The sequence below is a fragment of the Streptomyces sp. NPDC041814 genome (genome assembly GCF_055590565.1).
The window spans coordinates 56,659-111,510 of the sequence record NZ_JBVJAM010000009.1; the positions used below are offsets into that span (position 1 = coordinate 56,659).

General features: G+C 72.8%; 55 protein-coding genes and 1 pseudogene (2 of these 56 cut by a window edge). 33 read left to right on the forward strand and 23 right to left on the reverse strand.

Features of this window, described 5'->3' with window-relative positions; all coding sequences use genetic code 11:
• On the forward strand, positions 1-670 hold the 3' portion of the coding sequence (locus ACZ6C6_RS22610; RefSeq protein ID WP_469205080.1) for an esterase/lipase family protein. 224 nt of this gene lie to the left of the window's left edge; 670 of the gene's 894 nt are visible here — the last part of the coding sequence; its start codon lies off the left edge, out of view; its stop codon occupies positions 668-670.
• 80 nt (positions 671-750) lie between these two features.
• Positions 751-1,335 (forward strand): annotated as a pseudogene (locus ACZ6C6_RS22615) (class I SAM-dependent methyltransferase); the annotation flags it as partial.
• Between the two features lie 54 nt (positions 1,336-1,389).
• Here ACZ6C6_RS22615 and ACZ6C6_RS22620 read toward each other — a convergent pair.
• Positions 1,390-1,887, reverse strand: coding sequence for a ribonuclease FAU-1 family protein (locus tag ACZ6C6_RS22620; RefSeq protein ID WP_469205081.1), 498 nt, complete (start codon positions 1,885-1,887; stop codon positions 1,390-1,392).
• Positions 1,868-2,788 carry a GNAT family N-acetyltransferase gene (locus ACZ6C6_RS22625; RefSeq protein WP_469205082.1) on the reverse strand — a complete coding sequence of 307 codons (921 nt, stop codon included), beginning with the start codon at positions 2,786-2,788 and terminating at the stop codon, positions 1,868-1,870. Before ACZ6C6_RS22625 ends, ACZ6C6_RS22620 begins: the two co-directional genes overlap by 20 nt.
• 69 nt (positions 2,789-2,857) lie before the next feature.
• Between ACZ6C6_RS22625 and ACZ6C6_RS22630 the strand changes: the two genes are divergently transcribed.
• The 4 genes from ACZ6C6_RS22630 (at position 2,858) to ACZ6C6_RS22645 (ending at position 5,632) form a co-directional block, all read left to right on the forward strand.
• On the forward strand, positions 2,858-3,232 hold the full coding sequence (locus tag ACZ6C6_RS22630) for a GntR family transcriptional regulator (protein ID WP_469205083.1): 375 nt from the start codon (positions 2,858-2,860) through the stop codon (positions 3,230-3,232).
• A gap of 345 nt (positions 3,233-3,577) precedes the next feature.
• Positions 3,578-4,360 carry an SGNH/GDSL hydrolase family protein gene (locus ACZ6C6_RS22635; RefSeq protein WP_469205323.1) on the forward strand — a complete coding sequence of 261 codons (783 nt, stop codon included), beginning with the start codon at positions 3,578-3,580 and terminating at the stop codon, positions 4,358-4,360.
• Between the two features lie 184 nt (positions 4,361-4,544).
• On the forward strand, positions 4,545-4,808 hold the full coding sequence (locus ACZ6C6_RS22640) for a hypothetical protein (protein WP_469205084.1): 264 nt from the start codon (positions 4,545-4,547) through the stop codon (positions 4,806-4,808).
• A 167-nt stretch (positions 4,809-4,975) separates the two neighbouring features.
• The gene (locus ACZ6C6_RS22645; protein WP_469205085.1) at positions 4,976-5,632 is read left to right on the forward strand and encodes a TetR/AcrR family transcriptional regulator; all 657 of its coding nucleotides are present in this window, start codon (positions 4,976-4,978) and stop codon (positions 5,630-5,632) included.
• Here the strand turns inward: ACZ6C6_RS22645 and ACZ6C6_RS22650 are convergent.
• From ACZ6C6_RS22650 to hmgA, 3 genes are read right to left on the reverse strand one after another with little or no spacing between them, the layout of a single operon-like run.
• Entirely contained in the window at positions 5,593-6,882 is a 1,290-nt protein-coding gene (locus ACZ6C6_RS22650) for a type ISP restriction/modification enzyme (protein ID WP_469205086.1), read from the reverse strand. The two genes, ACZ6C6_RS22645 and ACZ6C6_RS22650, sit on opposite strands and share 40 nt — an antisense overlap.
• 48 nt (positions 6,883-6,930) lie before the next feature.
• Complete coding sequence (locus ACZ6C6_RS22655) at positions 6,931-7,731, reverse strand: GntR family transcriptional regulator (protein WP_469205087.1); 801 nt, start codon at positions 7,729-7,731, stop codon at positions 6,931-6,933.
• Positions 7,732-7,784: 53 nt separating this feature from the next.
• Positions 7,785-9,113 carry a homogentisate 1,2-dioxygenase gene (gene hmgA / locus ACZ6C6_RS22660; protein WP_469205088.1) on the reverse strand — a complete coding sequence of 443 codons (1,329 nt, stop codon included), beginning with the start codon at positions 9,111-9,113 and terminating at the stop codon, positions 7,785-7,787.
• 119 nt (positions 9,114-9,232) lie between these two features.
• Here hmgA and ACZ6C6_RS22665 point away from each other — a divergent pair, with 119 nt between their 5' ends.
• The 7 genes from ACZ6C6_RS22665 to ACZ6C6_RS22695 all read left to right on the forward strand — a co-directional run bounded on the left by ACZ6C6_RS22665 (position 9,233) and on the right by ACZ6C6_RS22695 (position 18,275).
• Complete coding sequence (locus ACZ6C6_RS22665) at positions 9,233-11,365, forward strand: right-handed parallel beta-helix repeat-containing protein (RefSeq protein WP_469205089.1); 2,133 nt, start codon at positions 9,233-9,235, stop codon at positions 11,363-11,365.
• Positions 11,362-12,177, forward strand: coding sequence for a cupredoxin domain-containing protein (locus ACZ6C6_RS22670; protein WP_469205090.1), 816 nt, complete (start codon positions 11,362-11,364; stop codon positions 12,175-12,177). The genes ACZ6C6_RS22665 and ACZ6C6_RS22670 overlap by 4 nt, the downstream gene beginning before the upstream one ends.
• On the forward strand, positions 12,174-13,484 hold the full coding sequence (locus ACZ6C6_RS22675) for a hypothetical protein (protein WP_469205091.1): 1,311 nt from the start codon (positions 12,174-12,176) through the stop codon (positions 13,482-13,484). The genes ACZ6C6_RS22670 and ACZ6C6_RS22675 overlap by 4 nt, the downstream gene beginning before the upstream one ends.
• 40 nt (positions 13,485-13,524) lie before the next feature.
• On the forward strand, positions 13,525-14,142 hold the full coding sequence (locus tag ACZ6C6_RS22680; RefSeq protein WP_469205092.1) for a TetR/AcrR family transcriptional regulator: 618 nt from the start codon (positions 13,525-13,527) through the stop codon (positions 14,140-14,142).
• A 138-nt stretch (positions 14,143-14,280) separates the two neighbouring features.
• Entirely contained in the window at positions 14,281-15,630 is a 1,350-nt protein-coding gene (locus ACZ6C6_RS22685) for an ABC transporter ATP-binding protein (RefSeq protein ID WP_469205093.1), read from the forward strand.
• Positions 15,631-15,736: 106 nt separating this feature from the next.
• Positions 15,737-17,131, forward strand: a complete 1,395-nt coding sequence (locus ACZ6C6_RS22690; protein WP_469205094.1) for an aldehyde dehydrogenase family protein — start codon at positions 15,737-15,739, stop codon at positions 17,129-17,131.
• Positions 17,132-17,195: 64 nt separating this feature from the next.
• On the forward strand, positions 17,196-18,275 hold the full coding sequence (locus ACZ6C6_RS22695; protein WP_469205095.1) for a Zn-dependent alcohol dehydrogenase: 1,080 nt from the start codon (positions 17,196-17,198) through the stop codon (positions 18,273-18,275).
• On the opposite strand, the gene ACZ6C6_RS22700 is transcribed toward ACZ6C6_RS22695, so the two are convergent.
• Positions 18,272-18,934, reverse strand: coding sequence for a TetR/AcrR family transcriptional regulator (locus tag ACZ6C6_RS22700; RefSeq protein WP_469205096.1), 663 nt, complete (start codon positions 18,932-18,934; stop codon positions 18,272-18,274). The genes ACZ6C6_RS22695 and ACZ6C6_RS22700 overlap by 4 nt on opposite strands.
• A 65-nt stretch (positions 18,935-18,999) precedes the next feature.
• On the opposite strand from ACZ6C6_RS22700, the gene ACZ6C6_RS22705 reads away from it, so the two are divergent.
• The 3 genes from ACZ6C6_RS22705 to ACZ6C6_RS22715 all read left to right on the forward strand — a co-directional run bounded on the left by ACZ6C6_RS22705 (position 19,000) and on the right by ACZ6C6_RS22715 (position 21,211).
• Positions 19,000-20,151, forward strand: a complete 1,152-nt coding sequence (locus ACZ6C6_RS22705) for an acyl-CoA dehydrogenase family protein (protein ID WP_469205097.1) — start codon at positions 19,000-19,002, stop codon at positions 20,149-20,151.
• Between the two features lie 59 nt (positions 20,152-20,210).
• Positions 20,211-20,501: a YiaA/YiaB family inner membrane protein gene (locus tag ACZ6C6_RS22710; protein WP_365686406.1), complete on the forward strand. Its 291-nt coding sequence runs from the start codon at positions 20,211-20,213 to the stop codon at positions 20,499-20,501.
• An 86-nt stretch (positions 20,502-20,587) separates the two neighbouring features.
• Positions 20,588-21,211, forward strand: a complete 624-nt coding sequence (locus ACZ6C6_RS22715; protein WP_164398472.1) for a TetR/AcrR family transcriptional regulator — start codon at positions 20,588-20,590, stop codon at positions 21,209-21,211.
• Positions 21,212-21,268: 57 nt separating this feature from the next.
• On the opposite strand, the gene ACZ6C6_RS22720 is transcribed toward ACZ6C6_RS22715, so the two are convergent.
• Positions 21,269-21,730: a MaoC family dehydratase gene (locus ACZ6C6_RS22720; protein ID WP_469205098.1), complete on the reverse strand. Its 462-nt coding sequence runs from the start codon at positions 21,728-21,730 to the stop codon at positions 21,269-21,271.
• Positions 21,731-21,862: 132 nt separating this feature from the next.
• On the opposite strand from ACZ6C6_RS22720, the gene soxR reads away from it, so the two are divergent.
• The gene (soxR, locus tag ACZ6C6_RS22725; RefSeq protein ID WP_469205099.1) at positions 21,863-22,375 is read left to right on the forward strand and encodes a redox-sensitive transcriptional activator SoxR; all 513 of its coding nucleotides are present in this window, start codon (positions 21,863-21,865) and stop codon (positions 22,373-22,375) included.
• Between the two features lie 48 nt (positions 22,376-22,423).
• On the opposite strand, the gene ACZ6C6_RS22730 is transcribed toward soxR, so the two are convergent.
• Complete coding sequence (locus ACZ6C6_RS22730) at positions 22,424-23,035, reverse strand: hypothetical protein (protein ID WP_469205100.1); 612 nt, start codon at positions 23,033-23,035, stop codon at positions 22,424-22,426.
• 229 nt (positions 23,036-23,264) lie between these two features.
• On the opposite strand from ACZ6C6_RS22730, the gene ACZ6C6_RS22735 reads away from it, so the two are divergent.
• Positions 23,265-26,102, forward strand: coding sequence for a penicillin acylase family protein (locus ACZ6C6_RS22735; RefSeq protein WP_469205101.1), 2,838 nt, complete (start codon positions 23,265-23,267; stop codon positions 26,100-26,102).
• A gap of 87 nt (positions 26,103-26,189) precedes the next feature.
• Here ACZ6C6_RS22735 and ACZ6C6_RS22740 read toward each other — a convergent pair whose 3' ends face one another.
• Positions 26,190-27,476, reverse strand: coding sequence for an exo-beta-N-acetylmuramidase NamZ family protein (locus ACZ6C6_RS22740; protein WP_469205102.1), 1,287 nt, complete (start codon positions 27,474-27,476; stop codon positions 26,190-26,192).
• Between the two features lie 201 nt (positions 27,477-27,677).
• Here ACZ6C6_RS22740 and ACZ6C6_RS22745 point away from each other — a divergent pair, with 201 nt between their 5' ends.
• The 3 genes from ACZ6C6_RS22745 to ACZ6C6_RS22755 are packed head-to-tail and all read left to right on the forward strand — an operon-like array spanning position 27,678 to position 30,728.
• The gene (locus ACZ6C6_RS22745; protein ID WP_469205103.1) at positions 27,678-28,442 is read left to right on the forward strand and encodes an SDR family oxidoreductase; all 765 of its coding nucleotides are present in this window, start codon (positions 27,678-27,680) and stop codon (positions 28,440-28,442) included.
• Positions 28,439-30,097, forward strand: a complete 1,659-nt coding sequence (locus ACZ6C6_RS22750) for an AMP-binding protein (protein ID WP_469205104.1) — start codon at positions 28,439-28,441, stop codon at positions 30,095-30,097. The genes ACZ6C6_RS22745 and ACZ6C6_RS22750 overlap by 4 nt, the downstream gene beginning before the upstream one ends.
• Positions 30,098-30,134: 37 nt before the next feature.
• Complete coding sequence (locus tag ACZ6C6_RS22755) at positions 30,135-30,728, forward strand: TetR/AcrR family transcriptional regulator (protein ID WP_018103668.1); 594 nt, start codon at positions 30,135-30,137, stop codon at positions 30,726-30,728.
• Here the strand turns inward: ACZ6C6_RS22755 and ACZ6C6_RS22760 are convergent.
• Positions 30,718-31,605, reverse strand: coding sequence for a LysR family transcriptional regulator (locus ACZ6C6_RS22760; protein ID WP_469205105.1), 888 nt, complete (start codon positions 31,603-31,605; stop codon positions 30,718-30,720). The two genes, ACZ6C6_RS22755 and ACZ6C6_RS22760, sit on opposite strands and share 11 nt — an antisense overlap.
• A 74-nt stretch (positions 31,606-31,679) precedes the next feature.
• Here ACZ6C6_RS22760 and ACZ6C6_RS22765 point away from each other — a divergent pair, with 74 nt between their 5' ends.
• A complete protein-coding gene (locus ACZ6C6_RS22765; protein WP_469205106.1) occupies positions 31,680-31,844 on the forward strand; it encodes a hypothetical protein in 165 nt (54 codons plus the stop codon).
• Between the two features lie 4 nt (positions 31,845-31,848).
• On the opposite strand, the gene ACZ6C6_RS22770 is transcribed toward ACZ6C6_RS22765, so the two are convergent.
• On the reverse strand, positions 31,849-33,063 hold the full coding sequence (locus ACZ6C6_RS22770) for an acyl-CoA dehydrogenase family protein (RefSeq protein WP_469205107.1): 1,215 nt from the start codon (positions 33,061-33,063) through the stop codon (positions 31,849-31,851).
• A gap of 5 nt (positions 33,064-33,068) precedes the next feature.
• Positions 33,069-34,091, reverse strand: a complete 1,023-nt coding sequence (locus ACZ6C6_RS22775; protein ID WP_469205108.1) for a phosphotransferase family protein — start codon at positions 34,089-34,091, stop codon at positions 33,069-33,071.
• A 153-nt stretch (positions 34,092-34,244) separates the two neighbouring features.
• Here ACZ6C6_RS22775 and ACZ6C6_RS22780 point away from each other — a divergent pair, with 153 nt between their 5' ends.
• Positions 34,245-35,534, forward strand: coding sequence for a glucarate dehydratase family protein (locus ACZ6C6_RS22780; protein ID WP_469205109.1), 1,290 nt, complete (start codon positions 34,245-34,247; stop codon positions 35,532-35,534).
• Between the two features lie 47 nt (positions 35,535-35,581).
• A complete protein-coding gene (locus ACZ6C6_RS22785) occupies positions 35,582-36,526 on the forward strand; it encodes an NADP-dependent oxidoreductase (protein WP_469205110.1) in 945 nt (314 codons plus the stop codon).
• A 16-nt stretch (positions 36,527-36,542) separates the two neighbouring features.
• On the opposite strand, the gene ACZ6C6_RS22790 is transcribed toward ACZ6C6_RS22785, so the two are convergent.
• The 4 genes from ACZ6C6_RS22790 to ACZ6C6_RS22805 form a co-directional block, all read right to left on the reverse strand.
• The gene (locus ACZ6C6_RS22790) at positions 36,543-36,857 is read right to left on the reverse strand and encodes a DUF202 domain-containing protein (RefSeq protein ID WP_469205111.1); all 315 of its coding nucleotides are present in this window, start codon (positions 36,855-36,857) and stop codon (positions 36,543-36,545) included.
• Positions 36,854-37,249, reverse strand: a complete 396-nt coding sequence (locus ACZ6C6_RS22795) for a YidH family protein (protein WP_469205112.1) — start codon at positions 37,247-37,249, stop codon at positions 36,854-36,856. Before ACZ6C6_RS22795 ends, ACZ6C6_RS22790 begins: the two co-directional genes overlap by 4 nt.
• 61 nt (positions 37,250-37,310) lie before the next feature.
• Positions 37,311-37,829: an NUDIX domain-containing protein gene (locus ACZ6C6_RS22800; protein ID WP_469205113.1), complete on the reverse strand. Its 519-nt coding sequence runs from the start codon at positions 37,827-37,829 to the stop codon at positions 37,311-37,313.
• Positions 37,830-37,857: 28 nt separating this feature from the next.
• Positions 37,858-38,748: a DMT family transporter gene (locus ACZ6C6_RS22805; RefSeq protein ID WP_469205114.1), complete on the reverse strand. Its 891-nt coding sequence runs from the start codon at positions 38,746-38,748 to the stop codon at positions 37,858-37,860.
• Positions 38,749-38,930: 182 nt separating this feature from the next.
• Here ACZ6C6_RS22805 and ACZ6C6_RS22810 point away from each other — a divergent pair, with 182 nt between their 5' ends.
• Both ACZ6C6_RS22810 and ACZ6C6_RS22815 read left to right on the forward strand, forming a co-directional pair.
• On the forward strand, positions 38,931-40,586 hold the full coding sequence (locus ACZ6C6_RS22810) for an FAD-binding dehydrogenase (protein WP_469205115.1): 1,656 nt from the start codon (positions 38,931-38,933) through the stop codon (positions 40,584-40,586).
• Positions 40,587-40,671: 85 nt separating this feature from the next.
• On the forward strand, positions 40,672-41,913 hold the full coding sequence (locus ACZ6C6_RS22815) for an FUSC family protein (protein WP_469205116.1): 1,242 nt from the start codon (positions 40,672-40,674) through the stop codon (positions 41,911-41,913).
• Positions 41,914-41,920: 7 nt separating this feature from the next.
• On the opposite strand, the gene ACZ6C6_RS22820 is transcribed toward ACZ6C6_RS22815, so the two are convergent.
• Complete coding sequence (locus ACZ6C6_RS22820) at positions 41,921-42,361, reverse strand: ASCH domain-containing protein (RefSeq protein WP_469205117.1); 441 nt, start codon at positions 42,359-42,361, stop codon at positions 41,921-41,923.
• Positions 42,362-42,544: 183 nt separating this feature from the next.
• On the opposite strand from ACZ6C6_RS22820, the gene ACZ6C6_RS22825 reads away from it, so the two are divergent.
• Positions 42,545-43,210: a molybdopterin-dependent oxidoreductase gene (locus ACZ6C6_RS22825; protein WP_469205324.1), complete on the forward strand. Its 666-nt coding sequence runs from the start codon at positions 42,545-42,547 to the stop codon at positions 43,208-43,210.
• Positions 43,152-43,835 carry a cytochrome b/b6 domain-containing protein gene (locus tag ACZ6C6_RS22830; RefSeq protein ID WP_469205118.1) on the forward strand — a complete coding sequence of 228 codons (684 nt, stop codon included), beginning with the start codon at positions 43,152-43,154 and terminating at the stop codon, positions 43,833-43,835. Before ACZ6C6_RS22825 ends, ACZ6C6_RS22830 begins: the two co-directional genes overlap by 59 nt.
• Here ACZ6C6_RS22830 and ACZ6C6_RS22835 read toward each other — a convergent pair.
• Both ACZ6C6_RS22835 and ACZ6C6_RS22840 read right to left on the reverse strand, forming a co-directional pair.
• Positions 43,821-45,218, reverse strand: coding sequence for a GntP family permease (locus tag ACZ6C6_RS22835; protein WP_469205119.1), 1,398 nt, complete (start codon positions 45,216-45,218; stop codon positions 43,821-43,823). The genes ACZ6C6_RS22830 and ACZ6C6_RS22835 overlap by 15 nt on opposite strands.
• Before the next feature lie 11 nt (positions 45,219-45,229).
• Entirely contained in the window at positions 45,230-45,739 is a 510-nt protein-coding gene (locus ACZ6C6_RS22840) for a gluconokinase (RefSeq protein WP_365686364.1), read from the reverse strand.
• Between the two features lie 142 nt (positions 45,740-45,881).
• Here ACZ6C6_RS22840 and ACZ6C6_RS22845 point away from each other — a divergent pair, with 142 nt between their 5' ends.
• The 3 genes from ACZ6C6_RS22845 to ACZ6C6_RS22855 all read left to right on the forward strand — a co-directional run bounded on the left by ACZ6C6_RS22845 (position 45,882) and on the right by ACZ6C6_RS22855 (position 48,402).
• Positions 45,882-46,583: a FadR/GntR family transcriptional regulator gene (locus ACZ6C6_RS22845; RefSeq protein ID WP_391264097.1), complete on the forward strand. Its 702-nt coding sequence runs from the start codon at positions 45,882-45,884 to the stop codon at positions 46,581-46,583.
• Positions 46,584-46,687: 104 nt separating this feature from the next.
• On the forward strand, positions 46,688-47,773 hold the full coding sequence (locus tag ACZ6C6_RS22850; RefSeq protein ID WP_265545193.1) for an S-(hydroxymethyl)mycothiol dehydrogenase: 1,086 nt from the start codon (positions 46,688-46,690) through the stop codon (positions 47,771-47,773).
• A complete protein-coding gene (locus ACZ6C6_RS22855; protein ID WP_469205120.1) occupies positions 47,773-48,402 on the forward strand; it encodes an MBL fold metallo-hydrolase in 630 nt (209 codons plus the stop codon). The genes ACZ6C6_RS22850 and ACZ6C6_RS22855 overlap by 1 nt, the downstream gene beginning before the upstream one ends.
• Positions 48,403-48,409: 7 nt before the next feature.
• Here the strand turns inward: ACZ6C6_RS22855 and ACZ6C6_RS22860 are convergent, their stop codons facing one another.
• Complete coding sequence (locus tag ACZ6C6_RS22860) at positions 48,410-49,345, reverse strand: pseudouridine synthase (RefSeq protein WP_469205121.1); 936 nt, start codon at positions 49,343-49,345, stop codon at positions 48,410-48,412.
• 193 nt (positions 49,346-49,538) lie between these two features.
• On the opposite strand from ACZ6C6_RS22860, the gene ACZ6C6_RS22865 reads away from it, so the two are divergent.
• Positions 49,539-50,081: a flavoprotein gene (locus ACZ6C6_RS22865; protein WP_469205122.1), complete on the forward strand. Its 543-nt coding sequence runs from the start codon at positions 49,539-49,541 to the stop codon at positions 50,079-50,081.
• Between the two features lie 113 nt (positions 50,082-50,194).
• Complete coding sequence (locus ACZ6C6_RS22870; RefSeq protein WP_469205325.1) at positions 50,195-50,632, forward strand: NUDIX hydrolase; 438 nt, start codon at positions 50,195-50,197, stop codon at positions 50,630-50,632.
• Positions 50,633-50,717: 85 nt separating this feature from the next.
• Here ACZ6C6_RS22870 and ACZ6C6_RS22875 read toward each other — a convergent pair whose 3' ends face one another.
• The 3 genes from ACZ6C6_RS22875 to ACZ6C6_RS22885 form a co-directional block, all read right to left on the reverse strand.
• A complete protein-coding gene (locus tag ACZ6C6_RS22875) occupies positions 50,718-51,881 on the reverse strand; it encodes a hypothetical protein (protein ID WP_469205123.1) in 1,164 nt (387 codons plus the stop codon).
• Between the two features lie 14 nt (positions 51,882-51,895).
• The gene (locus ACZ6C6_RS22880; protein WP_469205124.1) at positions 51,896-52,960 is read right to left on the reverse strand and encodes a hypothetical protein; all 1,065 of its coding nucleotides are present in this window, start codon (positions 52,958-52,960) and stop codon (positions 51,896-51,898) included.
• Positions 52,961-53,109: 149 nt separating this feature from the next.
• Positions 53,110-54,852, reverse strand: the 3' portion of a protein-coding gene (locus ACZ6C6_RS22885; protein ID WP_469205125.1) for a glycoside hydrolase family 2 TIM barrel-domain containing protein. Its footprint extends 1,146 nt past the window's final position; the window shows 1,743 of its 2,889 coding nt (coding positions 1,147-2,889); its start codon lies off the right edge, out of view; the stop codon is at positions 53,110-53,112.

Here is a 54,852-nt window from a genome sequence, read left to right on the forward strand (position 1 = left end):
CGACAACTGGCTGGTCCTCGCCCCCTACCTGGTCAACCGGGGCTACTGCGTCTACTCGCTCGACTACGGCCAGCTGCCCGGCGTGCCGGTCTTCAACGGCCTCGGCCCGATCGACAGGTCGGCGGGCCAGCTCGCCGCGTTCGTGGACAAGGTGCTCGCCTCCACCGGCGCCGCCAAGGCGGACATCGTGGGCCACTCGCAGGGCGGCATGATGCCGAACTACTACCTGAAGTTCCTCGGCGGAGCCGCCAAGGTGAACGCCATGATCGGGCTCGCCCCCGACAACCACGGCACCACGCTGCTCGGCCTGACCAAGCTCCTGCCGTACTTCCCCGGCGCCGAGTACCTGCTCAACGCCGGTACGCCCGGACTCGCCGACCAGGTGGCCGGATCGCCCTTCATCACCAAGCTCAACTCCCTGCCGGACACCGTGCCCGGCGTGCACTACACCGTCATCGCGACCCGGTACGACGAGGTCGTGACCCCGTACCGGACCCAGTTCCTGGACGGGCCGGACGTGCGCAACGTCCTGCTCCAGGACCTGTGCCCGGTCGACCTCTCCGAGCACGTGGCGATCGGGACCATCGACCGGGTCGCCTACCACGAGGTGGCGAACGCCCTGGACCCGTCGCACGCCACCCCGACCGACTGCGCCTCGGTCATCGGCTAGACCCGTGACGCCTCCGTCCCGGTGAGGTCCGTCCTCGCCGGGACGGGGGCGTTGTCAGTGGCGGCTGACACGATCGGATCATGACGACGACCGACTGGGACTCCCTCGCCGACACCTTCGACCAGGAGGCCGACCACGGGCTCCTCGACCCGGTGGTCCGCGCCGCCTGGGCGCGGCGGCTGGAGAGCTGGCTGCCCGCCGCACCGTCCGACGTGCTCGACCTCGGCTGCGGTACGGGGAGCCTGTCCCTGCTCGCGGCCGGCCGGGGCCACCGGCTCACCGGTGTGGACAGCTCGCCGCGCATGGTGGAGCGGGCCCGCGCCAAGCTGGCCGGCACGGACGCCGAGGTGCTGGCGGGGGACGCGGCCCGGCCGCCCGTCGGCGAGCGCAGGTTCGACGTGGTCCTCGCCCGGCACGTGGTGTGGCTGATGCCCGACCCGGCGGCCGTCCTCCGCCACTGGGCGGGACTCCTGCGCCCCGGGGGCAGGCTGGTCCTGGTGGAGGGCGTGTGGAACGGGACCGGCCTCTCCGCCGAACGCCTCACCGCGCTGCTCGCCCCGCTCACCGAGCGCGTCCACCACGAACGGCTCTCCGGCGACCGTGAGCTGTGGGCCAAGGACGTGGACGACGAGCGGTATGCGCTGGTGGCCCCCGTGCGCGGGCCGGCCGCCGCCGAGGAGACCGGCCCGGGGCCGATGAGCGGTGGGTGAGACCGGCGCTCAGGTCAGGCGCGGGGTCAGGCCCTCCGGCGAGCGGGCCAGCCGCTCCAGCTCGTCCAGCGCGGCGGCTGCGGCCCTCGCCGCCTCCGGGTCGCGCACGGCCAGCCCGCTCGCGGCGAACTCGTCCTCGTCCAGGCGCAGGATCTCCGAGCGGTCGGCCGACACCCACAGGTCGAGGTCCAGGTCCTCCACGACCAGCTCGCCGTCCCGGAGCACGGCCGGGCGGGTCACGTCGCAGTACCAGCCCTTGAGTTCGCCCGTGCCGGAGCGGACCTCCTTCACCGCGAACCAGGCGTCCCGCCAGTAGTGCTCGGTGAAGACGTCGCCCGGCTCGAAGCGGACGAAGCCGAAGTCCCGGACGCCAGGGGCGGCCCAGGGGGCCCGGACGGTCACCCGGGTGCCGTCGTCGGCGACCGGGGCCGCCGGATACCTGATCTTGGTCTTCCCCGCCTTGACCAGGACGACGGTCAGAGCGGCGTCAGCCGAGCCTGCGGGCATGGCGTACCTCCGTGGCGCAGATGGCGTAGCCGAACCAGCGGTTGATCGCCAGCATCGGCCCGTTCCCGGCGTCGTTGCCGGTGTAGGCGTCGGTGCACCCGGCCGCGCGCGCCCGGTGCAGCGAGTCGTTCTTCGCGAGCTTGGCGAGGCCGCGGCCCCGGTACGCCCGCCGGGTGCCCGTCATCGCTGACGCGTAGCGGCCCGCCCCGTCGGTCCGGGCGGCGCTGAAGGCCGCCACCTCGCCGTCGGCCAGCACGACCGAGGTGAGGTGGTGGTCGAGACCGGGCGCCCGCCAGGTGTCGGCGAGCCATTCCTCGTAGTCCTCGAATCGGGCAGGCGTGTCGCTGGGCTCGTCGGCCGTGGTCTCGGCGTCCGCCTCGAAGAGCGGGCGCGGATCGTCGGCGAAGTCGGCGCCCGTCCGCAGCTCGACACCGGGCGGCAGCTCCTGACGGGGCGGCAGCGCGCCGTTCGCCAGGTCCAGATGGAGGAAGTGGGCCGGCCGGCTCGGTGTGTAGCCGTGCTTCGCGGCGAACGCCCGGTCGCCGGGCGTGTCCGGGACCCAGGCGTAGACCGTGGTGGCCCCGACCAGGGCCAGATACTCCTCGGCGGTCCGCAGCAGCAGCGTGCCCGCGCCCCGGCCGGTCCGCTCCGGATGGATGTACGGATTGCAGAAGGCCGACCCCGGCTCCGGGCTCTCATGGGCCAGGCCCACCTGCGCCGTCCCGATGATCTCGCCGTCCTCCTCGGCGACCAGCATCCGGTACCGCCGCGCCGCCGGGGCTCCGGCGAGGTCGGCCACGGCCTGCTCCGGCGTGGTGATCATGTACGGGAGGGCGGCGCGCCGCACCCGCACCCACCCCTCGGCGTCGTCGGGCCGGAAGTCACGTACGAGGACAGTCATGCGCCGGACGCTAGCCGCGCCGCCGACCCGACCGCCTCCCATTTTCCGCCGGTGGGGGACAATCGGCCCGTGACCCTGAAGATCGCCGTGGATCCGGACTCCGGCACCGCCCCGTACGAGCAACTGCGCACCCAGATCTCCGAACAGGCCCGTTCAGGCGCGCTGCCGGTCGGCTACCGGCTGCCGACGGTGCGCGGCTTCGCCGAGGAGTTGGGGCTCGCCGCCAACACGGTCGCCAAGGCGTACCGCGCGCTGGAGGCGGACGGCGTCATCGAGACCCGCGGCCGCAACGGCACGTTCGTCGCCGCCGCCGGAGACTCCGCCGATCGCAACGCCGCCGCCGCGGCCCGCGCGTACGCGGAACAGGCCCGCCGCCTCGGCCTCTCCCGCGCCCGCGCCCTGGAACTCGCCGAGGACGCGGTGCGCGCCGTCTTCGCGGACTGAGCAGGGGCTAGGAGACCCGCCCGTCCCGGACCCGCACCACCCGGTCGCAGCGCTCCCGACTCGCTCTCCGATGTCTGCGGCGGAATCACCCGGTTCTGGGCCGCGCCCCGGCAGGCGCCGGGGTAATGGCGTGGACCAATGGAGTGGACCATCCGCCCCGGAGTGCGCCAACCCCTGTGTGCGTGCGCTGAGTTGAGCGGGTGGCCGGTCATGAGCGCTTCGGCAGAAGCTCACCCTTTCGACTTGGCATGAACACTTCCGGAAAGGGCCTTCGCGCTGCTACCACTGAGTAGGCAGAGATCCTGCCGGTCGCTCAAGGGAGATTCCGTGAAACTGTCCAGACTCGTGGCATTCTCGTCCTCGCTCCTGCTCGGCGCTGTCATCGCCCTGACCGGGGCGACCACCGCGAACGCCGCGGCGTCCGTCGACTACGTCGCCCTCGGGGACTCGTACTCCTCGGGTGTCGGCTCCGGGAGCTACATCAGCTCCAGCGGCGACTGCAAGCGCAGCACCCTCGCCTACCCCTCCCTCTGGGCCTCCGCCCACTCGCCCGCCTCCTTCTCCTTCACGGCCTGCTCCGGGGCGCGCACGGGCGATGTGATCGCCAATCAGCTCGGTCCGCTCAACTCCTCGACCGACCTCGTCTCGATCTCCGTCGGCGGCAATGACGCGGGCTTCTCCGACGTCATGACGACCTGTGTCCTCCAGTCGGAGTCCACCTGCCTCAACCGCATCGCGACCGCCCGCAGCTACGTGGACACCACGCTGCCCGGCAAGCTCAACTCGGTGTACGACGCGATCAAGGCCAAGGCGCCCGCCGCCCATGTCGTCGTCCTCGGCTACCCGCGCTTCTACAAGATCGGCGGCAGCTGCGTCGTCGGGCTGAGCGACAAGGTGCGCGGCGCCATCAACGGCGCCGCCGACTACCTCAACGCGGCCACCGCCAAGCGCGCCGCCGACCACGGATTCAGCTTCGGCGACGTCACCGGCACCTTCACCGGGCACGAGATCTGCTCCGGAAGCGCCTGGCTGCACAGCCTCAACTGGCTGAACATCGGCGAGTCGTACCACCCCTTCGCCGCCGGGCAGTCCGGCGGCTACCTGCCGGTCCTGAACGCGCTCGACTAGAACGGTGGCGCGCCCCTCGCGGGGCGCGCCCGTCAACTCGCCCCGGGATCGGGCGGATTCGCCGACTCCTCGTCAACCTCCGTATATGTGTGCGCAATCCCGCTCCCGGGATACACGAGTGTCGGCGGCAGGCGATAGGGTTAACCTGCCCGGGCCGAGTGCCCTCGTACGGGTGGGGAGTGACATGGAACAGATAACGGTGCACAGCAGGGCGCGCGTGCCTGCCATCACATGCGGGAGCAGCGCGACGAGTTCGCGCCTCGACCGCCATCTCGCGGTGCTGGGCGGCCCCGTCGTGCCGCAGCGCGAAGCGGCGGAAGCGACGCTGCTGATGCGCGAGCTGACCTCGCGCGACGCCGGACACACCCGGCGCAGCAGAAGTGCACGGGTGTCGCTCTTCGCGCCACTGCGCCGGCTGCGGCGCTCGCTCTTCGGCAGCCGCCACTGACTCGACGGCGGTCCTGATTCCCGCAGCGCGCTGCTGCCCGCTCTTCCGTCATCCCCGGAGCCGGCAGTGGCGCGTCGCCATGTCCGCACCCGGTCACCCGCTGTGCCCGGCGGGCCTCGCATGGGTACCGAGGTAATTCGGTGCCGAACTACTTCTACACTGTGCCCATGCCCGAGAAGCGAGCCGCGCGTCTGCACCCCGACGAGCGAAGGGCGCAATTGGTGGCGATTGGCGTGGACATGCTCGCCGATTGTTCCCTGGACGAGCTCTCCACCGATGCCGTGGCCCGGCGGGCCGGCATATCGCGCGGACTGCTCTTCCACTATTTCGACTCCAAACGCGACTTCTACCGGTCCGTGGTGCGCCGGGAATGCGACGACTTCGCCGCCGCCACCGAACCGGACGCCTCGCTCGACCCGGTCGCCTGGATGCGCGCGTTCATCGCCGGTTTCGTCGCGTACGTGACCGGCCGCCGCAAGGTCTACCGCGCCCTGGTCCGGGGCGCCGCCGGCAGCCACCCCGCCGTCGAGGACATCGTCGAGGCCACCCGCGCCATCCTCGCCCGCCGGGTCGCGGAGGGGCAGCGCCGCCTCGGAATGGAGCCGTCGCCCCGGCTGCCCCTGGCCACCCGCGCCTGGCTCGCCTTCGCCGAGGAGGCGGTCACCAGCTGGCCGCTGGACGAGCCGGACGCCTTGGACGAGCTCCGCGCCTTCCTGGAGAAGGGCTTCGTCCGCCTCCTCGCCGACCTCGACCGGCCGACCGCCCTGGCGGAGCCGGGCCCCGCTCACAGCAGCGCGAACTGCCCGTCCGGCCCCTCCTCCTGATGATCCAGGACCGAAGCGGGCCGCCGCGCCGCCTCCCCGACCGGCAGCACCCCCGCCTCCCGCAGCTCCTCCTCGCCGCACCCCGGGCCCGCCGCCAGCGCCTCGGCCAGCTCCTCCTGACGCGGTCGCAGCTCGGCCAGCAGGGCGAGGAGCGTGACCAGGTCCAGCAGCTCCGAGGTCCACTCCTGCGGCCAGGCGCGCGGCCGGACCGCTTCGAGCCCCGCCGCGTCCGCCCCCGGCGCCCCGCACATCGCCGCCCGGCGCTCGAACCACAGCTCAAGGACGCGCACACCGCTCACCCGGAACTCCCACGCACCGGCGGGCACCGGCGAGACGCGGCCGGTGCCGAGCGCGAGCACCCGCTCCTCGGCCTCGTACGACAGGTGCGCCGGGACCGGCGGGACGGCCGCCCGCACATAGGGGCGCTGTCCGCCCGGCAGCCGGGGGCGTTCCGCCCCGCGCGCCCCGCGCAGCTGGAGCCGCAGCAGCTCGCGGCCCAGCCCGACCCCCTCCGCCCAGCGCGTGGCGTCCGCCGGGAGCGGGACGACGCAGCCGGCCGGTGAGGGGCGGGCCGCCGCCAGGATCCAGGCGAGCACCGACTCGGCGGTGACGGCCTCCCCGTACCGGGCGCGCAGGACGGGGAGCAGGCCCGGGGCGAGGTTGGGTTCGAGGCCGCCGGGGCGGCGGTACAGCGGGCGGACCCGGCCGGGGCGGCCCGCGGGGGAGTGGCCGTCGGGCAGCAGCGCCGTCACCGACACGGCGGGGCCCGGATCGTGGGGCACCCGGCCGTGCTCGACCAGGAAGAGCTGGTGGTCGTCGGCGACCCGCCACAGCTCGGGCCGGGCCACGTCGACGAGCCGGTGGTCGGGCAGCAGCCACTGCTCGTCGTACGGCCCGTGCAGCACCCGCACCGGCTCCGGGCAGGGGCCGGTCTCGCGGGCGAAGCGGCCGGTGGCGCCGGACCGGCCGGGCAGCGCGGCCACGGCGCTCTGCTGCGTACGGGCCCGGCTCGGGGCGAACAGCCGGTCGCGCTCCTCGCCCGACGCCCGCACGAGGCGGTCCCAGCGGGCCCGCAGGGACGCCGCGTCCGGGGCCGTCACCCAGGCGCGTCCGGTGCGCAGCGGCCGGACCGACCAGGGCATCAGGTCGTCCAGGAGGGGGCCGCGCGGGCCCTCGCCGGACCCGGCCGCTGCCGGTGCTGCCACCGTTTCGCCCTCCCCGCCTGCCGCGCCCGCCGCCTTCCCCGGCATCGTAACGGCGGCGACGGGGGCGGCGTCAGGGCGCCTTCCCGCGCGGGCTCAGTGCGCCTCCACCGTCACCGAGAACGAGAACCGGTCGCCCCGGTAGTGGATCCGGGCCACGTCGACCACCCGGCCGCCCTCGTCGTACGTGACGCCCGTGTAGTACAGGATCGGGCTCAGCAGCGGGACGCCCAGTAGTTCGGCGGTGGCCGGGTCGGCGAGCCGGGCCTCGACCGTGTCGGTGATCCGGGAGATCGGGACGCCGACCCGGTCGCGCAGCACCTTGGTCATCGGCCACCGGTCGAGGTCCGCCGGGTCCAGGTCCGCCGCGACGTCCGGGTGCACCCAGTTCTGCGCCCAGTTCGTCGGCTCGCCGGTCGTCCCGTCGCACCGCAGCCGGCGGTAGCCGAAGACCTCCGCGCAGCCCGGGAAGTGCTCGGCCACGTCGCCCGGGACCGGGACCGGGCCGTGGTCGAGCAGCGTGGAGCGCTCGCCCGACTGCTGGGCCACGATCGCGTCGATCGAGCCGAGCAGCCGGACGGGGGAGCCCCGGCGGGCGTGCGGCTCGATGAACGTGCCGCGCCGCCGGTGCCGGCTGATCAGGCCCTCCGCCTCCAGCTCCTTGAGCGCCTGGCGCATGGTCAGCACGCTGACCCCGTAGTGCGCGGCGAGCTGCTCCTCGGTGGGCAGCCGCAGCGTGGCGTCCGGGGCGCGGCCCAGTATGGACGCCCGCAGCGACTGCGAGACCTGGTACCACAGGGGCAGCTTGCGGTTCAGGACCAGCGAGTCGGGTGCGAAGGCGGTGCCCCGGGGGGCGGGACTGTTCGCGGCGGGCTGCGGCACCTGGTTCTCCTGCATGCGTCGTCACCGGCCCCGGGGCCCGTCGTCGGATCAGGCCCCCGCCGGATGCGTCACGGCCTGAAGTTGCGGCTCAGACCCTGCCATACGTCGTCGTAGCCCTGCTGAAGGTGGTCCGCCGTCGCGGCCTGCGCGGTCGCGACGACGGGCCAGCGGGTCTCGAACATGAAGGCGAGGCCGTCGTCGATCTTCTGCGGCTTCAGCTCGGCCGCGCTCGCCCGGTCGAAGGTCTCCCGGTCCGGCCCGTGCGCGGACATCATGGTGTGCAGCGAGCCGCCGCCGGGCACGAAGCCGCCCTTTCCGGCCGTCTTCGCGTCGTACGCGCCCTCGATCAGGCCCATGTACTCGCTCATCACGTTCCGGTGGAAGTACGGCGGGCGGAAGGTGTCCTCGCCGACCAGCCAGCGCGGCGCGAAGACCACGAAGTCGACCCCGGCCAGGCCCGGCGTGTCGGAGGGGGAGGTCAGCACCGTGAAGATCGACGGGTCCGGGTGGTCGTAGCTGATCGAGCCGATGACGTTGAACCGGCGCAGGTCGTAGACGTACGGGGTGTGGTTGCCGTGCCAGGCGACGACGTCGAGCGGGGAGTGGTCGTAGGTCGCCGTCCAGAGGTTGCCGCAGTACTTGTTGATCACCTCGACCGGGCGTTCCACGTCCTCGTAGGCGGCGACCGGGGCCAGGAAGTCCCGCGCGTTGGCAAGGCCGTTGGCGCCGATCGGACCCAGGTCCGGGAGCGTGAACGGGCGGCCGTAGTTTTCGCAGACGTAACCCCGGGCGGTCTCGTCCAGCAGCTCGACCCGGAAGCGGACACCGCGCGGGATCAGGGCGACATGGCCGGGCTCGGCGCGCAGCAGGCCCAGTTCGGTGCGCAGGAGCAGCCCGCCCTGCTGGGGGACGATCAGCAGCTCGCCGTCGCTGTCGCTGAACACCCGGTCCGTCATCGCCGCGTTGGCGCTGTACAGGTGCACGGCCATGCCGGTGCGCTGGGCCGCGTCGCCGTTGCCGCCGAGCGTCCACAGGCCCGCCACGAAGTCCGTGCCGGGCGCGGGCTCGGGGAGCGGGTCCCAGCGCAGCCGGTTCGGGTCGGGCACGGTCTCGGTGAACGGGGCGGTGCGCAGCGCGCCGTTGTCCGCGCGGACGAACGGGGGGTGGGCCGCCGAGGGGCGGATGCGGTACAGCCAGCTGCGGTGGTTGTGGGCGCGGGGCTCGGTGAACGCGGACCCGCTCAACTGCTCCGCGTACAGCCCCAGCGGGGCGCGCTGCGGCGAGTTGCGCCCGTGCGGGAGCGCTCCCGGCACCGCCTCCGAGCTGTGCTGATTCCCGAAACCGGTGGAGTACTCAAGCCCCTCCGCCGTCTTCCTCGCCTGCTCGATGCCGCCCATGTGCGCTCCCGTCCGAAGGAATCCTATGCACAACCGTAGGAATGGAAGCGTGGCGCGTCAACGGCATTCGTCGTGCAGAGGGGGTTCAAAAAGCTGAACAATGCTCTACTCTCCCGCACATGTCGTGGACACGAAGACTTTTGGCGGTTCCGGCGGTGCTCGCCGCCGCACTGCTCGCGGCCCCCGCCGCCCAGGCGCACGAGGAACGGCCGGTCACCCTGCCCGACGGCACCGGCAGCGTCCCCGTGTACCGCACCGGCGAGCCCGACCTCCTGGTCTGCAAGACCGACCGGGCCGACTTCGAACGCCGGATCTCCGGCTTCCCCGAAGCCCTGAAGGCGCGCAACCTCACGCTCTTCGAGCGGTGCCGCGCCTCCGGCTACCGCCACCTCCAGCAGGCGGTCGACGCGGTCGACGGGCCCGGGAAGACCATCGCGATCCTTCCCGGCCTGTACGAGGAGGAGCCCTCGCTGCCCGCGCCGAAGGGGGAGTGCGCCCGCCTCAAGGCGCCCGACTCCAAGCTGGGCTACCAGATCCTCAGCTACGAGCAGCAGGCGCGGTGCCCGCACAACCAGAACCTGGTGGCGATCCTCGGCAAGAAGGACCTCCAGATCGAGGGCACCGGCGCCGCCCGCACGGACGTCGTCATCGACGCCAAGTACCGCAAGCTCAACGCGATCCGCTCGGACAAGTCCGACGGGATCTACTTCAAGAACTTCACCGCCCAGCGCACCACCTTCAACTCGCTCTACGTCCTCGCCCAGGACGGCTTCGTCATCGACGACGTGCTGACCCGCTGGAACGACGAGTACGGCTTCCTGACCTTCGCCAGCGACCACGGCCTGTACAAGGACTGCGAGTCCTACGGCAACGGCGACTCCGGCATCTACCCGGGCAGCGCCTCCGACATCAACGACGGCTACGGCTACGACGTACCGCGCTACTCGATCGAGATCACCGGCTGCCGCAGCCACCACAGCATGGTCGGCTACTCCGGCACCGCGGGCGACTCCGTCTACGTCCACGACAACGAGTTCGACCACAACATGGGCGGCGCCTCGATGGACAGCGCCTTCCCCGGCCACCCCGGACTCCCGCAGAACCACGCCCGCTTCGAGCGCAACCTGATCCACGACAACAACGCCGACTACTACCGCTACGTCGCCGACGGCACCTGCGCCAAGCCGCCCGCCGAGCGGGGTTACGAGGACGGCGTCGTCTGCCCGCAGATCTCCATGCCCCCCGGCACCGGCATCATCACCGCGGGCGGCAACTGGAACCGCTACGAGGACAACTGGATCTACGGCCAGAACCGCGCGGCCTTCTTCCTGAGCGCCGTCCCCGCCTTCATCCGCGGCGAGAACGCCCTCGGCAAGCAGACCGACACCTCGCACCACAACCGTTACGCCGGGAACCACCTCGGCAAGGACAAGAACGGCACGTCCCGCCCCAACGCCACCGACGTCTGGTGGGACGGCCAGGGCGACGGCAACTGCTGGCAGTCCGACGCCGGCGCCTCGACCCCGCGCTCCCTGCCCAGCTGCGGCGAGAAGCGGGGCGACGTCTCCGGCTCCACCGACCGGCTCCTGGGCGAGCCCGTCAAGCTCGCCCAGCTGCTCGTCTGCGCCGACTACGACGTCCGCGCCCGGCGGCTGCCGGCCGGCTGCGACTGGTACGGGGCACGCGGCATCGAACGCATCGAGGTGCAGGCCGCCCTGGGCGTCGCCGTGGTCCTCGTGCTCGTCGGCGGGGTGCTCTGGTGGCGGCGGCTCCGGACCAGCCGCCTCGCCACGGTCGCGTCCGCCCTCGGTGTCATCGGCCTCGGCCTCGACGTGGCCGGCTCCACCATGGGCCTCGCCGCCACCTACCTCCCCGCCGTCGCGCTGCTGCTGACCGGGCTCTGGTGGACCGGCATCGGCCTGGCGCTGCGCCCGGCGCGCCCGGTGTTCGGCTGGGTGACCGTGGTCCTGGGCGCGCTGACGCTGCTCGACGCCCTGGACAAGGGCGTGTTCATGATCCCGTGGATTCCGCTCAGCCCGGCCTGGGTACGGGGGCTGCTCGGCCTGGTCTGGGTCGTCTGGGCCGTCGTGGCCGCCGCACGGCACGGGGAGCGGGGCGCGGAGCGCGCCGGAGGCGCGGACGGGGACGGGGGCGCGGAGGGCGCCGACGCGCCGGACCGGTCTCCGGAACCCCCGGCCGCCACCGCTTCGACGCGCACGCCCGCCCCGGGCCCGGAAGGCGACCCCTCATGACCCGCGCCCGCCCCGCCGCCCGCCCCGCCCTCGCCCTGCTCACCGCGGCCGTCCTCGTCCTCGGCGCGGGCGCCTGCGGGGGCAGGGCGACCACCCACCACAAGCCCGGCACCAGCCACGCCGAGGACACCGGCAGCAACGGCCGCCTCCTGAAGGCCGACGACGGCGACGGCCACCGGCTCCGCCAGGTCGACGCCGACGGCGCCCCCGAGGTGGACCTCGCCGTCCGGCCCGACTCGGAGGACGGCTGGAACGTGCACCTCACCGTCCGCAACTTCCGCTTCACCCCGGACAGCGTGGGCGGTGGTGCGCTCGCCGGCCACGGCCACGCCCTGCTCTTTCTGGACGGCCACCCGCTCGCCCGGGTCTACGGCGCCTGGTTCCACCTGCCCGAATCGCTGCTCCGGGAGGCCGGGGGCGGCACCCGCCTGACCGCGGGCCTGTACGCCGACGACCACACCGCCTGGGCCGTCGGCTCCGCCCCGGTCCGGGCCGCCGCCACGCTCGGCGACGACGCCTCCGCGAGCCCCGCCGACCCGGGCCGCGACGACACCACCACCGTCGACATCGCGATCAAGGGCGGCAAGGTCACCCCCGCACCCGGCCGGACCGAGATCAGGAAGGGCCGCACCGTGCGCCTGCGGGTCCGCAGCGACCGCGACGACGTCCTGCACGTCCACGGCTACGACAAGGAGGCGAAGCTCCCCGCCGGACGGACCGCCACGGTCACCTTCACCGCCGACCGGACCGGGCTCTTCGAGGTCGAGACCCATGAGTCGGACCTCCTGCTGACCCAGCTCGTCGTCCGGTGACGGGCGCCCCAGCCCCCGATGCCGTGCGCGTCCTCGCCCACGGCGTCGGGGCCCAGCACGACCTGCCCCTCTCGCCGTTCTACGCCTTCGCCGGGGCCTTCGCCGCGCTCTTCGTCTCGTTCCTCGCGCTCGGCCTGCTCTGGTCGGACTCGCGGTTCAAGGGGGAGGGGGCGGGCCGCCCGCTCCCCGCCGCCGTCCAGCGCGTGGCCGACGCCCGCGCCACCCGGCTCACCGCCCGCGCGCTCGGCCTGGCCGCCGCGCTCGCCGTCGTGCTGTGGCTGCTCCTCGGCCCGGCGGACCCGGACCGCAACCCGGCACCCGGCGCGGTCTACGTCCTCCTGTGGGTCGGGCTCGTCCCCGCCTCGCTGCTCCTCGGCCCCGTCTGGCGCCCGCTCAACCCCGTGCGCACCCTGCACCTCCTCGCCTGCCGGGCGCTGGGCCGCGACCCGGACACCGGCCGGCCCCTCCCCGTACGCCTGGGCATGTGGCCCGCCGCGGCCGGCCTTCTCGCCTTCACCTGGCTGGAACTCGTCGCCCCCGACCCCGCGTCGCCCACCGCCCTGCTGGTGTTCCTCGGCGTCTACGCGGCCGCCCACCTCACGGGCGCGGCGGTGTACGGCGCCCGCTGGTTCGACCACGGCGACGCCTTCGAGGTGTACTCCGGCCTCCTCGGCCGCCTCTCCCTCTTCGGCCGGCGCCCCGCCGACGGCCGACTCGTCGTCCGCTCCCCGTTCAACGGGCTCGACGCCACGCCCCGGCTCCCCGGACTGGTCGCCACCGTCTGCGTGATGCTCGGCTCCACCGCGTACGACGGCTTCTCCGACGCGCCGCGCTGGATCACCACCGTGCAGACCTCGGAGCTCGGCCGCACCACCACCGCCACCCTGGGGCTGCTCGGCGCCGTCGCCCTCGTCGCCACCCTGTACGGGCTCTGCGCCGGGGCCACCCGGCTCGTCTGCGGCACGTTGCCCCACCCGCTCACGGCGTTCGCCCACTCACTGGTGCCGATCGCGCTGGGCTACCTCGTCGCCCACTACTTCACGCTCCTCGCCACCGAGGGGCCGCACACCGTGCGGCTGGCGTTCGGCGCCGACCGGCCCACCGTGCCCGAACCGCCCCTGGGGCCGGGCGGCGTCGCCACCCTCCAGGTCGTCGCGATCGTCACCGGCCACGTCCTCGGGGTCATCGCCGCGCACGACAGGTCCGTACGGCTCATGCCGCCCCGGCGTGCCGTCATCGGCCAACTCCCGCTGCTCGTCCTGATGATCGCGTACACCGTCGGCGGGCTGGCCCTGCTCATCGCCTGAGCCCGGGCTCCCGCGACCGCCGCAGGAGGTCCACGGCATCATGGAAGGCGTGCCCGACACGAACAACCTCCGCCGCGCCCCGGTGCAGCAGCGCAGCGCCGAACGCCTCGCCCGGATCCTCGACGCCTGCGCCGGACTCCTGGACGAGATCGGCTACGAGCAGTTGTCCACCCGGGCCGTGGCCCAGCGGGCCGGGGTGCCCATCGGCTCCGTCTACCGCTTCTTCTCCAACAAGCGGGCCCTGGCCGACGCGCTGGCCCGCCGCAACCTGGACAGCTACGCAGAGCGCATCACCGCCCGGCTGACCGCCGTCGAAACGGCCGACTGGCGCGGGGCGATCGACGCCGTCCTGGACGAGTACCTGGCGATGAAGCGCACCGTCCCCGGCTTCGCCCTGGTCGACTTCGGCGCTCCCGCACCCGACGAGGACCCGGCCGACGACGCCAACCAGCGCGTCGCGTCCCGGCTCGCCGGACTGCTCGCCGGCCAACTCGGCCGCGAGGCCGACGCGGACCTGCTGCGCGCGATCCTGGTCTGCGTCGAGGCGGCCGACGCCCTGCTCAAACTCGCCTTCCGCACCGACCCGTCCGGCGACGACGCCCTCGTCGCAGAAACCCGCGAACTCATCCACGCCTACCTCGCCCGGAGGCTCGACTGAGCCTTCCCCGGCTGTGAATGGGGCCGTGGCCTACCCAAATTTGCGCGAGTCATTCCCTCACCGGGCGCGGTGGGCTAATTTCGGGCCACTGCTGCCGCTCCCCACCGCTCCATCACGAACCCTCCCGGGCGGAACCACATGACTCGCGCCATCACCCTGAACAACGTCAGCAAGGCATACGGACGGTCCCCGCGCGCCGTCGACCGTCTCTCGCTCTCCATCGACCCGGGCGAATTCGTCGTCCTGCTGGGCCCCTCCGGCTGCGGCAAGTCGACCGTGCTCCGCATGATCGCCGGCCTGGAGGACACCACCGAGGGCGAGATCCTGCTCGACGGCGAACCGGCCAACCACCTCACCCCGCGCGAACGCGGGATGTCCATGGTCTTCCAGAACTTCGCGCTCTACCCGACCATGACCAACCGGGCCAACATCGGCTTCCCGCTGAAGCTGGAGAACCCGCGCGCCGACCACACCGAGCGCATCGAGAACACGGCCAGGATGCTCGGGATCGAGCGCATCCTGGACCGGCTCCCCGGCCAGCTCTCCGGCGGCGAGCGCCAGCGGGTCGCCATGGGGCGGGCCATCTCGCGCCAGCCCTCCGCCTTCCTCATGGACGAGCCGCTGTCCAACCTCGACGCGAAGCTCCGCAACCACCTGCGCGCCGAGATAGCCCAGCTCACCAAGGAACTCGGCGTCACCACCGTCTACGTGACCCATGACCAGGCCGAGGCCATGTCCCTGGGCCACCGGGTCGCCGTCATGCGCGGTGGCGTCCTCCAGCAGGTCAGCCCGCCGCGCGAGGTGTACGCCCTGCCGGAGAACGTCTTCGTCGCCGCCTTCATCGGGACGCCCCGGATCAACCTCCTCCAGGCCGTGGTGCACGCGCCGCTGGAGGGCCGGATGTCCATCGACCTGGGCCGCCAGCGCCTCCCGCTGCCCGAACCGCTCAGCCCGGACCACCAGCTCCTGCGCATCCAGCAGGGCCGGCCGATCATCGTCGGCCTGCGCTCGGAGGCGGTCCGGATCGCCCCGCCCAGCCACGCCCGCCCCGGCGAGGTCGCGCTCAGCGGCATCGTGGACCACGTCGAATACCAGGGCCACGAAGCGCTCGTCCACCTCACCACCGGCTCCCGGCCCGCCGTGGTCCCCGAGCTGGAATCGGCCCGCACCGACCGGGGCCCCATGCGCAGGCGCCAGGGCGGTGCGGGGGTGCTGGAGCGGATCAAGGAGCGCGCCAGCTCCTACGTCGGCGGGTCCGTCGCCGTCCTGGACGCGCCGGAGACGGACGACCTGCCGCCGGGCATGCACAGCCCGGACCGGCCCGCCGTCACCGCCAGCGACCTCGTCGTGCGGACCGGGCCCGACATGATGCTGCGCACCGGCGGCCAGGTGCCCCTCCTGGTCGACCTCGCGCACCTGTACGTCTTCGACCACCAGGGCCGCCGCATCTGCCCGCTGCCGAAGGACGTGCCCGGCCTGGACATGTAGACGGGGAAGCCCGGCACGTGACGGGGGTCTCTGGCGCCGCAAAACTAACAGCGCTAGTTTGGGGACCGGACGATCCCGTCCGTCACCGTGCCCGGGAGGAACAGCGATGAAGGCCCACGACGGCATGTACATCGGCGGCGCCTGGCGGCCCGCCGCGGGAACGGACACGATCGCGGTCGTGAACCCGGCGGACGAGCAGGTCATCGGCCACGTGCCGGCCGGCACCGCCGAGGACGTCGACGCCGCGGTGCGTGCCGCTCGCGCCGCATTCCCCGGCTGGGCCGCCACCCCGCCCGCCGAGCGCGCCGCCCGCATCGCCGCGCTCCGCGACGTGCTGGGCGTCCGCGCGGAGGAGATCGCCGAAACGGTCACCGCCGAGCTGGGCGCCCCGCCCGCGCTCGCCGTGTCCGTACACGCGGGCCTCCCGGTCCTGGTCGCCGGGACGTACGCCGAGCTCGCCGCCACGTACGCCTTCGAGGAGCGGCACGGCAGCTCGACGGTCTACCTGGAGCCCGTCGGCGTCGTCGGCGCGATCACCCCGTGGAACTACCCGCTGCACCAGATCGTCGCCAAGGTGGCCCCCGCGCTGGCCGCCGGCTGCACGGTCGTCCTCAAGCCCGCCGAGGACACCCCGCTCACCGCACAGCTCTTCGCCGAGGCGGTCGCCGAGGCCGGACTGCCCGCGGGCGTGTTCAACCTGGTCACCGGCCTGGGCCCGGTCGCCGGACAGGCCCTCGCCGCGCACGAGGACGTCGACCTCGTCTCCTTCACCGGGTCCACCGCGGTCGGCCGGCAGATCGGCGCGACGGCCGGCGGCGCGATCAAGCGCGTCGCGCTGGAGCTGGGCGGCAAGTCCGCCAACGTGATCCTGCCCGGCGCGGACCTCGCGAAGGCGGTCAACGTGGGCGTCGCCAACGTGATGTCCAACTCCGGGCAGACGTGCAGCGCCTGGACCAGGATGCTGGTCGACGCGGAGCGGTACGAGGAGGCCGTGGCGCTCGCGGCGGCGGCCGTCGCCAAGTACGTGCCCGGGGACCGGGTCGGACCGCTCGTCAACGCCAAGCAGCAGGCCCGGGTGCGCGGTTACATCGAGAAGGGCGTCGAGGAGGGCGCCCGTCTCGTCGCCGGGGGCCCCGAGGCCCCGCTGCCCGCCGGCTACTACGTCAGCCCCACGGTGTTCGCCGACGTCACCCCGGAGATGACGATCGCCCAGGAGGAGATCTTCGGCCCCGTCGTCTCGATCCTGAAGTACGAGGACGAGGACGACGCGCTCCGTATCGCCAACGGCACGGTCTACGGGCTCGCGGGCGCGGTCTGGGCCGCGGACGACGAGACGGCCGTGGCCTTCGCCCGCCGGATGGACACCGGCCAGGTCGACATCAACGGCGGCCGCTTCAACCCGCTCGCGCCCTTCGGCGGCTACAAGCAGTCCGGCGTCGGCCGTGAACTCGGCGCGCACGGCCTGGCCGAATACCTCCAGACCAAGTCCCTCCAGTTCTGAGCACCCTGTCCCCAAGCCCCGTACGCCCACCGATCGCGCCCGTCGATCAGCAAGGAGCCAGTCCGTGGTCCGCGCCGCCGTACTGCCCGCCGTCGGAGCTCCGCTGGAGATCACCGACATCGTCCTCCCGGAGCCCGGTCCCGGCCGGGTGCGCGTCCGCCTCGCCGCAGCCGGGGTCTGCCACTCCGACCTGTCGCTGTCCAACGGCACCATGCGGGTGCCCGTTCCCGCCGTCCTCGGCCACGAGGGCGCCGGCACCGTCCTCGCGGTCGGCGAGGGCGTCACCCATGTCGCCCCGGGCGACGGCGTCGTCCTCAACTGGGCGCCCTCCTGCGGCAGCTGCCACCACTGCGGCATCGGCGAGGTGTGGCTCTGCGCGGGCGCCCTGGCCGGCGCGGCGAACCTCCACGCCCGCACCGCCGACGGCACCGACCTGCGCCCCGGGCTAAACGTCGCCGCCTTCGCCGAGGAGACCGTCGTCGCCGGGAACTGCGTGCTGCCCGCCCCCGACGGCATCCCGCTCACCGACGCGGCGCTCCTGGGGTGCGCGGTGCTCACCGGCTACGGCGCGGTCCACCACAGCGCCCGGGTCCGCGCGGGCGAGTCCGTCGTGGTGTTCGGCATCGGCGGGGTCGGGCTCGCCGTGCTCCAGTCCGCCCGGATCGCGGGCGCCTCGCAGGTCATCGCGGTCGACGTCTCCCCGGAGAAGGAGGAGCTGGCCCGCCGCGCGGGCGCCACGGACTTCGTCGTCGCCGGGGAGACGACGCCCCGGGACGTCCGGAAGCTCACCGGGGGCCAGGGCGCCGACGTGGCCGTGGAATGCGTGGGGCGGGCGGCCACCATCCGTGCCGCCTGGGAGTCCACCCGCAGGGGCGGCCGCACCACGGTCGTCGGCATCGGCGGCAAGGACCAGCAGGTCACCTTCAACGCCCTGGAGATCTTCCACTGGGGCCGCACCCTGACCGGCTGCGTCTACGGCAACAGCGACCCGGCCCGCGACCTGCCGGTGCTGGCGGACCACATCCGGGCGGGCCGCTTCGACCTCTCCATGATGGTGACCGAACGCATCGGCCTGGACGGCATCCCGGCCGCCTTCGACAACATGATCGCGGGCAAGGGCGGCCGGGCGCTGGTCGTCTTCTAGGCGTGCGGGCCGAGGTGGGCGGGCTTCAGCTGCGCGTACTGCAGCTCCAGCCCGTCCACCAGCGCCCGCAGCCCGGTTTCAAAGGCCCCCTCGTCCACCTGCTGGCGCCGCTCGGCCAGCAGGTGCGCCTGGCCCAGGTGCGGGTAGTCGGCGGGGTCGTACGCCGTCTCGTCGTCCACGAACCCCCGGGCGAAGGAGCCGAGCGCCGAGCCCGTGATGAAGTAACGCATCAGCGCGCCGATGTACGTGGCCTGGGCGGGCGGCCACCCCGCGCGCACCATCGCCCCGAACACGGCGTCCGCCACCCGCAGACCGGCCGGGCGGCGTCCGGGCCCCTGCGCGAGCACCGGCACGATGTGGGGATGCGCGGCGAGCGCCGCCCGGTAGGAGACCGCCCAGTCGTGCAGCGCGGCCCGCCAGTCCCGGGGGTCGGACTCCTCGAACATCGACAGGTCGACCTGCGCCGAGACGGCGTCGGCGACCGCGTCCAGGATCTCGTCCTTGTTGCGGAAGTGGTTGTACAGCGAGGGCCCGCTGACCCCCAGCTCGGCCGCCAGGCGGCGGGTGGACACCGCGTCGAGCCCTTCGGCGTCCACGAGGGCGCTCGCCGTCTCGACGATGCGTTCTCTGCTCAGGAGGGGCTTGCGCGGGCGGGCCATGCGGCACATAGTAGGCCCTGCGATCCAAAAACTAGCAGTGCTAATTAACGCGGAGGGTGCGGCCGATGAACCTGGAGCTGAGCGAGGAGCAGGAAGCCGTCCGGCAGCTCGCGAGGGACTTCGTCGCCCGCGATGTCACCCCGCACGCGGCCGAGTGGGACCGGTCCGAGAACGTCGACAAGTCGATCGTCAAGAAGCTCGGCGCCCTCGGCTTCCTCGGCCTCACCGTCCCCGAGGAGTACGGCGGCTCGGGCGGCGACCACCTGGCGTACTGCCTGGTGACCGAGGAGCTGGGCCGGGGGGACTCCTCGGTGCGCGGAATCGTCTCGGTCTCCCTCGGCCTGGTCGCCAAGACCGTCGCGGCCTGGGGCGACGAGGAGCAGAAGCGCGCGTGGCTGCCCCGGCTCACCTCGGGCGACGCGGTCGGCTGCTTCGGGCTCACCGAGCCCGGCACCGGCTCGGACGCGGGCAGCCTGACGACGAGGGCCGTCCGGGACGGCGCGGACTACGTCATCAACGGCAGCAAGATGTTCATCACCAACGGCACCTGGGCCGACGTGGTGCTGCTCTTCGCCCGCACCAACGACACTCCCGGCCACAAGGGCATCTCCGCCTTCCTGGTCCCCGCCGACGCCCCGGGCCTCACCCGCCGCACCATTCACGGCAAGCTCGGCCTGCGCGGCCAGGCCACGGCCGAACTGGTCCTGGAGGACGTCCGGGTGCCCGCGAGCGCCCTGCTGGGCCCCGAGGGCAAGGGCTTCTCGATCGCGATGTCCGCCCTGGCCAAGGGCCGGATGTCGGTGGCGGCCGGCTGCGTCGGCATCGCCCAGGCTGCCCTGGACGCGGCCGTCGGCTACGCGGGTGAGCGCGAGCAGTTCGGCAGGCCCATCGCGGGCTACCAGCTCGTCCAGGAGCTGATCAGCGACATCTCCGTGGACGTCGAGGCCGCGCGCCTGCTCACCTGGCGGGTCGCCGATCTCATCGACCGGGGCCAGGAGTTCGCCACCGCCGCGTCCCGGGCCAAGCTGTTCGCCTCCGAGGCCGCCGTCCGCGCCGCCAACAACGCGCTCCAGGTCTACGGCGGCTACGGCTACATCGATGAGTACCCGGTCGGCAAGCTGCTCCGGGACGCCCGCGTGATGACGCTGTACGAGGGCACCAGCCAGATCCAGAAGCTGATCATCGGCCGCGCCCTGACCGGGGTTTCGGCGTTCTGAGTATCTTCTGAGTATCCGAACGGATGTGGCGTGCGTCATGCCACCGGATGCTGGGCGCCATGAGTGAGACGACACCGGTCAAACAGCAGACCACCGGCGCCTACTTCGGGCAGGCCGTAGCGTCCTTCGGGATCGCGATGGCCGCGGTGAGCCTCGGAATCTACTTCCTCGACGCCGACGCCTGGGTGCGCGCCTTCCTCGCCATCGGCGTCCTCTACCTGGTCACGTCCTGCTTCACGCTGGCCAAGGTCATCCGGGACCGGCAGGAGGCGGGCCAGCTGGTCAGCCGGGTCGACCAGGCCCGGCTGGAGAAGATCCTCGCCGAGCACGACCCGTTCCAGAAGCTCTGACCCCCCACCCGCGAAAGGGTTCCCTAAGCGCTTGCTCAGGATCGGGGTATGGTGTGCGTCCTGCTGACTGAGAGGGGCGAGCGACGATGAGCACGGCGCAGGAGACCGACGCCGAGGACCCGCCGTGGGCCGAGGTGACGCCCGAGGCCGCCCGGCGGCTCCTCGTCGCGGCCGTCGACGCCTTCGCCGAGCGCGGGTACCACGCGACCACCACCCGGGACATCGCGGGCCGCGCCGGAATGAGCCCCGCCGCGCTCTACATCCACTACAAGACGAAGGAAGAGCTGCTCCACCGGATCAGCCGGATCGGCCACGACCGGGCCCTGGCCGTACTGGAGGCGGCGGCCGACAGCGACGGTACGGCAGCCGAACGGCTCGCCACCGCCGTACGTTCCTTCGTCCGCTGGCACGCCGAACGGCACACCACCGCCCGCGTGGTCCAGTACGAGCTGGACGCGCTCGGCGAGGAGCACCGCACCGAGATCATCGCGCTGCGCCGCAGGACCGACGCGGTGGTGCGCCGGATCATCGGTGAGGGCGTCGCCTCCGGTGAGTTCGACGTACCGGACGTGCCGGGCACCACGCTCGCGGTGCTGTCGCTCTGCATCGACGTGGCGCGCTGGTTCAACGCGCAGGGCAGCCGGACGCCGGACGAGGTCGCCGAGCTGTACGCCGGCCTGGTGCTGCGGATGGTCGCCGCCGGACGCTGAGCGCGGTCGCGCCCCCGGCCCTTCGTGGGCCGGGGGCGTTCGCGTACGCACGCGGGCTCAGAAGTAGTAGCGCGACACCGACTCGGCGACGCAGGCCGGCTTGTCGCCGCCCTCGCGCTCGACCGTCACGAGGGCGGTGATCTGCACGCCGCCGCCCGCCTCCTCGACGCTCTTCAGGACGGCCGTCGCGCGCACCCGGGAGCCGACGGGCACGGGGGAGGGGAAGCGGACCTTGTTGGTGCCGTAGTTGATGCCCATCTTCGCGCCCTCGACCGCCATCACCTGCGGAACGAGCACCGGCAGCAGCGACAGCGTCAGATAGCCGTGCGCGATGGTCCTCCCGAACGGACCGGCCGCCGCCTTCTCCGGGTCCACGTGGATCCACTGGTGGTCACCGGTGGCGTCGGCGAACAGGTCGATCCGCTTCTGGTCGACCTCCAGCCAGTCGCTGTACCCCAGCTGCTCGCCCACACCGTCCCGCAGTTCCTGCGCGGACTCGAAGACCCTCGGCTCAGCCATGTCCCTGCTCCCTGCCTTCCGCTCTGCCGACCATCCGTCGCGCACTGTCTAAGCGCTTGCTCAGCATCGTGTGCGGTTGCGTTCCTGTCAACGACGGACCGGCGGTGCGGTGCGGCACGTAGGCTTCGAAGGGTGCCCCAGATCCCGCAGACACTTCACGAACTCACCGTCGGCCAGCTCTCCGCGCGCAGCGGCGCCGCCGTGTCGGCCCTGCACTTCTACGAGGCCAAGGGCCTGATCAGCAGCCGCCGTACCAGCGGCAACCAGCGCCGCTACAGCAGGGACGCCCTGCGGCGGGTCGCCTTCGTCCGCGCGGCCCAGCGGGTGGGCATCCCGCTGGCCACCATCCGCGAGGCGCTGGCCGAACTCCCCGAGGAGCGCACGCCGAACCGCGACGACTGGGCGCGGCTCTCGCACGCCTGGCGCTCCGAGCTGGACGACCGGATCAAGCAGCTGGGCCGGCTCCGCGACCACCTCACCGACTGCATCGGCTGCGGCTGCCTCTCGCTGGAGACCTGCGTCCTGTCCAACCCGGACGACATCAACGGCGAGAAGATCAGCGGCTCGCGCCTGATGCCGGAGCGCAAGGCGGACCGCGCACCGGCGCGCCGTGAGCCGGCGGAGGCTGCGGAGGGCTGCTGCTGACCGCTGCGTGCCGGGCGGTCCGCGCGCGGCGGGCCGCCCGCCCGCGCCTCAGGCCACCGTCGCCAGCTCGCCCGCCCGGTCGCGGCGGGCCCGTGCCAGGGCCGCCGGGGTGAGGACCGGCTGCGGCACCACGATCCCGCAGCCGGTGCAGACCGGCCCCGACCACGGCTCGCTGTCCAGGTCGTGCCGCCAGGTGATCCCGGTCTTGCCGCACACCGGGCAGCCGGCGCCGGGCTCCGCCTCCAGGGCCGAGATCAGCCGGGCCAGCACCTCGGCGAGCGGGGCGGAGGGGTGGACCGCCGGGTCGTCGCAGCGCGCGACGCCGTTGCCGCCCCAGGTGCGCCGGTGCCAGTCGTCGAAGGCGCCGGGCCGGCGCAGTCCCCGGTGCTTCTCGCGCCTGCGGCGCTCCGCGAACCCCGCCTCGTAACCGAGCCAGACCGTGCGGGCCCGCTCCAGCTCGTCCAGTGCCCGCACCAGTCGCACCGGGTCGGGGGCCCGGTCCTCGGGGGCTATGCCGTGCCGTGCGCACAGATGGTCCCAGGTCGCCCGGTGCCCGTAGGGGGCGAAGCGTTCCAGGCACTTGCGCAGCGAGTACCGCCGCAGCGCCAGATCGCTTCTCGGGTCGCGGACCTGTCTCGCCAGACTCCGGAAACCGGCCATTGAGCCGCCACCTCCGTCGCTCGTACTCCGTCGCCCGTACTTCGGCGTCAGGGGATGGACGTACGACTGCCCGGATCGGCTCCATCCAAAGGCCGGAGCGTCCGAAAGGTGAGACGCCGCACAGAATCCGGCGGCATGTGGTGATTCGGAAAAGGTGACCGATGTTCATCTTACCGGCCGGTCATACCGCCAGTAACCTGCCGCGCATCGGCCTCTCGGAGGAGTACGCATGCCCCCACGCACCCGTATGACCCGCACCGGTACCACCAGAGCCGCCGCCCTCGCCGCGGCTCTCGCCCTCGGTACGTCCCTGCTCGCCGCCGCTCCCCACGCGGGCGCCGCCGAGGCGGACGCCGTCCCCGACTACTGCCAGGGGCAGTGCGACGACATCCTGCCGCCCGGTGAGAACGGCAACGCCACCCTGGTGGAGATCCTGGGCAACAAGGCGTTCGGCACCCATCCCGCGCACAGCGACGACCAGCTCGACCGCTACAACGGGCTGGTCGCCGGGCACACCGGGCTCACCGACCAGAAGCTCACCGACTTCTTCAACGACGCCTCGTTCGGCGTCCCGGAGGACCAGGTCGAGTCGGTCACCTCGCCACGCGACGACGTCACGATCACCCGCGACAAGTCCTCCGGCGTGCCGCACATCAAGGGCACCACGCGCTACGGCACCGAGTTCGGCGCCGGGTACGCGGCCGGGCAGGACCGGCTGTGGCTGATGGACCTCTTCCGGCACATCGGGCGCGGCGAGCTGACCTCGTTCGCCGGCGGGGCCCTCGCCAACCAGGGCCTGGAGCAGCAGTTCTGGCCGCAGGCCCCGTACACCGAGGCCGATCTGGAGGCCCAGGTCGAATACATCAGGACCCATGAGGGCGCCAGGGGCGAACAGGCCATGGCGGACGCGCAGGCGTACGTGGACGGCATCAACGCCTACCGCAAGAAGTCCAAGGACGGCCGCTACTTCCCCGGCGAGTACGTCCTGACCGGCAAGATCGACTCCATCACCAACATCGGTGAGATCCAGCCCTTCAAGCTCACCGACCTGATCTCCATCGCCTCGGTCGTCGGCGGCCAGTTCGGCGGCGGGGGCGGCGGCGAGGTGCAGGCGGCGCTGTCGCTGCTCTCCGCGCAGCAGAAGTACGGGGTCGCCGAGGGCACGAAGGTGTGGGAGTCGTTCCGCCAGCGCAACGACCCCGAGGCCGTGCTCACCATCCACGACGGCACCTCCTTCCCGTACGCCGGCAAGCCCGACAAGGCCGTCGGTACCGCCCTCCCGGACCGGGGCTCGGTCACCGCCGAACCCTTGATCTACGACCGCACCGGCTCCGCGGGCACGGGGGTGAAGGCCCCGGTCAAGGCGCCCTCCGCACTCAAGAAGGCGCAGGGCGTCTTCGACGACGGCGTCATCCCGGAGGGCTCGCTGCCCGGGTCCGGCTCCGGCGCCCAGAAGCGCGGGATGTCCAACGCCCTGCTGGTGTCCGGCAAGAGCACCGCGAGCGGGCACCCGGTTGCCGTGTTCGGGCCGCAGACCGGCTACTTCGCGCCGCAGCTGATGATGCTCCAGGAGCTCCAGGGCCCCGGCATCAGCGCGCGCGGCGTCTCCTTCGCGGGTGTCGGGATGTACATCCAGATGGGCCGGGGCCAGGACTACGCCTGGAGCGCCACCTCGGCGGGCCAGGACATCACCGACACCTACGCCGTCGACCTCTGCGAGCCCGACGGCTCCACGCCCGCCAAGGACTCCACGCACTACCTCTACCGGGGCACCTGCACCGCGATGGAGAAGATGGAGAAGTCCAACTCCTGGAAGCCCACCGTCGCGGACTCCACCGCCAAGGGCTCGTACCGCATGCAGGTGTGGCGTACCAACTACGGCATCGTCACCCACCGCGCCACGGTGGGCGGCAAGCCCGTCGCGTACACCTCGCTCCGCTCCACCTACCGGCACGAGGCCGACTCGATCATCGGCTTCCAGATGCTCAACGACCCGGCGTACGTCACCGACGCGGCCTCCTTCCAGCGGGCCGCGAGCAACATCGACTACGCCTTCAACTGGTTCTACGCCGACTCCCGCACCGCCGCCTACTACAACAGCGGGATGAACCCGGTGCGCCCGTCCGGCGTCGACCCGGCGCTGCCGATCCGGGCCGAGAAGGCGTACGAGTGGCAGGGCTACGACCCGGCCGCCAACACCGCCGCGTACACCGCCTTCGCCGAGCACCCGCACTCCAGCGGCCAGGACTACTACATCTCCTGGAACAACAAGCAGGCCGAGGGGTACGCCGCTTCGGGCTTCGGACTCAGCGCCGTGCACCGCGGCGACCTGCTCGACGACCGGGTCTCCGAGCTCGTCGCCGAGGGCGGCGTGACCCGCGCCTCGCTGACCCGGGCCATGGCGGACGCGGCCCTCACCGACCTGCGCGGCGAACAACTGCTGCCCGAGCTGCTGAAGGTCATCCGCTCCCAGCCGGTCACCGATCCGGACCTGAACGCGGTGGTCCAGCAGCTGGACTCCTGGCGCGCGTCGGGCGCCCAGCGCAAGGAGACGAGCCCCGGCTCACACACGTACGGGCACGCCGACGCGGTCCGGATCATGGACGCCTGGTGGCCGCGGCTGATCGAGGCGGAGTTCCGGCCCGGTCTCGGTGACGACCTGTACGGCGCGCTCACCGCGAACCTCGCCACCGATGAGTCCCCGGCCGCCAGCCACGGGCCGAGCGGGGCGCACAGCGGCTCGGCCTTCCAGTACGGCTGGTGGGGCTTCGCCGACAAGGACCTGCGCCAGGTGCTCGGGCAGCAGGTCAAGGGCCCGCTGGCCAAGTCGTACTGCGGGGGCGGCGACCTGAGCGCCTGCCGCACGGCGCTGCTGACCTCGCTCAAGGAGGCGGCGGCGGTCCCGGCGGCCGAGGTCTACCCGGCCGACGACAACTGCAAGGCCGGCGAGCAGTGGTGCACGGACTCGATCATCCACCGTGCGCTGGGCGGCATCTCCCAGAAGGCCATCCACTGGCAGAACCGCCCGACGTACCAGCAGGTGGTGGAGTTCCCGAGCCACCGGTAAACCCAGCCCGTCCGGCGTTTGAGGACGGAACCGGCTCGCCGGGCGGGCCCGCGCACAGGCAACACGTGCGCGGGCCCGCCCGCACACTCACCGGTACTGCAGGTACCGCTTCCGGACGGCCCGGAACTTCGCGAGGTCATCCGCCCACGCGCCGGTCACCTCGTCCAGGTCCGCCCCCGCGTCGATCATCGTGCGCACCCGGGTGTTCCCCGTCAGCTTGTCGATCCAGTTGTCCGACCGCCACGCGAACCCGCTCCACGTCCGCTTCGCGGTGATCAGCAGCGCGATCCCCGTACGCACCGGGTCGAAGACCTCGCGGTCCTGGACGTGCAGCTGCACCCCGCCCACCGTGACGCCCTGGAACTTGGAGAACGTCGGCGCGAAGTACGCCTCGCGGAACGCCACCCCGGGCAGCTCCAGCGCGTTGGCCGCGTCCGCCCACGTGTGGTCGATGCCCTTCGCGCCCAGCAGCTCGAACGGGCGCGTCGTGCCCCGCCCCTCGGAGAGGTTCGTCCCCTCGAAGAGGCACGTGCCGGAGTAGACGAGGGCCGTGTCGGGCGTCGGCATGTTGGGGCTCGGAGGCACCCACGGCAGCCCAGAGGCGTCGAAGAAGTCGGAGCGCGACCACCCCGTCATCTTCACGATCTCCAGCTCGGCCGGCCGGTCCTTCAGGAACTCCCCGTTGAACAGCAGCGCGAGCTCGGTCACCGTCATCCCGTGCGCCTGGGAGATCTCCCGGCGCCCCACGAACGTGCCGAACGCCGGGTCGAGCACCGGACCGAGCGCCGCCCGCCCGGACACCGGGTTCGGCCGGTCCAGCACGACGAACCTCTTGCCCGCGAGCGCGGCCGCCTCCATGCAGTCGTACAGCGTCCAGATGTACGTGTAGAAGCGGGCGCCGGCGTCCTGGATGTCGAAGACGATCGTGTCCACGCCGGACGCCGTGAAGACGTCCGCGAGCGCCTGACCGCTCTTCAGATACGTGTCGTAGACCGGCAGCCCGGTCGCCGGGTCGTCGTAGCGCCCCTCGGAACCGCCCGCCTGCGCGGTGCCCCGGAAGCCGTGCTCGGGGCCGAAGACAGCGGCGAGATCCACCCGCTCGTCCGGGTGCATCACGTCCACGATGTGCCGGACGTCGGACGTGATCCCGGTCGGGTTGGTGACGACGCCGACGCGCTGCCCCTTCAGCAGGGCGTAGCCGTCCGCCGCCAGCCGGTCGAAGCCGGTACGGACCCCCGGCCCGTTCCCGTTCCCGTGTCCGTGGCCCTTGCCGTGCGACGTGCCGGCGGCCGCGGGTCCCGCCGAAGCGCCCGTGGCCGCGAGGGCTCCCATCGCACCGCCGGCGGTCAGCAAACCACGCCTGGACAGGCTCATTCGGCTACCTCCAAGATCGCGACGAGTGTCATGGTCACGCACGCTAGCGCGCCGGGAGGCCCGGGGGAACGTGTCGGACGGGGCCGCCGCGCCGGGAGTGGCCGATGGGGTGCCGCCGCCCCTTTCCCTCGCGCCACCCCTTCCCACACGACATACCGACTGGTTAGTCTGCCCGTGCAGTCGGCTGAGAGGTGCGAAGCGATGAGTACGGTGCAGGGCGCCGGCGTAGTGGTCACCGGGGCCGGAGGCGGCATCGGCGCCGCCCTGGCCCGCAGATTCGCCGCCGAGGGCGCACGGGTCGTCGTCAACGACCTCGACGCGTCCCGGATCGCGGCGCTCGCCGAGGAGACCGGCGCGATCCCGGTCGCCGGGGACGCCTCCCGGATCGTGGAAGCCGCCCGGGACGCCCTGGACGGCACCATCGACGTGTACTGCGCCAACGCGGGGCTCGCCTCGCCGGGCGACCCGCTGGCCGACGAGGAGGTCTGGGCCGCGGCCTGGGACGTCAATGTGATGGCCCACGTCCGGGCGGCCCGCGCGCTGCTCCCGGACTGGCTGGAACGCGGCAGCGGCCGCTTCGTCTCCACCGCCTCCGCCGCCGGGCTGCTCACCATGATCGGCGCCGCCCCGTACAGCGTCACCAAGCACGGCGCGGTCGCCTTCGCCGAGTGGCTGTCGCTGACCTACCGGCACCGGGGCGTGAAGGTCCACGCGATCTGCCCGCAGGGCGTGCGCACGGACATGCTCACCGCCGCCGGATCGGCCGGCGAACTCGTCCTCGCCCCCGGCGCCATCGAGCCCGAGGCCGTCGCGGACGCCCTGTTCGACGCCATGGCCGAGGACCGCTTCCTGGTCCTGCCGCACCCCGAGGTCGCCGGCTACTACGAGGCCAGGGCCGCCGACACCGACCGCTGGATCCGCGGCATGAACCGCCTCCAGCGCACCTGGGAGGAGACCGGAGCATGACCGATTCCATCTACGCGGCGAAGCCCTGGCTCCCGCTGCTCAGCGAGGCCCAGCGGGCCCCCGTCCACCCCGCCGAGACCCTGGTGCACGCCTTCCGCGAGTCGGCCCGCCGCACCCCGGACCACCCGGCACTCGCCTACTTCGACGGCCGCCTCGGCTACCGGGAGACGGACGAGCTCTCCGACTCCGTGGCCGGACACCTCGCCGCCCGGGGCCTGGAGCGCGGCGACCGGGTCGCGATCATGCTCCAGAACTCCCCGCAGTTCGTCCTCGCGCTCCTCGGCGCCTGGAAGGCCGGGGCCACCGTCGTCCCGCTCAACCCGATGTACAAGTCCGCCGAGGTCGGCCACGTACTCAAGGACGCCCAGGTCACCGCCCTGATCTGCTCGGACCGGGCCTGGGAGGGGTATCTCCGGGACACCGCCGCGGCAGCGCCCGGCGTCCGGATCGCGGTCACCGCCTGCGAGCTGGACCTCCAGACGCAGAACGACGAGCGGGTGCTGAACTTCGAGCGGCTGCCCGTCGCCGGGGACGCCGACGACCTGGTCGCCGTCGCCCGCCGGGGCCTCGCCGCCCCCGCCGGGCGGGAGCTCACCGCCGCCGACACCGCGCTGATCAGCTACACCTCCGGGACCAGCGGCACCCCCAAGGGCGCCCTGAACTCCCACGGCAACATCATGGTCAACGCAGAACGCCAGCGCACCGGCCACCCCGTCCCCGAGGGCGCCGCCTACTTCGCGCTCGCCCCGCTCTTCCACATCACCGGCATGGTCTGCCAGCTGGCCGCCTGCCTCACCAACGGGGGCACCCTCGTCCTCGCCTACCGCTTCCACCCCGGGGTCGTCCTCGACGCCTTCGCCGAGCACCGCCCCGCGTACACCGTCGGGCCCTCCACCGCCTTCATGGCGCTGGCCGCGACCCCCGGCGTGACGCCCGGGCACTTCGCGTCGTTCCAGGTCATCTCCTCCGGCGGCGCGCCGCTGCCGCCCGCGCTCGTGGAGAAGTTCCGGGCGGGCTTCGGACCGTACATACGCAACGGCTACGGCCTCACCGAGTGCACCGCCCCCTGCGCCTCCGTGCCCCCGGAGCGCGAGGCCCCCGTCGACCCGGTCTCCGGGACCCTCTCGGTCGGCGTGCCCGGGCCGGACACCGTCGTCCGCATCCTGGACGAGAACGGCGCCGAGGTGCCCTTCGGGGAGCAGGGCGAGATCGCGGTGCGCGGTCCGCAGGTCGTCTCCGGCTACTGGGGACTGCCCGAGGCCACCGCGGCCGCCTTCCCCGACGGCGAACTGCGCACCGGCGACATCGGCTTCATGGACCGCGAGGGCTGGCTTTACGTGGTCGACCGCAAGAAGGACATGATCAACGCCTCCGGTTTCAAGGTGTGGCCCCGCGAGGTGGAGGACGTCCTCTACACGCACCCGGCCGTCCGCGAGGCCGCGGTCGTCGGCGTGCCCGACGCCTACCGGGGCGAGACCGTCCGGGCCTACGTCAGCCTGCGTCCGGGCGCGTCCGCGGAGCCGGACGAGCTGGGCGCGTACTGCAAGGAACGGCTCGCCGCCTACAAGTACCCGCGCGAGGTCGAGATCCTGGCCGAGCTGCCCAAGACGGCAAGTGGGAAGATCCTCAGGCGGGAACTGCGTTCAGCCCGCTAGAAGACATACGCGTACGCACGGAAGGAAGGCGGCGGCTATGGCCAAGGAGACGGACGGGAGCGGCACCCCCGTCCCGCAGCGACTGCTGGCCGCCGCCACCCGGCTCTTCGCCGAGCAGGGCTACGACCGCACCTCGGTGCAGGAGATCGTGGAGGCGGCCGGAGTCACCAAGGGGGCGCTGTACCACTACTTCGGCTCCAAGGAGGACCTGCTCCAGGAGGTGTACGCCCGGGTGCTGCGCCTCCAGCAGGAGCGGCTCGACGCCTTCGCGAACGCCGAGGCGCCCATCGAGCAGCGGCTCCGCGACGCGGCGGCCGACGTGGTCGTCACCACCATCGAGAACCTGGACGACGCCTCGATCTTCTTCCGCTCCATGCACCACCTGAGCCCGGAGAAGAACAAGCAGGTACGGGGCGAGCGGCGGCGCTACCACGAGCGCTTCCGCGCCCTGGTCGAGGAAGGCCAGCGCAGCGGCGTCTTCTCCACCGCCACCCCGGCGGACCTGATCGTGGACTACCACTTCGGCTCGGTCCACCACCTGTCGACGTGGTACCGCCCGGACGGCCCCCTCACCCCGCAGGAGGTCGCCGACCACCTCGCCGACCTGCTGCTCCGGGCACTCAGGCCGTAGCGGGCTCCCGGCCGCACAGGCGGTCGAGCAGCGCCTCCGCCGCCGGGTTGCGCGGCCGGGGCGCCCGGCCCACCAGCAGCACCGTCCGGCCCGGCTCGGGCTGCCGGATGGTCACGCACGGCAGCCCCGCGTCCTCGCCGATCCGGCGCGGCACGATCGCCACCCCGATGCCCGCCCGGACGAGGTCGATCAGCAGCCGGATCTGCGTGACGTCACAGGTGATGCGGCGCTCCAGACCGCAGTGCGCGGCCAGCCTGCGCACCGCCGTCTCCAGGCCGGTGCCCGCCCGGAAGTCCACGAACGGCTCGTCGGCGAGATCCTTGATCAGGGTGCGCCCCGCCGTCGCGAGCGGGTGGCCGGGCGCGGTGATCAGCACCAGCTCCTCGTGCCAGGTGGCGAACGCGGTGATGCCCTCCGGCAGTTCGGCGGCGTCCGGGGCCAGATAGGCGAGGTCCAGTTCCCCGGCGCGCACCGCCGCCACCAGCTCCGGTGTCGTCGCCTCGCGCAGCGAGATCTGCACCCCGGGCCACAGCCGGTGGAACGCCGCGAGCTCGGCGGCCAGGTCGACACAGGTCAGCGTCTGGATCGCGCCGACGCGGACCCGCCCGGTGGCCAGCCCCGACACGGCCGCCACCGCGTCCCTGGCGGCGTCCGTGCCCGCGAGCACGGTGCGCGCGGCGGGCAGCAGCGCCCGGCCCGCCTCGGTGAGGACCACCCGGCGGCCGGTGCGGTCGAAGAGCTCGGCGCCCAGTTCCCGTTCCAGGTTGCGCACGGACGTGCTCAGCGCCGACTGGACGATCAGCTCGGCGCGGGCGGCCGCGGTGAAGCTGCCGTGCGTGACCACCGCCATGAAGTGGCGGAGCTGGCGTATCTCCATGCATCTACGTTATCGATGGGTGCCAGCGAATCCATCTGTTGGACCGCCTCCCGGGCCGGGGTCAAGCTGGATTCATGGCGCACATCCAGAGCTCCACCCGCATCCCGGCCCTGTGGACCGCGGCCTACGGCCCGCACCGCCCCCTCCCGGTCCGGCTGCTGGCCCGCACCCTGTTGCGGGTGCGGGCCTTCGCCCGCGAACTGGCCCTGGCCGACCACGTACCGTCGGGGGGCTATTGAAGCGCTACAGGTACTTCTTGATCTCCCGCCGGGCCAGCGAGCGCTGGTGCACCTCGTCCGGGCCGTCCGCCAGCCGCAGCGTGCGGGCCGAGGCCCACAGCTCGGCGAGCGGGAAGTCCTGGCTCACCCCGCCCGCGCCGTGCAGCTGCACCGCCTGGTCGAGGATGGCGACCACCGCGCGCGGGGTGGCGATCTTGATGGACTGGATCTCCGTGTGCGCGCCCCTGTTGCCGACGGTGTCCATCAGCCAGGCCGTCTTCAGCACCAGCAGCCGCAGCTGCTCGACGGTGACCCGGGCGTCCGCGATCCAGTTCTGCACGACACCCTGCTGGGCGAGCGGCTTGCCGAAGGCGGTACGCGAGACCGCGCGGCGGCACATCAGCTCGATCGCCCGCTCCGCCATGCCGATGAGCCGCATGCAGTGGTGGATGCGCCCAGGACCCAGCCGGGCCTGGGCGATGGCGAAGCCGCCGCCCTCCTCGCCGATCAGGTTCGACGCCGGGACGCGCACGTCCTCGAAGACGACCTCCGCGTGACCGCCGTGCCAGTGGTCCTCGTAGCCGTAGACCTGCATGGCGCGCTTCACCGTGAGACCGGGGGTGTCCCGGGGCACCAGGATCTGTGACTGCTGGCGGCGGATGTCCGCGCCGTCCGGGTCCGTCTTGCCCATCACGATGAAGATCTCGCAGTCCGGGTTCATCGCCCCGGAGATGTACCACTTGCGGCCGTTGATGACGTAGTCACCGCCGTCACGGGTGATCCGGGTCTCGATGTTCGTCGCGTCCGAGGAGGCGACCTCCGGCTCCGTCATCGCGAAGGCCGACCGGATCTCCCCGGCCAGCAGCGGCTCCAGCCACCGCTTCTTCTGCTCGTCCGTGCCGAACTCGGACAGCACCTCCATGTTCCCGGTGTCCGGCGCCGCGCAGTTCGTCGCGGTGGGCGCCAGCCGCGGCGAGCGGCCCAGGATCTCCGCCAGCGGCGCGTACTGGAGATTGCTCAGCCCGGCCCCGTGCTCCGTGCCCGGCAGGAAGAGGTTCCACAGCCCCTGCGCGCGGGCCTCCGCCTTCAGGTCCTCGATGATCCGCGGGGTCCGCCACGGCGAGTCCAGCCCGGCGCGCTGCTCGTCCGCGATCCGCTCGGCCGGGTAGACGTGCTCGTCCATGAAGGCGAGGAGCCGGGTGCGCAGCTCCTCGGTACGGGCGTCGAATGCGAAGTCCATGGGGGTCAGCCTTCCTGGAGGGTGGTGAGGCCGTGCTCGATGAAGACGGGGACGAGGTCGCCGATGCGGTCGAAGCCGCCGCCGACCGTCTGGCCCAGGGTGTAGCGGTAGTGGATGCCCTCCAGGATCACGGCGAGCTTGAACCAGGCGAACGCCGTGTACCAGGAGATGGCGGAGGTGTCGCGGCCGGAGCGGGCCGCGTAGCGCTCGATCAGCTCGGCGGGGGAGGGGTGGCCGGGCGCGCCGCTGGTCGTGGAGACCGGCGACTCCGCCAGCCCCAGGTCGGAGCTGTACATGACGAGCAGCCCCAGGTCGGTGAGCGGGTCGCCGAGCGTGGACATCTCCCAGTCGAGGACGGCCTTGATCTCGTCGTCGGCGCCGATCAGCGCGTTGTCCAGGCGGTAGTCGCCGTGCACCACGGTGGGCGCGGGGGAGACGGGCAGCTCGCGGCCGAGCGCCGCGTGCAGCTCCTCGATGCCGGGCAGCTCGCGGTTGCGGGAGGCGGCCAGTTGCTTGCCCCAGCGGCGCAGCTGCCGGTCGAGGAAGCCCTCGGGCCGTCCGAAGTCGCCGAGCCCGACCGCGCCGGGGTCCACGGCGTGCAGCTCGACCAGCGTGTCGACCAGGGCGAGCACCGCGGCGCGGGTCCGCTCCGGCCCGAGCGGGACCAGCTGCTCCGCCGTGCGGTACGGGGTGCCCTCCACGTACTCCATGACGTAGAACGGCGCGCCGATGACCGAGTCGTCCTCGCAGAGCAGGAGCGGTTCGGGGACCGGGACCGCCGTCGGGTGCAGGGCGCTGATCACCCGGTGCTCGCGCTTCATGTCGTGCGCGGTGGCCAGGACGTGCCCCAGCGGAGGACGCCGGACGACCCAGCGGCCGGCCCCGTCGGTGACCAGGTACGTCAGGTTCGACCGGCCGCCCTCCACGACGCGGGCGTCGAGCGGTCCGCCCACCAGTCCCGGCCGCTCGCGGTCCAGGTGTCCGCGCAGCCGGTCGAGATCGAGACCTGGCGGATGGGCGTGGCTCATCGTGCGTACCTCCGGGGTGGGCGAACGGTCGCTCTCATGATGCCGACCAGTCGGTATGTCGTCCAGTGCGTCCCCGCAACCGGATGCGGAGTCTCCGGTACCGGAACCGCCCCGCCCCTGGTGCTCGGTTGCATCCCTGAATAGGGTTCACGTATGGATACCGCGCTGCTCATCGACGAAGTCCGGCTGACCCCGATCCTCATCGCCGACCCGCCCCTGCTCAACACCCAGGGCGTCCACCAGCCGTACACCCCCCGGCTCGTCGTGGAGGTCGTCACCCGGGGCGGGGTCACCGGAATCGGGGAGACCTACGGCGACGGCAAGTACCTGGAGCTCGCGAGGCCCCTGGCCGCCGCCCTGCCCGGACGCCCGGTCAGCGATGTGAACGGGCTCTTCGCCCTGGCCGACGAGGTGTGCGGGGACTCACGGGCGGCCGACGAGCGCGTCGACGCGGGCGGGCTGCGCGGCGTCCAGACCGCGGACAAGCTGCGGCTCTCCGTGGTCTCCGGCTTCGAGGTGGCCTGCCTGGACGCGCTCGGCAAGACCGTCGGGCTCCCCGTGCACGCGCTGCTCGGCGGCAAGGTGCGCGACCGGGTCGAGTACAGCGCGTACCTCTTCTACCGCTGGGCCGCCCACCCGGAGGGCGGGGAGCGCGACGACTGGGGCGCGGCCCTCGACCCGGCCGGGGTCGTCGCCCAGGCCCGCCGGTTCGCCCGCGACCACGGCTTCTCCTCCTTCAAGCTCAAGGGCGGCGTGTTCCCGCCCGACGAGGAGATCGCCGCCGTCCACGCGCTCGCCGAGGCGTTCCCCGGGCAGCCGCTGCGCCTGGACCCCAACGGCGCCTGGTCCGCGGAGACCTCGCTGTACGTCGCCGAGCGGCTGAAGGGCGTCCTCGAATACCTGGAGGACCCGGCGAGCGGCACGGACGCGATGGCCGCCGTCTCGGCCGCCACGGACGTCCCGCTGGCCACCAACATGTGCGTCACCACGCTCGCCGAGGTCCCCGAGGCGTTCGCCCGGGACGCCGTCCAGGTCGTCCTGTCCGACCACCACTACTGGGGCGGCCTGTACCGCACCCGCGAACTCGCCGCGATCTGCCGCCTGCACGGCGTCGGGCTCTCGATGCACTCCAACACCCACCTGGGGATCAGCCTGGCCGCGATGACGCACGTGGCGGCCACCGTCCCCAACCTGGACTACGCCTGCGACAGCCACTATCCCTGGCAGACCGAGGACGTCATCACCGCCCGCCATGTCTTCGAGGACGGCCGCCTCACCGTCTCCGACGCCCCCGGTCTCGGTGTCGAGCTCGACCGGGACCGCCTCGCCGCGCTGCACCGCCGCTGGCTGGACGACGACGGCACGATGCGCGAGCGCGACGACGCCGCCGCGATGCGCAAGGCCGAGCCCGACTGGCGGACCCCGTCGATCCCGCGCTGGTGACACGCGGCTGAGTTGCGGACACCCCGGACCGCCGCGAGGGTCGAGGCATGAAGGCGATCAGCTACAGCAGGTTCGGCGACGAGAACGTCCTGGAGTACGGCGAGCGGCCCGACCCGAAGGTGGGCCCCGACACCGTCCTGGTCAAGGTCCGGGCCGCCGCCGTGAACCCGGTCGACCGGGCCACCCGGGAGGGCAAGCTCGACGGCCTGCTGGACACGGTCTTCCCGGTGATCCCCGGCTGGGACGTCTCCGGGGTCGTCGTCCAGCCGGGCGTCGCCGTGGACGAGTTCGCGGTCGGCGACGAGGTCATCGGCTATGTGCGCGAGGACTTCCTGAGCCGCGGGACCTTCGCGGAGTACGTGGCGGCGCCCGTGCGCACCCTCGCCCGCAAGCCCCTGCGCCTCAGCTTCGAGGAGGCGGCGGGCCTGCCCCTGGCCGGGCTCACCGCCTACCAGGTGCTCCACCGCACCCTGCGCGTCCGGGAGGGCGACACCGTCCTGGTCCACGCGGCGGCGGGCGGCGTCGGCTCGCTCGCCGTCCAGCTCGCCCGGCACGCGGGCTGCCGCGTGATCGGCACCGCGAGCGAACGCAACCACGACCACCTGCGCACGCTCGGCGCGGAGCCCGTGGCGTACGGGGACGGGCTGGCGGACCGGCTGCGCGCCCTGGTACCCGAGGGCATCGACGCCGCCTTCGACACGGTGGGCGGGGACGCCCTGCGCGCCTCCGCCGACACTCTGGCCCCCGATGGGCGGCTCGCCTCCATCGTCGACCCCGAGGTCTTCTCGTACGGCGGCCGGTACGCGTTCGTCCGGCCCGACGCCGCCGACCTCGCGCACCTCGCGGAGCTCGCCGAGCAGGGCATCGTCACCGTCCACGTGGACCGGGTCTTCCCGCTGGCCGAGACGGCGGCGGCGCAGCGGCTCAACGCGGAGGGCCGGACCCGCGGCAAGATCGTCGTCACCGTGGACTGGGACGCTCCCGAGGGCTGACCCGGGCGCCCCGCCCTCAGACCAGCATCGCCGCCGCGAACACCGCCAGCGCCACGGTGCACGCGGCGGCCGTGATCGCGCCCGACGCCTCCATCGGCCGCGGCCGGGCGCCGCGCATGCTCTGCACCCGGCGGTTCGCGACCCACAGGAACCCCAGCCAGGCCAGGGCGCTCAGCGACAGCGCGATGACCGCCGTGTCCGTCGCCCCGCTGTGCAGTGTCTGCCGCACGGCCAGCACCGCGGCCACCGTGCACGACAGGGTCGTACGCCGCCACGCGAGCCGGGTCCGCTCCGGCTGGAGACCCGGGTCGCGCTCCTCCCCGGAGGTCACCGGCCCTCCCAGCCGAAGAGGACCACCACCACCATCGCGACCGCCACCACGGCGACCGCGATGCTCAGCAGCGTCGGGAAACGCGAGACGGGCAGGTCCTCGCCGCGCCGCATCGCCCGCTCGCACCGCACCCAGTGGTTGACCGCCCGCAGCGCGCACAGCACACCCGCCGCGAGCAGCGCGAGCGCCAGCCCCGTGCGCACCGCCCGGGACAGCTCCGGCAGGAACTGGTCGACCGCGAAGCCCCCGCCGATCAGGGCCAGCGCCGTCCGGATCCAGGCGAGGAAGGTCCGCTCGTTGGCGAGCGAGAAGCGGTAGTCGGGAGTCTCGCCCTCGGCGCGGACGCCCTCCGGTGCGAACCACAGCCGCATGCTCTGTACGAATTCGTTCACGCGTGGACCTTAGACCGCCCGGCGGTCTCGTCCGCCGCTTTTCCGATCACCTCCGACCGGCTCAGGCGGCATCCCGGAACGCCCGCAGGCGCCGGTAGCACTCCAGCCCGTCCGGCACCCACAGCCAGTCGCCGATCCGCCGCTCCAGTTCCGCGTCGTCCAGGAAGGTGTGCCAGGCGACCTCCTCCACCTGCGGGGCCACCGGCAGTTCGCACCTGACCCGGTAGACCGCCGACCACCAGGTGTGGTGGCCGCCCTCGTCCTCGTACAGGAACGTGAACAGCGGCTCCGGCTGCGGGAGCCCGGAGACGCCCAGCTCCTCCTCAGCCTCCCTGAGCGCCGCCTCGTCGTAGCTCTCGCCCGCGCCGACCACCCCGCCGACGAACATGTCGTAGTGCGAGGGGAACACCAGCTTCGTCGCGGTCCTGCGGTGCACGAAGACCCGGCCCTCGGCGTCCCGCGCCTCGATGAACACGCACCGGTGGCGCAGGCCCCGGGCGGTCGCCTCGCCGCGCGGGGCCTGCCCCACGACCACATCGTTCTCGTCCACGATGTCCAGGATCTCGTCAGAAGGATTCATGCGGGCCATCCAACAGCACCGCCCGCGCTCAGTGCCGCTGGAGGCTGTGCGCACCACGCCGCACCGGGCCCTCCGGCATCGCCGGATGCAGCCCGAGCAGCACGATGCCCGTCACGATCGCCGCCAGCCCCGCGGCCTGCCAGGCCAGCGCGCCCGTGTCCGTCCGCACCTGGTCGCCCAGGAACCCGATCCCGCAGGCGATCCCGGCCAGCGGCTGGGCGGCCGTCAGCGCGGGCAGCGACATCCGCAGCGGCCCCGTCTCGAAGGCGCTCTGCACCAGCAGCAGGCCCGTCACCCCGAGCACGAGCACCGCGTACGGCTGCCAGGACGTCAGCAGGCCCGACCAGCCAGCCTCCGAGAAGCGTTCGCCGCTCACCCGGGTCAGCGCGTCCTGCAAGCCGTAGAGCAGCCCGGCCGCCACCGCGAGCAGCGCCGGGGACGTCCGCGACCTGCGGCGCTTGGCGAACGCGGTCAGCAGCAGCGCCAGCCCGGCCACCACCCCGACGACCAGCCAGTGCCGCAGCGGGCTCGACACCGCCTCGCCGCCCTTCGGCTCGCCCGCCACCAGGAACGCGGCGACCCCGAGGGCCAGCAGCCAGAGCCCCGCCCAGCCCTGGCGGCCGAGGCGCTGGCCGGTGCGGTGCCGGGACAGGGCCATCGCGAAGAGCAGGTTCGTCGCCAGCAGCGGCTCCACGACGGAGACCTCGCCCTTGCCGAGCGCCAGCGCCCCCAGCACCATGCCGCACACCATGAGCCCGATGCCCGCCAGCCAGCTGCGCACCTTCATCAGGTCGAGCAGCAGCCGGAACGTCAGGTAGTCGCGCTTGGGCGCGTGGGCGGCGGCGGCCTGCTGGAACACGAAGCCGAAGCCCAGGCAGCAGGCGGCCGTCACGGCGAGCACGAGGACCAGCACCGACACGCTTGTCCACCCCACGTCAGGCCGGAGGAGGGTGATGTCCTCCGACGATAACCGCCCGCCCCGGCCGGTGCGGCGACGGCGCGGCCGACCGTGGCCGACGGCCGGACGGTTGACGCGGGGACGGGCGGTGCCCAAGATCTGACGCACGAGTAACTTCGCGAGCCCCGACAAGGATGGAACCCATGGCGTACGACGCTGATGTGATCGTGATCGGGGCGGGGCTCGCCGGGCTCGTGGCCACCGCGGAGCTGGTGGACGCGGGGCGCTCGGTCATCGTCCTCGACCAGGAGCCCGAGCAGTCGCTCGGCGGCCAGGCGCACTGGTCCTTCGGCGGCCTCTTCCTCGTGGACTCGCCCGAGCAGCGCCGGATGCGCATCAAGGACAGCCAGGAGCTGGCCCTCCAGGACTGGCTGGGCACGGCCGGTTTCGACCGCGAGGAGGACCACTGGCCGCGCAAGTGGGCCGAGGCGTACGTGGACTTCGCGGCCGGTGAGAAGCGCTCCTGGCTGCACGCCCAGGGCATGCGGTTCTTCCCCGTCGTCGGCTGGGCGGAGCGCGGCGGCTACGACGCGAACGGCCACGGCAACTCCGTACCCCGCTTCCACATCACCTGGGGCACCGGGCCCGGCGTCGTCGCCCCCTTCGAGCGCCGGGTCCGCGAGGGCGTCGCCAAGGGCCTGGTCACCTTCCGCTTCCGTCACCGGGTCACCGGCCTCGCCCGGACCGGGGGCGCCGTCGACACGGTGACCGGCGAGGTCCTGGAGCCGAGCGCCGCGCCGCGCGGGACCGCGAGCAGCCGGGAGGCCGCAGGCTCCTTCGAGCTCCGGGCCCAGGCGGTGGTCGTCACCTCGGGCGGCATCGGCGGCAACCACGACCTCGTACGCGCCCAGTGGCCCGAACGGCTGGGCACCCCGCCCGCCAAGCTGCTCTCCGGCGTCCCCGCCCACGTCGACGGGCTGATGCTCGGTGTCGCCGAGAAGGCGGGCGCCCACCACATCAACCGCGACCGGATGTGGCACTACACCGAGGGCATCGAGAACTGGAACCCCATCTGGGACAAGCACGCCATCCGCATCCTGCCCGGCCCGTCCTCGCTCTGGCTGGACGCCACCGGCAAGCGGCTGCCCGTCCCGCTCTTCCCCGGCTTCGACACGCTGGGCACCCTCGAACACATCATGCGCACCGGCCACGACTACACCTGGTTCGTGCTCGACCAGAAGATCATCGGCAAGGAGTTCGCGCTCTCCGGCTCCGAACAGAACCCCGACCTGACCGGCAAGTCCGTCCGCGGCGTGATCGGCCGCGCCCGCGCCGACGTCCCGGGCCCCGTGAAGGCCTTCATGGACAACGGCGTGGACTTCGTCGTGGAGCGGGACCTCGGCGCCCTCGTACGCGGCATGAACGCGCTCACCGGGGACGGCCTCATCGACGAGGACGCGCTCCGCCGCGAGATCACCGCCCGCGACCGGGAGATCGCCAACCCCTTCACCAAGGACCTCCAGATCACCGCGATCCGGGGCGCCCGCAGCTACCTCGGCGACAAGCTGATCCGCACGGCCGCGCCCCACCGCATCCTCGACCCGAAGGCCGGGCCGCTCATCGCCGTACGGCTGAACATCCTGACCCGCAAGTCGCTCGGCGGCCTCCAGACCGACCTGTCCTCTCGCGTCCTGACCGGGGACGGCACCCCGCTGCCCGGCGTGTACGCGGCGGGGGAGGCGGCCGGCTTCGGCGGCGGCGGGGTGCACGGCTACCGCTCACTGGAGGGCACCTTCCTGGGCGGCTGCATCTTCTCCGGCCGTGCGGCGGGCCGGGCGGCGGCACAGGCGGTCGGCTGAGGTCTTCGGCCCCGGGCGCGTCCGTCCGGTGGGGTTCCGGGGGCTGAACCGTGGGGAGACACCGCTATCCGGGCATGGGAAGAAGATGCCAGGAGTAGCCGAACCCGTCATCAACCTCGTCCGGCGCACCACGGAGCCCGTGGCGGCGCAGACCCTGCGCTCCACGGGCGCCGCGGTCATCGCCTATGCCGTGGCGACCGCGACCCTGACCGAGCCCGCACCGCTGACCGCACCGCTGACCGCGCTGCTCGTCGTCCAGGTCACCCTCTACGCCACCGTCAACATGTCGGTGAAGCGTGTGGTGGCCGTCGTCGTCGGCGTCCTCATCGCGAGCGGCTTCAGCTCCCTGGTCGGGCTGTCCTGGTGGAGCCTGGGGCTGACCATCTTCACCGCGCTGATCATCGGCAGACTGGTCCGGGTGGACGAGTTCGTCCCCGAGGTGGCGATCAGCGCGATGCTCGTCCTCGGCGTCACCTCGCAGACCGCGCGGTCCAGCATGGCCTGGGAGCGCGTGTTCGAGACGCTGATCGGCGCCGGTGTGGGCCTGCTGTTCAACCTGCTGTTCGCCCCGCCCGTCTGGGTGCAGACCGCGGGCGCCTCCATCGACGGGCTCGCCCGCGAGATGGGGCAGATGTTCCGCGATCTGGGCAGCGACCTCGCCCAGCCGGTCACCGTCGCGGAGGCGGCCGAGCGCCTGCACCGGGCCCGGCGGCTCGACCACGACATCGTGGAGGTGGACGCCTCCCTGCGCCAGGCCGAGGAAAGCCTGATGTACAACCCGAGGGTGCGGCAGGGGCTGCTGCACCGCGTGGTGCTCCGGACCGGTCTGGACACGCTGGAGATCTGCGCCGTCGTCGTCCGGGTGCTGTCCAGGACCCTGACCGACCTCGCCAAGGACCGGGGCGACGCACCGCAGTTCCCGCCCGAGGTCGCCGCCCACATGACGGAGCTGTTCGAGCAGATGGCGGGGGCCATCGAGAGCTTCTCGCTGCTCATCACGACCCCGGTCGCCGCCAGCGCCGAGGAGGCCGAGGACCGGCTCACCGACGCGCTCGACACCAGCCGCAGGACCCGGGACCTGGTGGCGGACATGCTGCTGGCCGCCGTTCAGGAGCACCCCCGGAAGTGGCAGCTGCACGGGGCGCTGCTCGCCGAGGTGGACCGCATCCTGGACGAGCTGGACATCGAGAAGCGCGCCGAGCGCCTGGGCCAGGAGCTCGACCGCCGCTCGGCCCACCTGCACGAACGCCATCCCCGGCTGCTCGCGTTCCGCCGCCGCCTGGGCCTGGTGAGGGGCGCGGGCCGGGAGAAGCGGACGGAGGCGTAGGGGGTGCTCAGCCCCGCGTGTCCGGACCGATGCGCTCGACCACCCGGAACCGCTCGGCGACGATCATCGTCCCGTCGTCCACCGTGAACTCCGGGTCGCCGAGCGCGTCGCGCATCTCCTCGCTGTGCCAGAACCGCTCGTGGCCCGCCCGCCACTCGGCGACCGACGCATAGCCCTCGCCCTCGTCCAGCGCGTGCTGGAGATCCACGTCCGCCAGCCGCAGCACCCGTACCTCGGTCACTTCGAGTACGGCGATCTCCCGGCCGTCCGAATCGATGAGCGCGGACCGCTCCCCGACCGGCGGCAGCTCCTCCTGCTCGATCTCGTACTCCACGAGCAGGCCGGAGGTGGACACCTTCCGCCCGTCCAGGACCGCGGCGACCAACTGGTCGCGCAGCGGCCCCGGGAAGGCGAGCAGAAAGGGCTTGAGCGCTTCACGATTCGGCATGGGCGCCAGTCTGGCACCGTGCCCCTCCCCGGCGCGCGGCACATCTGACGGAACGGTGACGGCCCGCCGCCGCCCCTGGCGTCCGGGCGCCCCGGGTGCTCGAATCGTGGGGTGAACACTTCCTCGCCCGACGACGGCCCGGACGGCGTCGGCATCCCCGTCGGCCGCCGCGTGGTCCTGGCCATGCTGGGCCTCGGCGCCGCCGGACTCGTCGCCGCGCCCGTGCTGCAACGGACCCTGGAATCGGGCCTCGGCGCGGTCGCGGGCAAGGACCCCACGGGGCTCACCGGGCTGCTGCCCAACGGCGGCGGCTTCCGCTACTACTCCGTGGCCTCCTCCGTGCCCGCCAGGAGCGCCGCCGACTACCGGCTGAAGGTGGACGGACTGGTCGACCGCCCGGCCACCTACACGCTGGACGCGCTGCGCGGGATGCGGCAGACCCGGACCGTCCGGGACGTCCAGTGCGTCACCGGCTGGCGGGTCCCCGGAACCGCCTTCGAGGGCGTGCGGCTGTCCGCCCTGCTGGACGCGGCCGGGGTGCGGCCGGGGGCGAAGGCCGTCCGCTTCACCTGCTTCGACGGGACCTACAGCGAGAGCCTGACCCTTGCCCAGGCCCGCCGCGCCGACGTGCTCGTGGCGCTGCGGATGAACGACGAACCGGTGTCCCACGCGCACGGCGGTCCGGTGCGGCTCTACGTGGCCCCGATGTACTTCTACAAGTCGGCGAAATGGCTCTCCGGGATCACCGTCACGGACTCCGTACGCCCCGGTTACTGGGAGAAGCTCGGTTATGACGTCGACGCCTGGGTCGGCCGGTCCAACGGCCGCGACGACGCCCCCACCGTCTGAACCGGCGGACCGGGTCCACCGGTTCGCCCGCCCGGTGCGCCTGGTGCACCGGTCCACCGCCGCGCTGATGCTGCTGTGCGTGGCCTCGGCCGCCTGCCTCTACGTGCCGCAGCTCGCCGAACTCGTCGGGCGCCGCCACCTCGTGGTCACCGTGCACGAGTGGTCCGGGCTGCTCGTCCCCGTACCGCTGCTCGCGGGTCTCGCGGCGCGGTCGCTGCGGGCGGACCTGCGGAGGCTCAACCGGTTCGGGCCGCACGACCGGAAGTGGCTGCGGGCGGCCCTGCGGCGCGACCGGAGGCCCGGTGCGCGCCCCGCGGGGAAGTTCAACGCCGGGCAGAAGCTCTACGCGGCGTGGATCGCCGGGGCGGTGCTGGTCATGGCGGGCACCGGGCTGCTGATGTGGTTCACCGGGTTCGCCCCGCTGGTGTGGCGCACCGCCGCGACCTTCGTCCACGACTGGCTGGCCCTCGCGGCCGGGCTTGTGCTGGCCGGTCACATCGCCATGGCGTACGCCGACCCGGAGGCACGCCGCGGCATGCGCTCCGGGTCGGTGGGCCGGGAGTGGGCCCGCCGCGAGCACCCGCTGTGGGCACCCGGGGCGGGGGACCGGCTAGAGGATCAGTGACAGCAGCAGGATGAAGACCAGCGAGGCCACCGAGATGATGGTCTCCATCACCGACCAGGTCTTCACGGTCTGGCCCACGTCCATGCCGAAGTACTCCTTCACCAGCCAGAACCCGGCGTCGTTGACATGGCTGAAGAAGAGCGAGCCCGCGCCCACGGCGAGGACCAGCAGGGCCGCGTGCGAGGTCGACATGTCGGCCGCGAGCGGGGCGACCAGACCGGCCGCCGAGATCGTCGCCACCGTCGCCGAGCCGGTCGCCAGCCGGATCGCGACGGCGATCAGCCAGCCGAGCAGCAGCGCGGGGATCGACCAGTCCTCGGAGAAGTCCAGGATCATCCGGCCCACGCCCGCGTCGATCAGCGTCTGCTTGAAGCCGCCGCCCGCGCCCACGATGAGCAGCACACCGGCGATCGGGGCGAGGGACTTCTCCACGGTGGTGGAGAGTCGCGCCTTGGTGAAGCCGGCCGCCCGGCCCAGCGTGAACATGCCGACGATCACGGCCGCGAGCAGCGCGATCAGCGGCGAACCGATCACATCGGTGACCTTCTGGAGCCCCTGCTCCGGGTCGTCCACCACGATGTCCACGAGCGCCTTGACCAGCATCAGCACGACGGGCAGCAGGATCGTGGCAAGGGTGGCGCCGAAGCCGGGGCGGCGCTCCAGGTCCTCGGAGGGGCGCTGCGGGATCATCTTCTCCGGCGCCTTGATGTCCACCCAGCGGGCGGCGTAGCGCGAGAAGACCGGTCCGGCCAGGATCACCGTCGGGATGGCGACGACCACGCCGAGGGCCAGGGTGACGCCGAGGTTGGCGTCCAGCGCGTCGATCGCGACGAGCGGCCCGGGGTGCGGCGGGATGAGGCCGTGCATCACGGACAGGCCGGCCAGGGCCGGGATGCCGATGCGCATCAGGGAGTAGTTGCCGCGCTTGGCGACGAGCAGCACGACCGGGATCAGCAGGACGATCCCGACCTCGAAGAACAGCGGCAGGCCGATGATCGAGGCGATGAGGACCATCGCCCACGGCATGGCCCGCTTGCTCGTCCGCGCCAGGATCGTGTCCACGATCTGGTCGGCGCCGCCGGAGTCCGCGAGCAGCTTGCCCAGGATCGCGCCGAGCGCGATCAGGACGCCGACGCCCGCGACGGTCGAGCCGAGGCCCGCGGTGAAGCTCGCTATCGTCTTCGCCGGCGCGGCACCGGCGAACGAGCCGAGCGCCAGCGAGCCGATGGTGAGCGCGAGGAACGCGTGCATCTTGAACTTGGTGATGAGCAGGACGATGACGGCGATGCCCGCCAGGACGGCGATGCCCAACTGCGCGTTGCCGGCTGAGGTGATCGGTTCGACGGCGTCCGCTGCCAGCGTCTCGACGCTGAGACTGGTCACGGTGGTGGTCCTTAGCTGTCGAGCCGGCGCAACGCGGCGACGGCTCGCTGGGTGATTTCTTCGGGGGTGCCGGAGACGTCCACGGCGACGCCGGCCTCGTCGTCCTCCAGCGGCTGGAGGGTGGCGAACTGGGAGTCGAGGAGCGCGGTCGGCATGAAGTGGCCCTTGCGGCCCGCCATCCGCTCCTCGATCAGGGACCGGTCACCGGTCAGGTGGAGGAAGACCGCGCCCGGGGCCTCGGCGCGCAGCCGGTCCCGGTAGGCGCGCTTGAGCGCGGAGCTGCTGACGACCCCGCCGAGCCCCGCCCGGCCGTGCGCCCACTGCCCGATCGCGTCGAGCCAGGGCCACCGGTCCGCGTCGTCCAGCGGGGTGCCGGCCGACATCTTGGCGATGTTCGCGGGGGGATGGAAGTCGTCGCCCTCGGCGTACGGGACGCCCAGTGCGTCGGCGAGCAGGGGACCGATCGTGGTCTTGCCGGTTCCTGCCACGCCCATCACCACGACGACGTGGGGGGTGCTCATAGCGGTGCCTCGCTGTCTCTTCGATGTCTTCCTCGACATCGGTCCGTCGCGCCACTGAAACCTATACGTACGACTTATTCAAGAGGGTGTGACGTAAACGTCGTACTTAATGGCCTGGGAGGCGGCCCCGTACCCTGGGTCCATGACCACACCTGCCCAGGGGCTCCACACGCATGTCCTGGACGCCCTGGGCCTGGAGATCGCCGCCGGGGAGCACCCGCCCGGCCAGGTGCTGCGCACCGACGAGCTGGCCCAGCGCTTCGACGTCTCGCGCACGGTGGTCCGCGAGGTGATCCGGGTCCTGGAGTCCATGCACCTGGTCGAGTCCCGCCGCCGCGTCGGCGTGACCGTACGGCCGGCCGAGGCGTGGAACGTGTACGACCCCCAAGTCATCCGGTGGCGGCTGGCCGGCGCCGACCGCCCCCGCCAGCTGCGCTCCCTCACCGTCCTGCGCTCCGCGATCGAGCCGGTCGCCGCCTCGCTCGCCGCCCGCCACGCCACCCCGGAGCAGTGCGCCGAGCTGACCGAGCGCGCCCTCGGCATGGTCGCCACCTCGCGCGGCCAGCAGCTGGAGGGGTACCTCGAACACGACATCGCCTTCCACCGCATCGTCCTCAACGCCTCCGGCAACGAGATGTTCGCGCGCCTGGGCGACGTGGTCGCCGAGGTCCTCGCGGGCCGCACCCACCACCAGGTGATGTTCGAGGACCCCGACCCGGCGGCCGTCACCCTGCACGTGCGCCTCGCCGAGGCCGTACGCGCCGGGGACGCGGCCGAGGCCGAGCGTCTGACGAAGGAGATCGCCGTCGGCGCCCTCCACGAGCTGGACGTTCTCGCGCCCTGAGACCGACGCGCACCCCGCACGGCGTACCGTTGCCCGTGATCGATCCCGGCCACGAACCGGGAGAACCGGTCTCAGTGAAGAGTCGGGAAAGGGAGTCCACGGGAATGCCGCAGCACGTACAAGGGGTCATCGCGCCGGGGAAGAACGAACCGGTCCGCGTCGAGACGATCGTCATTCCGGACCCCGGCCCCGGTGAGGCCGTGGTCAAGGTCCAGGCGTGCGGCGTCTGCCACACCGACCTGCACTACAAGCAGGGCGGCATCAACGACGAGTTCCCCTTCCTCCTCGGCCACGAGGCCGCGGGCGTCGTGGAGTCCGTCGGCGAAGGCGTCACCGACGTCGCGCCGGGCGACTTCGTGATCCTCAACTGGCGCGCGGTGTGCGGCCAGTGCCGCGCCTGTCTGCGCGGGCGGCCCTGGTACTGCTTCGACACGCACAACGCCAAGCAGAAGATGACCCTCCTCGACGGCACCGAGCTGTCCCCGGCCCTGGGCATCGGCGCCTTCGCGGAGAAGACGCTCGTCGCCTCCGGCCAGTGCACCAAGGTCGACCCGGAGGTCGCCCCCGAGGTGGCCGGGCTGCTGGGCTGCGGTGTCATGGCGGGCATCGGCGCCGCCATCAACACCGGCCAGGTCGGCCGCGGCGACTCGGTCGCCGTCATCGGCTGCGGCGGCGTCGGTGACGCCGCGATCGCCGGCGCCCGGCTGGCCGGCGCGGCCCGGATCATCGCCGTGGACATCGACGACCGCAAGCTGGAGACGGCGAAGTCGATGGGGGCCACGCACACCGTCAACTCCCGTTCCACCGACCCCGTCGAGGCCATCCGCGAGCTGACCGGCGGCAACGGCGCGGACGTCGTCATCGAGGCCGTCGGCCGCCCGGAGACGTACAAGCAGGCGTTCTACGCCCGCGACCTCGCCGGGACCGTCGTCCTCGTCGGCGTCCCCACCCCGGAGATGCAGCTCGAACTCCCGCTGCTCGACGTCTTCGGCCGCGGCGGCTCGCTCAAGTCCTCCTGGTACGGGGACTGCCTGCCGTCCCGCGACTTCCCGATGCTGATCGACCTCCACCAGCAGGGCCGCCTGGACCTCGCCGCGTTCGTCACCGAGACCATCGGCCTCGGCGACATCGAGCAGGCGTTCGGCCGGATGCACGACGGCGACGTGCTGCGCTCGGTGGTGGTGTTCTGATGACCGCCCGCATCGACCACCTGGTCACCTCCGGCACCTTCGCCCTCGACGGCGGTGAGTGGGACGTCGACAACAACGTCTGGATCGTCGGCGACGACTCCGAGGCCGTCGTCATCGACGCCGCCCACGACGCCGCCGCCATCGAGGACGCCCTCGGCGGCCGCACGCTGCGCGCCATCATCTGCACCCACGCGCACAACGACCACATCGACGCCGCCCCGGCCCTCGCCGACGCCACCGGTGCGCCGATCCTGCTCCACCCGGACGACCTGCCGCTGTGGAAGCAGACCCATCCGGACCGGGCCCCCGACGGCGAGCTGGCGGACGGCCAGGAGATCACCGTCGCCGGGACCACGCTGACCGTCCTGCACACCCCGGGCCACGCCCCCGGCGCGGTCTGTCTGTACGCCCCCGAACTGGCCACGGTCTTCACCGGGGACACCCTCTTCCAGGGCGGGCCCGGCGCCACCGGCCGGTCGTTCTCGTCCTTTCCGGTGATCGTGGACTCCATCCGGGACCGGCTGCTCACCCTGGACCCGGCGACCGGGGTGCGCACCGGCCACGGCGACTCCACCACCATCGGCGCGGAGGCCCCGCACCTGGACGAGTGGATCGCCCGGGGCCACTGAGGCTCGTTCAGTCCTCCGGCCACGCGGAGAGCTGCAGCCCGCTCTCGAAGCGGTGCGGCTCTCCCGTGACCGGGTCGGTGAACTCCAGCACCCGGGCGAGCAGTTGCAGCGGGCGCGAGAAGTCGCCGGGCGCCGGGTCCGGCTCGGTGACCGGGTAGACCGGGTCGTTGACCAGCGGCAGCCCCAGGCTGTTCATGTGCACCCGCAGCTGGTGCGTGCGCCCGGTCGCGGGCAGCAGCCGGTAGCGGCCGAGCCCGTCCCGGTGCCCCAGCAGCTCGATCCGGCTCTCACTGTTCGGCTCGCCGGGCTCCTCGCGCGCCGCGAGCACCCCGCGCTCCTTCACGATGCGGCTGCGCACCGTACGCGGCAGGTCGAGCCCGGGATCGTACGGGGCCACCGCCTCGTACTCCTTGCGCACCAGCCGGTCCCGGAACAGCGTCTGGTACGCCCCGCGCTCCGCAGGCCGCACCACGAACAGCACCAGCCCCGCCGTCAGCCGGTCGAGCCGGTGCGCGGGCTGCAGCTCCGGCAGCTCCAGATCGCGGCGGAGCCGGGCCACCGCCGTCTCCGTGATGTGCCGGCCACGCGGCATCGTCGCCAGGAAGTGCGGCTTGTCCGCAACGACCAGGTGCGCGTCGCGGTACACCACCCCCACCGGGAACGGCACCGGCTCCTCGGGCGCGAAGTCCCGGTGGAACCACAGGTAGCGCCCCACCGTGCAGGGCTCGTCGCCGGTGACCGGGCCCTCCGCAGACACGAACCGGCCGTCCGCCAGCAGGGCCTCCACCCGCTCCGCGCCGATCGCCCCGGCGAACCGGTCGAGGAGATGGTCCCGGACCGTAGCCCACCGCCCGTCCGGATCGGCGGGAAGCCGGACCCGGACGGGGTCGACGCCGTCGCGCTGGGGAAGCGGCGACGCGGGCGGCTTCGCCCGGCCCCTCACCGGGGGCCCCGGCCCGGCACGGGAAAGCTGATGGTTCTCATGGTGCGGGGCATCCTTTCACGGAGGCCATTCGCGGAGGGTTGCCAGGCTCTCCGTATCGCTGACTCCCGCGCCGACGAGGACGTACGCTGCCGAGCGGTCCGCGACGTTCGCTGCCCGCCCACCGCCTGAGCCGACGACCGGGAGCCCCAGCGTGACGAGACCGTCCTTCCTGTACGTCGTGGTCTGCGCAGCCGGTATCGCGGGCGACACCCACAAGCTGATCACCGCCGCGCAGGACAGGGGCTGGGGTGTCGGGGTGGTGGCCACACCCCAGGGGCTCGGTTTCCTCGACACGGAAGGGATCGAGGCCCAGACCGGCTACCCGATCCGCTCGGCCTGGCGCAGTCCCGGCGACCCGCGTCCGCTGCCGCCCGCCGATGCCATCGCCGTCGCGCCCGCCACCTTCAACACGATCAACAAATGGACGGCCGGCATCGCCGACACCCTGGCCCTCGGCATCCTGTGCGAGGCATACGGGCTCGGCATCCCAACAGCCGTCCTCCCGTACGTGAATACGGCCATGGCCGCCCACCCGGCTTACGGCCGGAGCCTGGACCAGCTCCGGGAGATGGGCGTGCGGATCGGGTCTTACGAGCCCCATCGGCCGAAGACCGGCGGTGGGGCGGACCGCTTTCGCTGGGTGGAGGCGTTGGAGCTGTTGGAGGGCAAGATCGCCGATCCTCCCAGGATGTGATCGTCCTTCCGGCCGGCCCGAGTCCGTACGGGATCCGCGACAACACCGTCCTGCCCAGCGCCATCCAGGTCGAGGCCGAGAGCATTGTTCCGCCCAGCAAGGAGACGAACCGAATGATCGAACGAGTCCGTGCCGTCCTCGTCACCGCAGACAACAAGATGCTGGTGATCCGTCGCACCCGACCCGGCATCCCCGTGTACTGGGTCCTGCCCGGTGGCGGCGTCGAACCCACCGATGAGTCACGCGAGGCCGCCCTCCACCGGGAGATCCACGAGGAGATCGCGGGTAAGGCCGACATCGTCCGTCTGCTCCACACGATGGAGTGCGACGACGAGCGTCAGCTCTTCTACCTCGCCCGCATCGCGACCTGGTCCTTCGACGACCGCACGGGTCCCGAGTTCAGCGCCGAAGGCCGCGGTGAGTATGCGCTGGAGGAGGTCCCGCTGACCCTGGAGGGCCTCGACGCCATCGACCTCAAGCCCGAGGACATCGTCCCCGTCCTGCGGGGAGCCCTCAGGGCCGGAAGCCTCGGAGTCGAGGCATCGCTCTGAGCCTCCGAGTGCGTCAGCACGCCCTCAGGGCCGACTCCGAGGCGAGTCGGCCCTGAGGGCGCGCTATGCGTTGTTCGTCTGGCGCTCAGGACGACGGGAACGTCAGCTTCTGCGGGCCGCAGCCGATTCGTTCCGCCTCCGCCGCCACGTACGCCGGGAGCAGGTCGCGGGTGAACGTGAAGCGGCTGCCCTTGCCCGCCGGGCGCAGTTGCTCCAGGACGAACATCACCGGCCCGGTCTGGCAGACCGCCTTGAACACCGCCCGGTTCCCGCCCACCTTCCCGTAGCCCCGGGTCCCCTTGACCGGCGCGCCCGAGTGCAGCGCGTCCGACGAGTAGATCTCGGCCAGCACCGGATCGGTGACCGTCGTCAGTCGTACGGATGTCTCGTCGGAGTCGTATCCCGCCTCGCAGATCCGGGCCGGGCCGCCCTCGCCGCCGGCGCGGGTCTCTCGCAGGTCCTTGCGGTAGGCCGCCGGGAGGGTGAGGCCCTTGGTCCCGCAGAACCCGGACGTCCGGGTGGTGTCCCACTCGACCGGCGGGTGCAGATCGCGCGGCTCCCGGTACGTGCCGGAGCAGCCGAAGTCCTTGATGACGCCGTTGGCCGCGTCGATCAGCGCACCGGTCAGGGCCGCCCGGTCCCGCAGGGTGTACTCGGAGGACACCTCGAAACCCGCCCGGCCCATGCCGATGTCCACCACCGTGGGCCCGGTGAAGTCGTCGCGCCCCGTGCACGCCTGCGGCAGCGCGATCCAGGCGCGCGAGGACGAGGTCATGCCGGGCAGCCCCTCGCCGAGCGGCACCATGCCCGAGGACAGGAACTCGCCCGGCCAGTCCTGCGCGTCGGTGCCCCGCAGCCCGTCAAGCCGGCGCACGTTCACCGTCACCTGGCGGCGGGCCCGGTCGCCCTCGTAGCTCGTGATGCGGCACTGGCCGTACGAACCGCCGTCGCCCATCGGGTCGTTGTGCAGGGACTGCTCCTCGACCTCGGTCCGGCGGTCCCCGAACAGGGCCTCCATGGAACCGGAACCCAGTGAGTCCCAGCAGGGGGAGGGGCCCAGCAGCGGAAGCGTGTCCGTGCGCCAGGCGACCGTGCCCGCGCCCAGCAGGGCCCCGGCCAGCGCGGCGGCGGTCGCGGCCCGCACCGTGCGGCTGCGCAGCAGACGGCGCAGCAGCGGGGGCCGGGTGGCCTCCGGGGTCTCAGGGGTCTCCGGAGCCTCCGGGGCGTCCGGGGTTTCGGTGTCCGTCACGGCGTTCTCCTCGCTCACGCGTCCTCACCGCTTCCGCAGCCGACGCGCTTGCCGACCGACTCGACGAAGCGGCTGAACACCTGCTGGTCGGAGGGGCGTCCCCGGTCCTGGAGACCGGCCTCCACATGCCCGTAGAACACGGTCTGCCGTCCGTCGCAGCTGCGGCGCACCAGGCCCTGTTCCGTGCTCTCCGGCAGGCCCTCGAACAGGTTCACCAGACGGCTCCCGTTCGCCATCACGTACTGCGCGGACGGCTCGTCGGGCATCCGGCGGGTCTTCCACACCACCGAGCACGTCTGCAGCCTGTCGGTGACCGCACCCACCTGCTGCTCGAAGCGTGAGCCCTCGCCGTAGTCGAAGGTCATCCCCGGTATCCGGCACAGCGGGGAGGAGGCGGGCTCCTCGTCCTCGGCCACCGTCACCATCGGGGAGCTGCTGCGCAGAGGGTGTGCGGGTGCACATCCGGCCTTGTCCATGGCGGTGCCGGCGGCGTCGAGCAGCATCCGCTGGACATCCGCACGGGTGCCGATCGTGAACGGCATGGCGACCTTGCCGAGATGGCCGTCACCCGTGCTCTCGCTGCGGATCGTCACCACGGACGGCCCGCCGTCCCGGTCGCAGGCCGATGGCAGCACCAGCATGCCCCGGTCCCCGGCGACCAGGCCGTCCAGCCCGTCCGGCAGCGGGGAGGCCGAGCCGTGGAAGTACCGCGCCAGCCAGTCCCGGCGCTCCTTGACCCCGGCGGGTACGGGGCCGAATTCCAGGGTCACCGAATCCCTGAAGGTCAGCGGCTCGTCCGAGTCGTCGTCCTCCACCGAGGAGGTGACGGTCACCGTGCAGGTGCCGTGCGGGCCGTCCGCCGAGGACGCGGCGGACTCGGTGGCGCGGCGCTCGGAGCCGGACTTCCCCAGCGCCTCGTCACCGAGGAACGAGGGGCCGCTGTCCTGTTCCCACGCGCCCCAGCAGTAACTGTCCCGGAACGGCCCGCTGTCCGTCGCCCACAGGACGGTGCCCGTCGCCAGCACCGCCGCGGCCACCACCCCGGCGATGACCGAGGCCCGTCGCCTCCCGATGCCCATCACATTCCCCCTTGCGAAGCGGTAAAGATCGCGCAAAGTGCCGATGCTACGACGTCACCGGCCGCCCGGCGGAAGGGGGTTGCGGGCCCGACCCGGCACAGAACGGACCCGGTAGCCGATTCCGTACGGCACCGGGCCCGCCCGGAGGCTCAGCCCAGCGCCGAGAACACGAACGCGAACTCCGCCGGCGCCGCGTCCAGCCGGTACGCGGGCAGCACGCCCGGCCCGCACGACCCCGAGCCGATGCCCTGCACCGCGTGGTCCAGGCCCACATGGACCCGGTCCCCGGCCACCAGATCCGTCAGGTGCTCCGCCGCGTCCAGCTCCTCGGCCGTCCAGCGCCGCGCCGTGAACGAGAACGGCGCCCCGCCCTCCGCGCGCAGCCCGCCGCCGTCCGCCGCGGCCAGCTCCACCCAGCGCACCCCGGCCCGCGCCCCGTTCTCCTGCGGGCGGACGTACGGGGTCTGGAGCTCGTCCACGCCTCTGGCCCACTGCCCCAGCATCGCGGCCGCCCGGGTGTCCGGATACGCCTCGCCGGGACCGCCGCCGAACCACCGCACCGCGTCGTACGCGGAGGGCAGCGCGAACCGCACACCGAGCCGGGGCAGCGGCACCCGCCAGTCGCCCTCCGGCGCCACCGACACCGTCAGACCGAGCCGGTCCCCGGCGGCCGTCCACCGGTACACGGTCCGCAGCCCCACGTCCCGCCCGGCCGGGGCCACCCGGGTGCGCACGGTCAGCGCGTCCGTGCCCGCCTCCACCGCGTCCAGACGGTGGCGCATCCGGTGCAGGCCCCCCTCCCGCCAGAGCCGCCCGTACCGCTCGTCCGGCTGCCACGCCGCCCCGTTGTCGTTGTCGGTCGGCGCCCGCCACACGTCGAGGCGCAGCCCCTCCACCGGGACGTCCCCGACGCGCAGGAGCGCCCCGGTCGCCGCGTCGAAGGTGCCGGGGCCGAGCGAGACCGTCGAGCCGGAGACGCGCGGGCGCGCCCCGGTGGCCGGGGGAGGGGCGGCCGGGGTGCCCGACTCGCTCTGGCCCCAGGCGACCAGGTGACCGCGTCCGGCCCAGTCGGTCGCCCCGGCGAGGACCGCCCGCAGCGTCCACAGGCCGTCGCCGGGCGGTGCGTCGGGCGTCACGTCGGCCGAGGCGCCGGGAGCGAGCGGGGGCACGGCGACGGTCCCGGAGGCGACGAGGACGCCGTCCGCCTCGTGCGACCAGCGGAACTCCAGGTGGTCGAGCCCGGTGAAGTCGTAGCCGTTGGTGACGGTGAACGTGCCGGGGGCGGCGCCCGGGGCGATGCGCACCGGCTCGACGACCTTCTTGTACTCGGCGAGGCCCGGGGACGGGGTGCGGTCCGGGAAGAGCAGCCCGTCGCACACGAAGTTCCCGTCGTGCAGTTCCTCGCCGAAGTCGCCCCCGTACGCGAAGCCCAGCTCCGGGTGGGCGATGCCGTGGTCGATCCACTCCCAGACGAAGCCGCCCTGGCAGCGCTCGTACCGCTCGAACAGGCGCTGGTACTCGCTCAGTCCGCCCGGCCCGTTGCCCATGGCGTGCCCGTACTCGCACAGCACGAACGGCATCGCGCGGCGCCGCGCGTCCAGCTCCGGATCCGTCAGCGGCTCCTCGGCACGCCGTCCGATGAGCTCCACCTCGGCGTGCGACGCGTACATCCGCGAGTACAGGTCGACGTCCGCGCACGACGGGTCGCCCTCGTAGTGCAGCGGGCGGTCCGGGTCGCGCTCCCGCATCCACCGGGCCATCGCGCCCAGACCGGCGCCCGTGCCGCACTCGTTTCCCAGCGACCAGACGATCACCGAGGGGTGGTTCTTGTCCCGCTCGACCATCCGGGCCGCCCGGTCGAGCAGCGCGGGCGTCCAGCGCTCGTCGTCCAC

Coding starts and splice junctions, on each gene's coding strand:
- ACZ6C6_RS22620 (WP_469205081.1), bottom strand. CDS start 1,887: ATGCCCGCAGGCTCGGCTGACGCCGCTCTGACCGTCGTCCTGGTCAAG.
- ACZ6C6_RS22625 (WP_469205082.1), bottom strand. CDS start 2,788: ATGACTGTCCTCGTACGTGACTTCCGGCCCGACGACGCCGAGGGGTGG.
- ACZ6C6_RS22640 (WP_469205084.1), top strand. CDS start 4,545: ATGGAACAGATAACGGTGCACAGCAGGGCGCGCGTGCCTGCCATCACA.
- ACZ6C6_RS22645 (WP_469205085.1), top strand. CDS start 4,976: ATGCCCGAGAAGCGAGCCGCGCGTCTGCACCCCGACGAGCGAAGGGCG.
- ACZ6C6_RS22650 (WP_469205086.1), bottom strand. CDS start 6,882: ATGCCGGGGAAGGCGGCGGGCGCGGCAGGCGGGGAGGGCGAAACGGTG.
- ACZ6C6_RS22655 (WP_469205087.1), bottom strand. CDS start 7,731: ATGCAGGAGAACCAGGTGCCGCAGCCCGCCGCGAACAGTCCCGCCCCC.
- hmgA (WP_469205088.1), bottom strand. CDS start 9,113: ATGGGCGGCATCGAGCAGGCGAGGAAGACGGCGGAGGGGCTTGAGTAC.
- ACZ6C6_RS22665 (WP_469205089.1), top strand. CDS start 9,233: ATGTCGTGGACACGAAGACTTTTGGCGGTTCCGGCGGTGCTCGCCGCC.
- ACZ6C6_RS22670 (WP_469205090.1), top strand. CDS start 11,362: ATGACCCGCGCCCGCCCCGCCGCCCGCCCCGCCCTCGCCCTGCTCACC.
- ACZ6C6_RS22680 (WP_469205092.1), top strand. CDS start 13,525: ATGGAAGGCGTGCCCGACACGAACAACCTCCGCCGCGCCCCGGTGCAG.
- ACZ6C6_RS22685 (WP_469205093.1), top strand. CDS start 14,281: ATGACTCGCGCCATCACCCTGAACAACGTCAGCAAGGCATACGGACGG.
- ACZ6C6_RS22690 (WP_469205094.1), top strand. CDS start 15,737: ATGAAGGCCCACGACGGCATGTACATCGGCGGCGCCTGGCGGCCCGCC.
- ACZ6C6_RS22700 (WP_469205096.1), bottom strand. CDS start 18,934: ATGGCCCGCCCGCGCAAGCCCCTCCTGAGCAGAGAACGCATCGTCGAG.
- ACZ6C6_RS22705 (WP_469205097.1), top strand. CDS start 19,000: ATGAACCTGGAGCTGAGCGAGGAGCAGGAAGCCGTCCGGCAGCTCGCG.
- ACZ6C6_RS22710 (WP_365686406.1), top strand. CDS start 20,211: ATGAGTGAGACGACACCGGTCAAACAGCAGACCACCGGCGCCTACTTC.
- ACZ6C6_RS22715 (WP_164398472.1), top strand. CDS start 20,588: ATGAGCACGGCGCAGGAGACCGACGCCGAGGACCCGCCGTGGGCCGAG.
- ACZ6C6_RS22720 (WP_469205098.1), bottom strand. CDS start 21,730: ATGGCTGAGCCGAGGGTCTTCGAGTCCGCGCAGGAACTGCGGGACGGT.
- ACZ6C6_RS22730 (WP_469205100.1), bottom strand. CDS start 23,035: ATGGCCGGTTTCCGGAGTCTGGCGAGACAGGTCCGCGACCCGAGAAGC.
- ACZ6C6_RS22735 (WP_469205101.1), top strand. CDS start 23,265: ATGCCCCCACGCACCCGTATGACCCGCACCGGTACCACCAGAGCCGCC.
- ACZ6C6_RS22740 (WP_469205102.1), bottom strand. CDS start 27,476: ATGAGCCTGTCCAGGCGTGGTTTGCTGACCGCCGGCGGTGCGATGGGA.
- ACZ6C6_RS22745 (WP_469205103.1), top strand. CDS start 27,678: ATGAGTACGGTGCAGGGCGCCGGCGTAGTGGTCACCGGGGCCGGAGGC.
- ACZ6C6_RS22750 (WP_469205104.1), top strand. CDS start 28,439: ATGACCGATTCCATCTACGCGGCGAAGCCCTGGCTCCCGCTGCTCAGC.
- ACZ6C6_RS22755 (WP_018103668.1), top strand. CDS start 30,135: ATGGCCAAGGAGACGGACGGGAGCGGCACCCCCGTCCCGCAGCGACTG.
- ACZ6C6_RS22760 (WP_469205105.1), bottom strand. CDS start 31,605: ATGGAGATACGCCAGCTCCGCCACTTCATGGCGGTGGTCACGCACGGC.
- ACZ6C6_RS22765 (WP_469205106.1), top strand. CDS start 31,680: ATGGCGCACATCCAGAGCTCCACCCGCATCCCGGCCCTGTGGACCGCG.
- ACZ6C6_RS22770 (WP_469205107.1), bottom strand. CDS start 33,063: ATGGACTTCGCATTCGACGCCCGTACCGAGGAGCTGCGCACCCGGCTC.
- ACZ6C6_RS22775 (WP_469205108.1), bottom strand. CDS start 34,091: ATGAGCCACGCCCATCCGCCAGGTCTCGATCTCGACCGGCTGCGCGGA.
- ACZ6C6_RS22780 (WP_469205109.1), top strand. CDS start 34,245: ATGGATACCGCGCTGCTCATCGACGAAGTCCGGCTGACCCCGATCCTC.
- ACZ6C6_RS22785 (WP_469205110.1), top strand. CDS start 35,582: ATGAAGGCGATCAGCTACAGCAGGTTCGGCGACGAGAACGTCCTGGAG.
- ACZ6C6_RS22800 (WP_469205113.1), bottom strand. CDS start 37,829: ATGAATCCTTCTGACGAGATCCTGGACATCGTGGACGAGAACGATGTG.
- ACZ6C6_RS22810 (WP_469205115.1), top strand. CDS start 38,931: ATGGCGTACGACGCTGATGTGATCGTGATCGGGGCGGGGCTCGCCGGG.
- ACZ6C6_RS22815 (WP_469205116.1), top strand. CDS start 40,672: ATGCCAGGAGTAGCCGAACCCGTCATCAACCTCGTCCGGCGCACCACG.
- ACZ6C6_RS22820 (WP_469205117.1), bottom strand. CDS start 42,361: ATGCCGAATCGTGAAGCGCTCAAGCCCTTTCTGCTCGCCTTCCCGGGG.
- ACZ6C6_RS22825 (WP_469205324.1), top strand. CDS start 42,545: ATGCTGGGCCTCGGCGCCGCCGGACTCGTCGCCGCGCCCGTGCTGCAA.
- ACZ6C6_RS22830 (WP_469205118.1), top strand. CDS start 43,152: ATGACGTCGACGCCTGGGTCGGCCGGTCCAACGGCCGCGACGACGCCC.
- ACZ6C6_RS22840 (WP_365686364.1), bottom strand. CDS start 45,739: ATGAGCACCCCCCACGTCGTCGTGGTGATGGGCGTGGCAGGAACCGGC.
- ACZ6C6_RS22845 (WP_391264097.1), top strand. CDS start 45,882: ATGACCACACCTGCCCAGGGGCTCCACACGCATGTCCTGGACGCCCTG.
- ACZ6C6_RS22850 (WP_265545193.1), top strand. CDS start 46,688: ATGCCGCAGCACGTACAAGGGGTCATCGCGCCGGGGAAGAACGAACCG.
- ACZ6C6_RS22855 (WP_469205120.1), top strand. CDS start 47,773: ATGACCGCCCGCATCGACCACCTGGTCACCTCCGGCACCTTCGCCCTC.
- ACZ6C6_RS22870 (WP_469205325.1), top strand. CDS start 50,195: ATGATCGAACGAGTCCGTGCCGTCCTCGTCACCGCAGACAACAAGATG.
- ACZ6C6_RS22880 (WP_469205124.1), bottom strand. CDS start 52,960: ATGGGCATCGGGAGGCGACGGGCCTCGGTCATCGCCGGGGTGGTGGCC.